Genomic DNA, 54,920 nt, shown 5'->3' on the forward strand with positions numbered 1-54,920 from the left:
TGGGCCCATTCTGCCGGGTTCCCTGGCCGAGCTAGCGAGGTTAGGGGGCTGAAGGGATTAGGCTGTCCGGGTGGATGCACAGACGATTGCCCCTGGATTCGAACCGGTAGCCGAACTCTTTGGCCGTTTCCTCAGCGAGGACCCGGAATATTCAGCCCAGCTTGCGGCATACCACCGCGGCGTCAAGGTACTGGACATCAGCGGCGGCCCGCACCGCCGCCCGGATTCGGTAACCGGTGTTTTCTCCTGTTCCAAGGGAGTGTCCGGGCTGGTCATCGCGCTTTTGGTCCAGGACGGCTTTCTGGACCTTGACGCTGAAGTGGTCAAGTACTGGCCGGAATTCGGCGCCGAAGGAAAGGCCACCGTTACCGTGGCCCAGTTGCTCTCCCACCAGGCCGGTCTTCTTGGAGTCGAAGGCGGACTCACCCTCGAGGAATACAACAACTCCGAGCTGGCCGCCGCCAAGCTCGCGCAGATGCGGCCGCTCTGGAAGCCCGGGACCGCCTTCGGGTACCACGCCCTGACCATCGGCGTCTTCATGGAGGAGCTTTGCCGAAGGATCACCGGGTCCACCCTCCAGGAAATCTACGAACAACGCATCCGTTCGGTCACGGGCGCCCACTTCTTCCTGGGACTGCCTGAGTCCGAGGAGCCCCGCTATGCCACCCTCCGTTGGGCCGAGGACCCCTCCCAGCCGTGGATTGATCCCGCGAGCCATTTCGGACTTTCGGCCAACTCGGCGGTGGGGGACATCCTTGACCTGCCCAACATCCGCGAGGTGCGCGCCGCCGGCCTGAGTTCCGCCGCCGGGGTCGCCAGCGCCGAAGGCATGGCCCGCGTCTACGCTGCGGCACTCACCGGACTTGCCGCCGACGGCGACCGGCCCGCCGTCGCGCCCCTCCTCAGCGAAGAGACCATCCAGGCTGTCTCGGCCGAGCAGGTTTTCGGCATCGACCGCGTGTTCGGCGAGACCAGCTGCTTTGGGACCGTGTTCATGAAATCGCATGCACGCTCGCCATACGGGAGCTACCGGGCGTTCGGGCACGACGGCGCCAGCGCATCTTTGGGATTCGCTGACCCCGTGTATGAACTCGCTTTCGGGTACGTGCCGCAACAGGCCGAACCCGGCGGAGCCGGATGCCGCAACCTCGAACTGAGCGCCGCCGTGCGGAAGGCAGTCGCCGAACTGGCTCAGTAGGATGAAGCCATGACCGAACCGAGATTCACCGTTGAAACAGCCATGGTCCTTGCCGAAGTGGCGCACAATCGCCAGAAGGACAAGCTGAAGCGGCCTTATCGCGAGCACGTGCTGGCGGTAGGGGATGCGCTCGCCGATTTCGACGACGACATCCGGATCGCTGGCTACCTGCACGACATCGCCAAGGACACCCCGATTACCAAGCAGGCGCTGCTCGACATGGGCGTTTCCGAACGTGCCGTGGGCATCATCGAACGCGTAACCCGCCGCTTCCAAGATGACTCGGACAACGATGAAGCCGTGGTCCTGCACATCGCACAGGACCATGACGCCACCCTGGTCAAGATCGCCTGCAACGCCCACCACTCCGTGCCGGAGCGCGAGCGGGCGCTCGCCGAGAAATGGCCGGACAAGGCACCCACCACGCGCTACGCAGACGCCCGGGAAGTGCTTTACAAGGCTGTGCCTCGTGGCGAAATCCACTTGGTCCTGCAGCGCATCAACCCGGATCTCCTGTCCGAAATGGACCGATTGGCCGACTAGCGGTCCGATTCGGCAGCTCCCGCCTGCCTAAGGTTTGGTCGGGTCATCCTGTATCGGGCTGGCTGCGGACGCCGAGCTGCTGGTGGATGCGGTGACTTCCGCCAAGACCCGCTGGTGGATCTGGGCGGTGAGCTCGTGAATCGCACGCGTGAGGTCGGTGTTCTCTTCGAGCAGATGCTCCTGGGCATTGTAGTCATGGTCCGCCTTCACCTGTTGGAAAGCCGCTTGGCGGTTCTGTCCGATCATGACGAAGGTCGAGAGGAAGATCGCTTCGAGCGAGACGATCAGAGTCAACGTCGGCCACGGACTCTGCTCGAACACGAGCATCCACACGGCGAAAAGCAGAATGTGCAGGTAGACGAAATTCATCGATCCGGCGAAGGCCGTAATTGCATCCGCGACTCGAAGCTGAATGCTTGCGGCCCGGCGCTCGGCCTCCGCCAGGACCGATGGGTGGAGCTTTTCCCGCTCGCTTTGAGAGAGCAACCGTGTAGGTCTCAGATACGAGCGTGAATGCGGAAGAGTGCCCGTGGTGGATGTCGATTGGTGTCCGGCCTGCTGTGCCATACGTTCAATCCCTTGGCTCGCGGCGAGCCCATCTCGCCTCTGAGAGCGAGCCTAGCGTCGCCATGCGCTTGAACCTAGGACCGAACGCCCGGTACTTAGGCGCGGGATCTTCCCCGGAGGAAGTGGAAGATCAGGACGATCACGGCAATGACCAAAAGCAGGTGAATGAACCCGCCGCCGATATTGCCGATAAAGCCGAGAAGCCAGAGAACAGCGATAATGATGGCTATCCAAAGCAACATGAGGGTCTCCCTTTTGTGTACGAATGGAAATGCTGACTCCGCGCTCCGCTGGTCTGCGGGCCGCGCAGATACCGTTTGGTGCCCTTACTTTATGCCACGATCGGGTTGGTGTTAACGGGTACGCAATAAGCGATAGTTCGACTGCCGCTTTGACGCCCGGTGCAGGGAAAACTACCCGCCCATCAACCTTCGCCGATGCTTTAGCTCCTTGATCCAGTCCCTCGTCTGCAGCGGCCCGAAAGGCGAGGCGCCGGCGTCGAGCTCTGCGATGAGCGGGCCCGAGGCCGTGAGCGCGAGTCCCAAAATTCCTTCCGCTGCGCGCTCCGTCAGGCCGAGCTTCGCGGCCCAGGCAAGGAAGTGCTTACGGGAGATTCCGCTCTTCTTGCCGCCGATGCCCAGCGCGAGCGTCTTGTCCCCGTAGACCACTGTGGAGGGGATGTCGTAGACCGGAGCAACGGTGTATTCGCCCTGCGGCGACTGAAGCATGGACACGTTCTTCGCATGCAGGTCGCCGTTGCCGCTTAGCCAGGCGAAAGCCAGCTGGATGGCGAGGTTCCGCAAGGCAGGGAGTGGTGCGGAACAGTGTGCCGCCAGCGCCGCGCAAACCTCGCCGAACGGCACGCTGTACTTGTCCGCGGGGTACAGGCCCAGCACTTGGGCTCCGTCCTCGACGGCGAGGCGCACGGGAGCGCCGTCGGCTCCGGTGAGGCGATCGAAACGCTCGACGAGCAGCCCCGCCCGCCCGCCGACGTCGTGCACCAACTGCACGCTGCTCACCGGTATCCGGAGCTTGCGGGCAAAACGGAACATGAGGAGCTCGTTTTCCACCACGAACGGGAACTCGGGAGCATTGAGCTTGAGGATGAAGCGCTTGCCAGCTTGCGCTACCGGGAGCGAAATCATTCCGGCCGATAACTTGTCCTGCACCCCCGCCAGCGCCACTGGGTCGATGAGGCCCGAATCGCCGAGCAGCGCATCGAAGTCGAGCGGCAGCTTCGAGTCGAGCACGACGGCGGAGCCTCCTTCCGTGGGCGGCTCGCCGTGGGGGACCGTCTGGACATCGCCCACGGCGTCCCCGCCCGCGCCCATGAGGAGCGCGAGCTCGTCGTCGGCGCTGGCCTTGACCGCCCGGCGCAGGGAATTCAGGCGGCGGCCTTCCGGGAGGAGGCCCGTGAAATAGGGCGGAACCGCGCCGCTCGGGGTGAACACTGCTTCACGCGTCAGCGGGAGCGTCGTGGCAACGGCCGGACCGCCTGAGTCGAGGTACCGCGGCAAGTAGCTGAACTTGGTGCCGCCTTCATGCCGCTCGATGCGCGCGGCCAGGACGCCTTGCTTGTAGACGTCGGCGATGCGGTGGAAGGTCATGGCAGCTTGGATTGCTTGCCCGCGGGTTGCACCTTGAGCTCAAGGCCCAGAGTGCCGAGGACCGCAAGGAGTGGCTCCAATTGGACCGTGGTCTTCCCCTGCTCCACGAACCGGACGAATCGCTCCGAGACTCCTGCGAGGTCTGCGAGGTCGGACTGGCTCAGGCTCAGGGAGCCGCGGCGGGCACGGACCTTGGCGCCAAGGGACTCGGTGAATTCCCTGGAGGACATGTCCATCCTTCCTCGTCTTTTTGTGGGCATGCGCGTTGTCCGCGCTCCGGTACGTTCGTGCCGGTTTCACCATTTTCCGCCTCCATGGGAAGCGAATCAAGGGTCGATCGCTGGGAATCGGTACGTTCGTGCCGATGTGCCGAGCCGCGGCATCGTGGGTGCAGGCCGTTCGCTGCGTTCCGGTACGGCGGTTTGGGGCCAGGACCCACGATTTCGCCTAGGTGGCCGGGTGTGCCCCCAGCCTTTCCAGTGCAGCTTCCCGGCGTGCCGCCCCGCGCCTTTCGTCGATCACGATCGAGAGGGCCAGAGCCGCCACAATGACCATCATGCAGACAGGAACAGAGACGTCCAGGGCGGCCAGGCCCACACTGCCGCAAAGCAACACGACCACGAGGGCCGTGACCCCGAGGAGCGCGCGGTCGAAACCCAGCAGGTAGCCGTAGAGCGAACTCAGGGCTACCTTGAACAGGGCCACCGGGACGGCGATGGTGGCCACTACAACGGTGGCGCTGATGAGGGCAGCATGATCAATGAAGAGCGCGGCCACATGAAGTCCGCCACCAGTAGCGGCGATTGACCCAAAGATGAACATGTGGCCGTATCCGAAGGCGAATGCCCGGTGCCGTTGGTGATGCAGGGCGTGGCCAGCCGGGAGGATGAAGTAGATCCACCACATTCCAAAGGCCAGCCCGGTCCCGCCGAGACCCACGAGGGCTGCGTCAACAGACCAGCCATGAAGGGCCACGATTGCCCGAAGGGATTCGATGGCTCCGATCAGGCACTCGCCCAAGGCGATGATCGCCAGGAGTCCGTAGCGTTCCGCGATGTGGTGCGCGTGCCACGGTGTCTTGGCTTTGCGCTCGGCGATGGTCGGAGTCGCCATTTCCAGCAGGAAGAGCGGGGCAGCCATGAGGAAATTCGTCAGGATGTCGGCGTGGACAATCAGCACCACCACCCAGCCGATCTGTGCCACCACCAGGAACTTCGCGTAGGTGAGGCAAGCGCTTCTGCGCTCCGGATCCTGCTTCGCCGCGCGTAGCCACTGAAAAACCAACGCCAAGCGCATGATGATGTAACCCAGCACCATGGTCGAGTTGTCCACGCGGTGGCCTTCGTCGAGCGATTGGAACATCGGCTCGATGCCCATGGCAAGGATGAGCACACCCACCATCTGCACCATGGTGACAACCCGGAAGACCCAGTCGTCAGTGTCATAGGCGCTGGCAAACCACGAGAAATTGATCCAGGCCCACATGACGGCGAACATCGCGAAGGTGAAGCCGATCAACCCGGAGCCGAAACGGGCCTCGGCCAGCTCATGAGCGAACTGGCTGCCGGCCACCCCGAAGGCGATGACAAAAGTGAGGTCAAAGAAGAGTTCCAGGGGTGTGGCGGTGCGATTCAGCTCCTGGGGATCGCGCCCGCCCATGCGCGACAATGCATGGCGCAATGGATTCATGGACATGGTTCAGGGTACCGCCGGGAGGCCCCCGGAGTCCCGATCCCTGGAGAGGGCGCCGGGGTTCCTCTTGGCCCACAACAGCAGCCCGATGTACGTCAGGTCGAAAATGCTGCACAGGACGCCAATGCCCAGGATGAACAGTGAATTCTCGAGCACCCCGAAGGTGATCGTTGGCGCGAGGGTTCCGATCCACTTCGCCACAGCGATCACCAGGGACTGGCCCCGCAGGCTGCGTCGGGCAGCGAACATTGCAATAAACAGGCCGGACATCAGGAGATTCTGCAGGAAAGCCGCGTACCGGGAGGCCGGATCCCAATCGAACTCGGTGATGAACAGCCACTGCACCGCGAACGACGCCAAGCCCAAGAGAGCCGCCCACCCGATGAACAGCGGCCGTGTGACAAATCCGGGAAGTTCCCGCCTGCCGAACGCGAAGAACGTGTACACAATCGCGACGTCGGCCAACGCCCAGGCAATGTTGATGACGCCCTGCACGGAGAGCCTCGTGCTGAGCGAATGCACCGAGTAGATGACTTCCCACGCGAAGTTCAAACCCAGCGCCGCCGCCGGGATCGCGTACGTCTTATCGCGAAACCCGATCCGGATCGCGCAAATGTAAACCGTAGTCCAAGCGACCCCGCTCAGGATGGTCAGAAACAGGTTCACGGTTCCTCCTTCTCCAACGCGGGGTCACTTACGGCCCATCCGGGGCCCCAACATGGGCCGTAAGTGACCCCGCGTTGCTCTAAACCCGGGCGAGAGAGTCGATGTCCTCGAGGAAGTCTTGGTGGACTTCGTCGCTGACGGTGGTGCGGGTGTCGGCGATCGCGTCGAGATAGTCCTGCGTGACTGGTCCCTTGCGGGCGTTCGACGCCGGTGCGGCGCCCCCGGAGGAGGCGCCGTCACCGGGAGCGTCGGCTGTGTAGACGGCTTTTTCCAGGGCACGCTGGGATGCGCTGCGTGCCGCGTACTCTATGTCCGCGGGGGAGAAGCCCTCCGTCCGCGACACCAGCAAGGCCACGTCCACCGAGTCCACCACGCTGGCCGGGATGAATCGCTGCCACATGGCCTCGCGGGCATGGACGTCCGGCAGCCCGATGGGGATGACGTAGTCGAAGCGGCCGTGGCGCAGGAAGGCGGTGTCCAGTGCGCGGATGAAGTTGGTGGCGCACACCAGGAGGCGGCCCGGCTGTTCGCGGAAGGCCGGGATGATCTTGAGGAGTTCATTGGTGACGCCCTGCAACGGCGACGGCGGCTCACCGGACCGCTGGGACGCGATCTCCTCCACCTCGTCGATGAACACAACCGCGTGCTCCAGTTCGGCGATTTCCAGGAACGTCTCCCGAAGCGCGCCGGCCAGTCCCTTGGGATCGGAGGCCAGGCGGGAGGGGAAGACCTCCACGAACGGCCATTCGAGCCGGGACGCGATCGCTTTCGCAAAGGTCGTCTTGCCGGTCCCGGGAGGGCCGAAGAGCACGACGGCGCGCGGCGGCACCACGCCGAATTGGTCGGCGAGGTCAGCCTCGGCCAGGGGTAGGACCAGACGGCGTTCCAGCAGCTCCTTTTCGCGGCGCATGCCGGCGACGTTTTCCCACAGGTCCCGGGCCAGGATGCGGCCGCCGAGCTGGCTCAACGGCTCGAGTTCCTGGCGCTGCACCGGGATGGTCCGCTCAAAATAGTGCAGGTTTTGCTTGAGCAGGAAGCCGCGGCCCAGGAACGCCTCGACTCGGGTTTCGGACTCGGGCATGAGCGCCGAGAGCTTGTTGAGCCCGTGCGGAGTCATCCGGTTCTCGACGGCGGCCAGCAGCGAAGTGCCGATCCCGCGTCCACGGAATTCGGGCAGCGTGGCCAGGAAAACGATCCAGCCCTGGTCATGGGCCGCACGTCCGACGGCGGCACCAACCACCTGCTCGCCCTGCACCGCCACCACCGCGTGGTCCTTCTCGCATGAAGCAAGGACCTCGGAGAGCGCATAGACAGGGTCCACGTTGTCGGCTTTGAGCGACTCCCAAAGGTGCAGTATCCCGTCCATGTCCGAGGAATGGAAGTCCCTGATGCGCCAATTGCTCATGCCTGCTCCTTGGTGGATCGCCATCGATTGCCTGGTGTTGAGCATAGGCGAACCGGTGGTGGAGAGGGGTTGCGCGGGCGTTGCGTTACGTAGCTATCCCACCGGGCGCAACCGCAGCCCCTGCATGCCGCCGTCGATCGCCAGGGACGTGCCCGACGTCGAGCCGGACAGCGGGCTTGCGAGGTAGGCGACGGCGCCGGCCACCTCGGCGGCCTCCACGAGACGGCCGTGTGGCTGTCGGGCGTTGAGGGCAGCGCGTTCGGCGGCGGGATCGGCGGAGGATTCGAGCAGCCTGCCTACCCATGGCGTGTCCACCGTGCCGGGGTTGACGCAGTTGACGCGGATCCCTTCGCGGACGTGGTCGGCCGCCATGGCCAGCGTGAGGGACAAGACTGCGCCCTTCGACGCCGAATACAAGGCCCGCTGCGGCAGCCCTGCCGTCGCGGCGATGGAGCACGTGTTCACGATCGCGGCCGCGGGCGATTCGCGCAGGTACGGCAGAGCCGCACGGCTGACGCGGGCGATGCCCACCACGTTGATGTCGAGTACGCGGTGCCATTCGGCGTCGTCGTTTGCAGAGATGTCCCCTTGTGCGCCGATCCCTGCGTTGTTGACCACCACGTCGAGCCGGCCGAACTTCCGGACGACGGCGTCGACGGCGGAGCGCACCGAGGCGTCGTCGGCCACGTTGCATTCGACGCCGAAATGCGGGGTCCCGGAGGGGTTGAGGTCGAGCACGGCGACCTGCGCCCCGCCGTCGGCGAGCCGGTCCGCGATCGCCGCGCCGATGCCGGACGCCCCGCCGGTGACCAGCGCTACGAGTCCCTCGAACTCGGTGCTCACCGCGTTGCCTTGTCAGTGCCTACTGAAGCAAGCGAAGCTGCGTGGGCTCTGTAGAACTCCTGGCGCTGGCGGCCGAGTCCTTCGACTTCGAGCTCCACCACGTCGCCGGGCTGGATGTACGGGAAGCGGCCGGAGAGCGCCACGCCTTCCGGGGTGCCCGTGAGGATCACGTCGCCGGGCTCCAGCACCATGTACTGGCTGAGATGGTGGACCACGGTCAGGGCATCGAAAATCATGTCAGAGGTGTCCGACGATTGACGGATCTCGCCATTGACCCAGGTGCGCAACGCGAGGTGTCCGGCGTCGAGCCCATCCGCGGGAACCAGCCACGGGCCCAGGGGAGTGGACTGAGGAAGGGACTTGCCCTTGGTCCACTGGCCCGCGGCGCCGGGCAGCTGGTAGTCGCGTTCTGAGAGATCATTCGCGACGACGTAGCCCGCGATGCAGTCCGCGGCCTCGTCCGTGCTGGAAAGGTATGACGCTTCGCGACCGATCACGATTCCGAGTTCCACCTCCCAGTCGTACTTTTCCGACGACGGCGGGATGGGCGCGGGGTCGAACGGGCCACTGACCGTGTTGCTTGGCTTCAGGAACACCACGGGTGATTCCGGGGGCGTTGCTCCGGATTCGGCCGCGTGGGCCGTGTAATTGAGGCCGATGCAGACGACGTTGCCGGGCCGGGCGATGGGCGAACCGATCCGGAGTCCTTCGGCAGAAATCTCGGGAAGATTACCGGCATCAAGGGCTTCGCGGGTGCGTGCGATGCCGTCCGTGGCGAGGAACTCTCCGTTGATGTCCTTCGTCAGCGGGTCAAGGCTGAAGTACTTTTCGGTGCCGTTGGCGTTTTGGGCGATGACAACCGGCTTTTCATTTCCGGCAGTGCCCAGCCGGGCGAATTTCATGTTCATGTATTCCTCCGTGCTCTGGCTCTAACATCCGAGCTCTAGTCTGCTGTTGCTCTCCATAATACGGAAATGTGACCCATTGACAATGCAGACATCGGATGTTTACGCTCTTCCCAGCAAACTACCTGCTGCCAAGCAAGGAGCACAATGAGCGTCATCACCGCGGTGGACACCTTCGATATCCGTTTTCCCACCTCCCTGGAACTGGACGGATCGGATGCCATGAATCCGGATCCGGACTATTCGGCGGCATATCTGGTAATCCGCACCGACGCGGGTGACGGTCACGAGGGCCACGGTTTCGTCTTCACCATCGGGCGCGGCAACGAGGTGGAGGCAGTGGCTATCGAGGCACTCCGCCACCACATCCTGGGCCGCAACGTCGAGGAACTGCTCGGCGACATGGGCGGCACCTGGAAGCTCCTGGTCCACGATTCCCAACTCCGTTGGCTTGGCCCCGAAAAGGGCGTGATGCACATGGCGATCGGCGCCGTCGTCAACGCCCTGTGGGACCTCAAAGCCAAGCGGGCCGGACTGCCTCTCTGGGAGCTGCTTTCCCGGATGAGTCCGGAGGAGATTGTGGCGCTCGTGGACTTCCGGTACCTCAGCGATGCGCTCACGCCGGAGGACGCGCTGGGGATAGTGCGGACGGCGGAGCCGGGGCGCGCCGCCCGCAGGGCAGCACTTCTCGCGGAAGGATACCCCGCATACACCACGACGCCGGGCTGGTTGGGTTACAGCGACGACAAACTTGTGCGGCTGGCCAAGGAAGCCGTTGCAGACGGTTTCGGGCAGATCAAGCTCAAGGTGGGGGCCTCGCTGGAAGACGACATCCGGCGCGTCCGCACGGCCCGCGACGCTGTGGGGCCTGATATCAAGATCGCCGTGGATGCGAACCAACGCTGGGACGTCCAGGAAGCGATTGACTGGATGGCGCATTTGGCTCCCTATGACATTGCCTGGATTGAGGAACCCACCAGTCCGGATGATGTCCTCGGCCATGCCGCGATTGCCCGGGGCGTGGCGCCGATCCCCGTGGCCACGGGTGAGCATGTCCAAAATCGCGTGATGTTCAAGCAGATGCTGCAGGCCGGATCCCTGCAGGTCTTGCAACTGGATGCGGCGAGGGTGGCGGGAGTGAACGAGAACATCGCCATCCTCCTGCTCGCGGCGAAGTTCGGCGTCCGCGTCTGCCCACATGCAGGTGGAGTTGGCCTCTGCGAGGCCGTCCAACACTTGTCGATGTTCGATTTCGTGGCGGTATCCGCCGACAAGGATGGTCGGATGATTGAGTTCGTCGACCATCTGCACGAGCACTTTGTCACTCCGGTGGATGTCCACGACGGCTCGTACTGGCCGCCGTCGGCACCCGGTGCCGGCAGTGAAATGGTCGGCGGCACGTTGGCCGGCTACAGCTTTCCCGATGGCCCTGTGTGGGCCGCGGGATCCCCTCCTTTGACTCCCCGGCAATAACCTTTATCGAAATTCCTCGAAAGCACAGTTCCCTACTGAAAGCACGTGGTGAAAGATATGCGCAAAGAAGCGTTGGTGGCAGGTGCCTTGGCACTGGGCCTCATTGGACTCACAGGCTGCGGGGGCAGCTCGTCCGGCAGTACCGCAGACGGCAAGACCGCCATGACGTGGGCCATGTGGGTCGGCGGCACGGAAGACCAGAAGAACTGGGAGAAAGTTGCCGATGACGTCAGCAACACCTTGGGCGATGTGAAGATCACCCTGCAGGGTTCTACCTTTCAGGACTACTTCACCAAGATGAGCACCCAGCTCAGCTCGAACACAGCCCCGTGCCTGGTGGCGGTCCAGAGCCTGCGGACAGCGCAGCTCAAGGATGGCATGCTGCCGCTCGATGACCTGGTGAAAAAGAACAACCTGGATTTGAGCGCGTTCGACTCCTCCATGATCAAGGGGCTCAGCGCCGATAACAATCTGTACGCCCTGCCGTATGACGTGGGCCCGGTGATGATGTTCTACAACAAGGACATGTTCGACGCCGCGGGCGTGCCGGTCCCGAAGGCGGGCTGGACGGCCGACGAGTTCGTGGCAGCCGCGAAGAAGCTGACGGCCAACGGCAAACATGCGATCGCACCGAACACGGCCGATCTCTTCGTTGAATCGCAAGTCCTCGCCTACAACGGCGGACGCGTCTTGAAGGAAGACGGCACCATGGACGCGAGCGATCCGACCTTCGCCAAGGGACTCCAGTGGGTTTCCGACCTGACAAGCAAGGAGAAGGTCTCCCCCGAACTGCCCGGCGGCGACACGGCATTCAGCGCCAATGAATTCATGGCCGGCAATACCGCGATGAGTATCGACGGTCCGTGGTCCCTGCTGGACGTCAAGGCCAAAGCCAAGTTCAAAGTCGGCGTCACCACCCTTCCCGCCGGCCCTGGCGGCGGGAAGACGTTCAGCGCCGGCTCCGGATGGGGCATCTCCAAGCAATGCGCTACTCCGGACAAGGCCTTTGCCGCCCTCAAGGAAATGACCGGCGACAAGGTCCTGGGGAATCTGGCGGCAGCCGGGCGCGCACTGGCCGCACGCACCGCCCAGCAGACAAAGTGGATTGACAACGCGGGCATTCCCGGAGTCGCGGAGACCCTTAAGAGCGCCGAGGCCACGGCAGTGCCGATGCCAAGCAACACCAACAGCGACCAACTGGGCCAGCTTTTCAACCAGTACCTCGTCAAATCCATCAATGGACAGCAGAGCGCAGCGGATGTCATGAAAGACATTGCGGCCCAGCTGCCCCGATGATCAGTGTGATGCCTGCCTGGCAGTGCCCGACTAACAGCCGGGCAGGCACGCACTCTTCGCAAAGGAATGAGAAATGACACTACTCAAGCCCGCAAAGGCGCCGCTTCCTGAAGCAACGGCTGCCACCGTCAGTGGGAAGGCGAAGGCCGAACCGGATGCCCAGCTCGGCCGGAGGACAATGTGGGGACCGGCCTTTGCCCTGCCGCATGGCCTCGGTCTCGCGATCTTCACGCTGCTGCCGATCGTTGTTTCCCTCGTCATCAGCTTCTTCCGCTGGCCGCTCCTGGGAACCCCGAGTTTCCTCGGCCTGGGCAACTACGAGAAGCTGTTCAGCGATCCGATCTTCGGGCAGGTTGTCGGGAACACCGTGTTGTTCGTGGTCCTCTATGTGCCCCTGAACCTGGTTGTTTCCCTCGGCCTTGCCGCGTGGTTGACTCCGCGCATCAAGGGGCGCCACATCTTCCGGGTCATCTTCTTCATTCCTTCGATCACCCCGGTGGTGGCCAACGTCGTCGTCTGGAGGATGCTGTACCAACCCGGTGGATTCATCGACGGCACCCTGCAAAGCGCCACGGGAATTTCAGCGCCGAACTTCCTCGGAGACGAACACTGGGCAATGATGGCCATTGTCGTCATGAGCGTGTGGCAGGGGTTCGGCTACAACATGCTGGTGTTCTCCGCCGCCTTGGACGCAGTTCCTGAGAACCTCACCGAAGCGGCCGCAATCGATGGCGCCAACGCCTGGACCATCTTCTGGCGCATCAAGCTCAAGCTCATTTCGCCGTCCATCTTCTTTGGCACGATGATGACCCTCATTACCTCGTTCCAGGTCTTCGCCCAGCCGTTCATCCTCACCAAGGGAGGGCCGGGTTCGGCCACCTCGACGATCGTCCTCTATATCTACAACCAGGGTTTCCAGTTCCACCAGCTCGGCCTGGCATCCGCGGCTGCTTGGATCCTGTTCGTCATCATCCTCGGCGTGACTGCAGTCCAGTTCCTCGGACAAAAGAAGTGGGTCCACTACGATGCTTGAGACAACCAGCCGGATACGCCCCCTCACCGCCCGTCCCCGTGGCTCCGGAGCGCCCGGAAGACGATGGACCACGAGGATCCGGCCCGCCATCGGATACATGATCCTTTGCCTTATCGCGCTGCTCTTCCTGTCGCCGCTCATCTACATGTTTGCGACATCGTTCAAACCCCCTGCTGAGATCTTCAGCGTCCCGCCGAAGTTGTTCGGCTCGGAATTCCGGTGGCAGAACTACCAGGAGGCCCTGAACTACATGCCGTTCCTGCGCTTCATGGGCAACGGACTCTTGGTTTCGGCCGCTGGAACGGCACTCACCCTGGTGGTTTCCGCTTTCTCCGGCTACGCCTTCTCCCGGCAGCGCTGGCGGGGACGGAACCTGGTTTTCATGGTGTTCCTCGCAACGCTGATGATCCCCCAAGAAGTCCTGATTGTCCCGATGTTCGTCATGATGCAGAAGGTGGGCTGGGTGAACACCTTCCAGGCGCTCATTGTGCCCTGGGCGTTCACGGCATTCGGTGCCTTCCTGCTCCGGCAGTTCTTCCTTGGCGTACCCCAAGAACTCGACGACGCGGCCAGGGTGGACGGCGCGGGAACCCTGAGGACCTTCCTGTTGGTCATGCTTCCACTGGCTAGGCCCACCATGGCCGTCCTGGCGGTCTTCAGCTTCATCAGCTACTGGAACTCGTTCCTCTGGCCATTGGTAGTGATCAACGACGTCAACAACCTCGGCACCATCCCGTTGGGGCTCCAGATGTTCTTCGGCCAACAGGGCAATCAGTGGCACCTGGTCATGGCCGCCTCCGTGATCTCAATGGCTCCCACCCTTCTGCTGCTGATCCTCCTGCAGAAACACCTCGTCAAAGGCATCGTCACGAGCGGCTTTGGCGGACGCTGACGCGTTACCTCCAGGGCCGCACAACACTCAACAACCCAAAGACCCGCAACAACCTTGAAGGAGTAACCACCCATGATCGCCCAAGCACCTTGGTTCACGCAGTCCCGGTTCGGTATGTTCGTCCACTGGGGCTTGTACGCCCTGCCGGCCCGGCACGAGTGGGTCATGAATCGCGAACGTATTCCTGCCGAGGAATATGAGAAGTACTTCCAGCACTTCAACCCGGATCTCTACGATCCGCGGGAATGGGCCCGCGCGGCGAAAGACGCCGGCATGAAATACGTAGTGCTGACCACCAAGCACCACGAAGGCTTCTGCCTCTGGGATTCCGCACTCACCGACTACAAATCCACCAAGACTCCGTCCGGGCAGGACCTCGTGGCCCAGTACGTCGAAGCGTTGCGGGAATTCGGCCTGAAGGTCGGTTTCTACCACTCCCTCATTGACTGGCACCACCCGGATTTCACCATCGACGGGTTCCACCCCGAACGCGACAACCCCGAGGCCGAAAAGCTCAACGAGGGCCGCGACATGGCCCGCTACCGCGAATACCTCCATGGCCAGGTGCGCGAGCTGCTGAGCAACTACGGCCAGATCGACTACCTCTTCTTCGACTTTTCCTACACGAGCGAGGACCACAAGCACATCTGGGGCGGAAAGGGCCGCGACGCGTGGGGGTCCGTGGAACTCTTGAAGATGGTCCGGGAACTTCAACCCGGCATCATCGTCAACGACCGCCTGGACATTCCTGGCGACTTCGCCACGCCGGAGCAGTACCAGCCTTCCGGGCCCATGGTGGTGGACGGCATCGAAGTGCCTTGGGAAGCATGCCAAACCCTCAACGGTAGCTGGGGCTATGACCGGGACAACTTGGACTACAAGTCCGTGGACTTGCTGGTGCGCATGCTTGTGGATGGGGTGTCCAAGGACGGCAACCTGCTCCTCAACGTTGGCCCCACGGCCCGCGGCAATTTCGATCCCCGGGCTGTGGAGTCCCTCCGCGGCATCGGCGACTGGATGAAGCTGCATTCCCGGGCCATCTACGGAGCTGGACCCGCTGCGTGGACCGCGCCTGCCGACGCCCGGTACACACGCCGCGGTGACAGCCTTTACGTCCACTTGTTTGCGTGGCCGTTCGAATACGTCCATCTCCCCGAACTCGCCGGCAAAGTGGAATACGCCCAACTGCTCAACGACGCCTCCGAAGTCGCGATGCTGGAGATCGCACCGGACCGGGCGGCAATCAACACCACTCCTGGCGGACAACCAGCGGGTACCCTGACACTGAAGCTGCCCGTCCAGCGACCGGACGTGGCGGTGCCCGTCGTCGAACTCTTCCTGAAGCCCGGGGTGTAGTGTGCCGGAAACCATTGCCCTGCACACCCGGCTCAAGCCGGGTGCCGCGCAGGACTACGCGGAAGCTCATGCGGGGATCCCCGCCGAACTCGTCGCCGTCTTGAAAGAGGCCGGAGTGGGCAATTGGCGGATCTGGCGCAGCGGCCAGGAGCTCTTCCACCTTGTTGAGGTGGAGGACTACCAAGCCATGCGCCGGGCGCTCGCGGACCATCCGGCGAATGTCCCGTGGCAGGCCCGCATGGCGGAGATGCTGGAAGTCCAGGACGACTATTCCGGCAATGACTCCGGCATCCCCTTGGTATGGGAGCTGGTATGAGCGGCACGTCGTGGGATGGCGCGCTGGGCAAGCTCGGCTTCGGCGCCGCCGGTATCGGCAACCTGTACCGTGCCATGCCGGACGCCCAGGCCGCCGCCACCGTCAAGGCGGCCTGGGACTCTGGGGTCCGTTACTTCGACACCGCGCCGCACTACGGCTTGGGGCTCTCCGAGCGCAGGCTTGGTGCGGTGCTCAGGGAGAAACCACGCGGTGAGTTCACTGTGTCGACCAAGGTGGGCCGGCTGCTGGTGCCGAACGCCGTGGGATTCAGCGCGAAGGACGACGAAGGCTTCGACGTCACAGCAACGAGCAAACGCCAATGGGACTTCTCAGAAGCGGGGATCCGCCGGAGCATCGAGGAATCGCTCGAACGGCTCGGCCTGGACCACGTGGACATCGCCTACCTGCACGATCCTGATGTCCAGGACCTCGCCAAGGGGATCGGCGAAGCCCTGCCGGCCTTGGAAAAGCTGCGCGCGGACGGCGTGGTGAAGGCGATCGGCGTCGGGACCAACTCGGCGGAAGCTGCGCTCGAATGCGTCGAAGCGGCCGATCTGGACCTGGTGATGCTCGCCGGCCGGTACACCTTGCTAGAGCAGCCCAGCGTTCCGCTCCTGGACCGCTGTGTGGCGCGCGGCACCGGCGTCGTGAACGTGGGCGTCTTCAATTCCGGCCTGCTGGCGAGGCCGGACGTACCCGAGGACTCGCATTACAACTATGCGCGTGCCCCGCGCGCACTGGTGGAGCGCGCACGGGCGCTCGCCGGCGTGTGCCGCGGGTTCGGGGTGGAGCTCCCGACGGCGGCACTCCAGTTCAGCCTGCGACACCCGGCCGTTGTGAACGTGACGGTGGGGGCCAGCAGTCCGGAGCAAGTGTCAGCCAACGCGGCCCGGATGAATGAGGATGTGCCGGAAGAACTGTGGGCGGCTTTGGCGGGTGTGCCGGGTGATTGATTCGCACCTGCACCTGTGGGACCTCGGGCCGGATCCAGCCGGCGGCGGTCCGCGTCCGTACGCGTGGCTTGGGCCGCAGCACGGCGGACTCTTCCGTAGCTACGGCGAGTCTGAGGCACGGAAAACCCTGGATGGCGCTGGCGTCGATGGAGCGGTGCTCGTCCAGGCTGACGACACCGTTTTGGATACTGAGTCCATGCTCGCCGTCGCCGACCGCAACGCTTGGGTACTCGGCGTCGTGGGCTGGATTCCCCTCGATAAGCCGGTCGAAGCGGAGCAGGAGCTGGAACGGTTCCTCCGGAACCCCGCGTTCCGGGGCGTGCGGCACTTGGTCCACGATGATCCGCGGGACGATTTCCTCGAATTGCCCGCGGTCCGCGATTCCTTGCGCATGCTCGCCGGCCACGGATTGGCGTTCGACGTCCCGGACGCCTTTCCGAGGCACCTCGGTAGTGCGGTCCACCTCGCCCGGGAGCTGCCGGAGCTGACCATCGTGCTGGATCATCTCGGGAAGCCGCCGATGGCCGATCCTGCGGCGATGGACGTGTGGCGAGCGGATTTCCGCGCCTTGGCTGAGCTGCCCAACACGGTGGCCAAGGTGTCCGGCCTGCACTTGCCGGGCGTCCCGTACACGGCGGAGGCCTTGCGTCCGCTGTGGGATGAAGCGCTCGAAGCTTTCGGTCCTGGACGGCTGATGGTCGGCGGCGATTGGCCCGTCAGTACCTTGGGTGCGCCGTACGGACGAACCCTCGGAGTTCTTCTGGAACTCGCCGAGGAGCTCACTTCGGGTGAGCGGGCGGAGTTTCTTGAGGGAACCGCCGTGCGGACGTATGGGCTTCAAAAGCGAAGCATCGCGAACTAAAGCGCCTGGCGCAACCAGCTCTCGACGCCGCTGATGTGGACGGTCACAAGTGCCCGGACCAGCTCGGCGTCGCCACGTTCCAAGGCGTCCGCGATGGCCTTGTGCTCCGCAAGGGTGTGCGCCACGGCTTTTTCCTGGGTCAAGCCGCGCCAGATGCGCGCCCGGACGGTGCTGCTGGAGAGGGCTTCGAGTAGGCCGGCGAGGTAGTCGTTTCCGGCGGCCTGGGTGATGATGCCGTGGAATTCGAGGTCGTGGGCCACGAGTTCTTCGACGTCGGTGTTCTCGTCGATCCCGTCCATCGTGGCGCGCAACGCCGTGAGTGCCGTGGGAGTGATCTTGCCTGTGGCGATGAATGCGGTGGCGGGCTCCAGGATTCGTCGGACCTCAAAGAGTTCCAGGATGGAACGGTCCTGGTGGAGATCGACGACGAATGCCACTGCTTCATTGAGCAACTTGGCGTCGAGGCTGGTGACGTAGGTGCCGTCCCCACGCCGCACGTCGAGGACACGGATGAGTTCGAGCGCTTTGACGGCCTCGCGCAGGGAGCTTCGCGAGAGGCCGAGCCGCTCGCTCAGTTCCTTCTCCGGCGGAAGGCGGTCCCCGGCCTTGAGTTCGCCGCGGATCAGCATGTCCTTGATCTTGCCGATCGCTTCATCTGTGACAGCCATGGCTACATCCTAACGGCGAATGATCCGATGTCTGGCACCCAACTACCTCGCAGTTGTTGCCGTTATGAGGCTCCAAAATGACAACAAATGCGTGGGCCCACGCCGCCAGGGTTCCCTGGCCGAGGGGCCACACCGGCGAGGGCCCCGGCCTGAGCTTGCGAAGGCTGGGAGCCGGTGGGGACTTGCGAGGCGAGGGTGGCGGTGGGGATCAGTTGGGGGGGGGCACGACGGCGGCACCCGGGTTCCGCGCGAACGGAACCGCGGGTGCCGCCGTCGGGCACTCAGTACTGGGGGCTAGATCCTGTCCTCGGCACCGGCAACCGGCAGGTTGGCGATGACCGGCGAGCTGCCCGTGAAGCCGTCCCGGGCTGCGGCGATCTCGTGGATTTGCTTGCGGCACATGTACCAACCAACCACAATGAGCGCGCAGGCGATGGCCGTAACCAGCATGGTGAGCGGAGAGTCGATGAACACCATCACCAGCACGCCCACCAGGAACAGCAGCGAAAGGTAGCCAGTGTAGGGGGCGCCGAACATCCGGAAAGACGGACGCTTCAGCCAGCCCTTGTCGGCCCAGCGCTTGAGCTGCATCTGGCACAAGACGATGGTGGCCCACGTGACGATGATGCCCACGGAGGCGACGTTGAGGACGATCTCGAAGGCGTCGGACGGTACGAGGTAGTTCAGCGGAACACCGAGCAGGGAGACGCCGGCCGTGATGGCGATGCCGCCGTAGGGGACGCCGGCTTTGTTCATGCGCTGGGCGAACTTGGGAGCGGAACCGGCCACGGACATGGAGCGCAGGATGCGGCCCGTGGAGTACAACCCGGCATTCAGGGAGGACAGGGCGGCGGTCAGGACCACGAGGTTCATGATCACGTCCACGCCTTGTACGCCGATGTGGCCGAAGAAGGTCACAAACGGGCTGACACCCTTGACGTAGGAGGTGTACGGCAGCAGCAACGCCAGCAGGATGACGGAACCGACGTAGAAGACGGCGATGCGGAAGACCACCGAGTTGATGGCCTTGGGCATGATCTTCTCGGGGTTCTCCGTTTCGCCCGCTGCCGTACCCACAAGCTCAATCGAGGCGTAGGCGAACAGAACGCCCTGCATGAGCATGATCATGGGCAGCATGCCGGTGGGGAAGATACCGCCGTGGTCTGTGAGGAGGCTGAAGCCCACTTCCTGGCCCGGTACCGGCGTGCCGAAGATGACGAAGTACGTGCCGATCACCAGGAACGCCGCCAGCGCGGCCACCTTGATCAGGGCGAAGTAGAACTCCATTTCGCCGAAGACCTTGACCGAGACCAAATTCAGGCAAAGCACCACCAGAAGCGCGATCAGCGCCCAGGCCCACTGCGGGACGACTCCGATCCAAGGGACGTATTTGCCGAAGAAGTTCATGTAGAGGGCCGCGGCCGTGGTGTCCACGATGGTGGTGGTTGCCCAGTTGATCCAGTAGAACCAGCCGGACACAAACGCAGCCTTCTCGCCGAAGAACTCGCGGGCGTAGGAGACGAAGGAGCCCGAGGACGGGCGGTGCAGCACGAGTTCGCCAAGGGCGCGCAGGATCAGGAAGGCAAAGAAGCCGCAGACCGCGTACGCGATGACAAGGGAAGGGCCCGCAGCGTTGAGGCGGCCGCCGGCACCCAGGAACAGGCCGGTGCCGATGGCACCGCCGATTGCGATCATCTGGATCTGACGCGGCTTCAAGCTCTTGTGATAGCCCTTGTCCTCGGCGTGGAGGAGCTTTTCAGTGGAGTGCGCCTGCGGAGGGACCGTGTGGTCCGTGATGGGTGCATTGGTCATGGGAATCCTTAGGGGGTGTCCTGTTGGGGGTCCGGATCTTGCCGTCCGGCCTGTTTCTTCGCGCGTTCAGGCCCGACGGCGGCTGGTGAGTGGCGCCGTCGTCGGACGCTCTGCGCGGCTCAGCCTAGTTGCTGAGGTTGGCCAGGCGTTCGGGGCGGAGGAGCTCATCGAGCTGCTCCGAGGTCAGCAAGCCGTGTTCGAGAACGAGCTCGGCGACGCCCTTGCCGCTTGCCAGCGCTTCCTGGGCGATGGCGGTGGCGGAGGCGTAGCCGATGTGCGGATTGAGTGCCGTGACGAGTCCGATCGACTGCTCTACGGTGAGGCGCAGGTGTTCGGTATTCGCGGTGACGCCCCGGATGCAGCGCGACGTGAGTGTGCGGCACGCGGCTTCCAGGTGGGAGATGCTCTTGTGGAGGCTGTGGACGATAATCGGTTCGAAGGCGTTCAGCTGGAGCTGTCCGGCTTCGGCTGCCATGGTGACTGTGACATCGTTGCCGATGACTTCATACGCCACTTGGCTGACCACTTCCGGGATCACCGGATTGATCTTGCCTGGCATGATGGACGATCCCGACTGCACAGCCGGGAGGTTGATCTCGCCCAGTCCCGCACGCGGTCCGGAGGACAGCAAGCGGAGATCGTTGCAAATCTTGGAAAGCTTGACGGCGACGCGCTTGAGCACACCGGAGAGGTGGACGAACGCGCCTACGTCCTGGGTGGCCTCGATGAGGTCCACCGAGGTGACCAGCGGCAGGCCGGTGATCTCGGCCAAGTGCCTGCAGGCCGCTGCGGCGTATCCAACGGGAGCGTTCAGGCCGGTCCCGATGGCGGTTGCGCCGAGGTTGATCTCGTGGATGAGCAGCTGGGACTCGGCCAGTCGAGCCCGGTCCTCGCCCACGGTCACTGCGTAGCCGCCGAATTCCTGGCCGAGGGTCATGGGGACGGCGTCCTGCAACTGCGTGCGGCCCATCTTGACCACCGTGCGGAATTCCTGGCCCTTCTCCGCGAAGGCGACCTGGAGTTCCTGAAGAGCCTCGAGAAGGCCCTGGACCGAGAAAATGGTGGCCAGGTTGACGGCGGTGGGGTAGACGTCGTTGGTGGACTGGCTCAGGTTGACGTGGTCGTTCGGGTGCAGCCTGGCGTAGTCGCCTTTGGGGTGGCCAAGGATTTCAAGGGCCCGGTTGGCAATGACCTCGTTGGCGTTCATGTTGGAGCTGGTGCCGGCACCGCCTTGGATAACGTCCACCATGAACTGCTCGTGGAGCTTGCCGTCCAGGATGTCCTGGCAGGCTTGTTCGATGGCGTCGGCCCGTTCGTCGTCGAGGAGACCGAGTTCGCGGTTGGTGCGGGCAGCGGCGAGCTTGACCGCGGCGAGGCCCTTGACGAGGTTGGCGTTGCTGGCCAAGGGATGGCCGGTGATGGGGAAGTTCTCGATGGCACGCAGCGTGTGCACGCCCCAGTAGGCATCAGCAGGGACGTCGCGGTCACCGAGGAGATCGTGTTCCGAGCGGAACCCTGGAATTGTCGTGGTGGGCACGGCAGAAGTCATTGCTGTCCTTTGGTCTTTGTGCTTGTTTGGCTGCGTCAGTTGGATGCAAGGAAGTTCGCGGCACGGAGCACGCCAACAGGGTGGCCGCCGCCCAACACACGCGGGCTGGCGAGCGTGGCGAGCTGGCCGCCGTCGAGCCCTAGTTCCTCAAGGACGCGGACGGTGACGGGCATGCGGGCGCGGTCGGCGCCGTCGGAAATCTTGATGGCGATGCCTGTGCCGTTCCGCAGGCCGATGAGCTGGAGGCCTTCGAAGCCGTCCTTGGCGAGCAACCCGGGTACTGTACGCATGATCGCTGTGACGTCGCGCCCCTCGCCGGCCACCATCTCCGGGAAGGCGCGCATCGCGTGGGCTACTTGGCCTTCCGCTTCCGTGCTGTCCGCCGCCGCCATGCGGCCATAGGCCCGGGCCATGCCGTGCAGGCTGTGGGCGAAGAGCGGGGTGCCGCAACCGTCGGTGCTGACTGCCAACGCGTCTTCCCCCGTGAGTTCGGTGATGGTGTCCTTCACGAGCACTTGGAGGGGATGCTCGGGGTGCAGGTAACCCTGGACCGGCCAGCCGTTGATGACGCACGTGGCGGCCATGGATGCGTGCTTGCCGGAACAGTTCTGTGCGAGCTGGGTGGGCTCGCCGCCGCTGCGGAGCCATGCTTCGCGCTCGGCGATGCCGTAGGGAAGGTCGGTGCTGTTTTCCAACGCGCTTTTGTCCAGGCCGTGCATTTCGAGGATGCGTGCGGCACCGTCGAGGTGCATCGCGGCGCCGGAGTGGCTTGCGGCGGTGAGGGCGAGGAGGTTCTCCGGAAGCTTGAGTCCCGCACGGACCATGGCGACCGCCTGCAGCGGTTTGAGGGAGGACCGCGGGTAGAACGCGGCGTCGGGATCGCCCGCTTGGAGGAGTGTTTCACCGTCAGGCCCTACTGCGATCAGGGAGCCGTAGTGGACGCTCTCGACCAGGCCGTCGCGGGTCTGTTCCGCGAGGGGGACGTGGCGCGGGGTTGGCGGAATCGTCCCTGCCGGGGTGGTTGCGGGCATAGCGGTGCGCGTTGCATGCGGGGTGGGCATGACTTCCTTCAGTTGGTGGATCATTTGCTGAGGATGGTGTCCAACGCAACGCTGACGGCGCTGAGATGGTCGGCCATGGCGGCTTCGGCGGCTGGGGAGTCGCCGGCTTCAATGGCTTCGACGATGCGGAGGTGTTCATCGTCTGAAACATGCTGGCGGTCGGCCACCATGTTCAAGGTTTCGGATTGATGGGCTAGGGCTTCGCGGATGTCTGCGACAACGCTTTCGAAGACCTTGTTGCCGCTTGCGCGGGCGATGGCAGAATGGAAACTGGCGTCGAGGCTGACCCAGGTCTCAGGGTCGGTCTCGGCTGCCATTGAATCGACAATTTCCTTGAGGTGCTCAAGTTCTTCCGGGCTGCGGCGTTTCGCAGCCAGGCCGGCTGCCGGTACTTCGATATGGGGGCGGGCCTCGTTGAGGTCCCGTGCCGAGTACTGGCCGAGTGTGAGGTCGTTGGCCACCCTGTCCGCGACGACGAACGTGCCTCTGCCGGTCTTGGTGACCGTCAGTCCCAGCGCAGTGCAGGAGCGGAGCGCCTCACGGATGACCGAGCGGCTCACCCCGTATTGCGTTGCCAGGGTGGCTTCGGAGCTGAGTTTGGCCCCCACTTGCACGGCTCCGTTTTCAATGTCCTGGCGGATGGCGCTGAACACAGCTTCCGCTGCACTGAAGCGGGCGAGGGGCCGGGGGCTGGCTGGCTGGGCTCCTTGGGCTCCTTGGGCCGGCCGGGGGACGGCGCCGCTTGTGGCGGTGCGCTGGCCAGCTGCAGCTTTCTGGCTGACGGCTGGCTGTCCAGTGGCGGCCTGTCCGGCTGTCCGGCTGTCTGACAGGTTCACTCTACGAATATGGCACGGGTCACAGGGCGGTGTCAATGTTGGGAGCATAATTACTCCCATGGCCAACCGTCCGCGCGGGGGATGGGATTCAACGACACAGACAGCACCGCCCATCACAGTGGAGGTGCCGGTCCTCGGTGTCGGGGCAGGGCCTGCGGACTATGAGGAGTTGTCGCGGTACGTGTTTGCCTTGCGCAGGCAGCGGGGATTGCACATGACGCTATTGCACTTGGGCGTCCTGGATGACTTCTGCCGGGACGTGGCTGATTGGACCAAAGGCAACACCCGCGCCGATTCGGCCATGCTCAGGACCGTCGCGTGGCTTGAGGCACTGCCCGTACTGGAGGCCTTCTCCGGCAGCGCCGAAAGCCTGATCGTCCTGGGCGGCGGCGGAGTGTGCGGACTGGAAGTAGATGTGCCCGCCTCGGTGCATGACTTTCAGGTCTCCCTTGTACACGCGCTTCATGAACTCCTGGATGAACTGCTTGTCGACAACATCGACGACTTCATCCTCAGCTCCCCTGCCCTTGGATTCCGCTCGCCTCGCTGGGTACCCCATGTGGCTGTGGGCAGGCCATTGCACAGGGGCCGCGGACCGTGGGAGATTGGCCAGGTGGGAGTTGACTTCGGCGAATCGCGGATCAGGAACCGCCAGCATTTCCCTCAATTGCCGTAGTGGTACCTGCAAGCGGCGATAAGCACTTCGACGCCATCGTCAGTTTCGACGAACTTGTACACCAGGCGATGTTCGTCCGTGATGCGCCGTGACCAATACCCGTGGAAACCATGTTTCAGGGGTTCAGGCTTGCCGATGCCCTCATTGCCGTGCCGGGCTATGTCCTGTAGCAACCCGTTGATTCTCTTTAGCGTCTTGCGATCTTGGGATTGCCACCAAACGTAGTCGTCCCACGCCGCTGAGGACCAGATCAGCCTCATTCAACGATATCCCGGGTCACGCCTCGGCCAGCTTCCAGTTCCTCGATGGACGACAGGATCCTTTGCGCGTTGGTTGGACTGCGCAGTAAGTAAGCGGTCTCACGGAGGGACTCGTAGTCATCACGCGAAACCATGACGACGTCTTCCTTGCCTGGCCGGGTAATGATTACTTCTTCGCGGTCATTCGTGACGGCGTCGAGAGTTTCCTTGTAGTGGGCTCGAGATTCCGAGTAGCTGAGTGTGCGCATGGTGATCTCCTTGAGTTGCGTACAGAATATTGTACGCCGCATCTTTGTCGGCGCCCACGGCGGATTCTTATCCGTGACTTCTCAGCCGGATCGTTCTGGCATGGTGGATGGCGGCCAGCGCAATCGCGCTGGCCGTGAGCCTGAGGGCGTGGACCCTGTACCACCGCTTCAACAGGGGCTTGCGGCGAGTCTCTTCGAGCGGATAGGGGCTGAAGAAAAGCTTGGGGTTGATTGACCGAAGCAGGTACGCCGTAGCTGCTGCCCCCGTGGCGGAGCTGGCTGCGCCCACCATCAGCCAAGCCCGATTGTCGGAATGCTTCCACCCGGCGACCAGGGCAGCGACGGCGGCAGGGGCGCTGAGAGGCGCGATCGGCGCGTAATAGCGCCCGGGGCTTCCCGCTCCGAAGGGGGTTCGAGGGAGTTCCCTGCTCGCTTCCGAGGACGCGACCCGGTCCGGGATTTTGACGATGGCCTCATAGAGGTTGCCGAAGAACCAGTGTGCGTGGGTGAACTCCGCGACACTCAAGATCCAATCAGCGAACACGTCCCGGCGGTCTGAAGAAGTCTGTCCCATGCCCACAATCTACCGCCGATGCCCCGCGCCGGATGTGCAGTTCACCTACCACCCGCCCGGGTTATATGCTCAGCACCATGGTCTGAGGACTGCGAGGCCAAACAACCGGCTCTATGGAGGGGAGTAGCCCTTGGACAAGATCCGCATGATTTTGCCCGCGAATGTGCGCCATCGTTCCGGGGGAAACATCTACAACGCGAAGCTGGCTGCAGCCCTTCGGGGCCTGGGCGCGGAGGTCTCGGTCTGCAAGCTCGACGGCGGCTGGCCTTCGGGGAGTGCCGGAGACCGGAACCGCTTTGCAGCTGCACTTGCCGGAGGGGAACCGGCCATTTACGTTGTCGACGGCCTGATTGCCTCGGGTGCACCCGCGGAAATCGAGACCGCAACCGCTGCCGGGTGCCGCGTCTGGGTGCTGCTCCACATGCCCCCTTCCGGGGAGGAGCCAGTGGAAACGAGCGCGCTGCGCGCTGCAACAGGTCTTCTCTGCACTGGTTCCCGGACTGCCGAAGCGGCCAGAACCCTAGGCCTGGGCAACGTGCACTTGGCGATCCCCGGGGTAGATCTCCCATCGAAAACACGCCCGAGTTCGCGAGACGCTGGGGCGGCACCGCATTTCATCATGGTGGGCGTGCTGCTCCCCAATAAGGACCAGATCCTATTCGTCGACGCGTTGGCACGGATCAAGGACTTGGCGTGGACAGCGGCGCTTGTTGGCTCCACAAAAGCAGACCCCTCGTACGCCGCAGCCGTGCAGGAACGCATCCTCCGGAATGGGCTGGAAAAACGGGTGGAAACAACAGGCGAGCTCTCCGGCCCGGCCCTGGAGGACCAGTGGAACCGGGCTGACCTCAGTCTGTTGATCTCACACTCGGAGTCCTTCGGCATGGTGGTCCAGGAGTCCCTGGCGCACGGCATACCGGTAGTGGTCCGAAAGGGAACCGGAGCCGTCGGAGCGCTCGGAGCCCACGGTGCCGGTGAAGCCATCGATCTCACCGCGGGAATCGGATCGCTGGAGAACATCCTTCGGAGATGGCTGGGCGACGCTGCCCTGCGGAAGCGATGGCAGTCAGCGGCCGAGGCAGCCAGCGGGGAGTTGCCGCGATGGGAAGATACCGCAAGGGAAGTCCTTCGCGCCGTCGTGGGGTCCTAAGCGCTTCCCTACAGGTGCTGGATGCCCGCCCTCTGCATGGCGTCCCGGTAAGTTTCGATGTTCTTTGCCAGGAGTTCCTGCTGCTTCGCCTCGGACAAGGCAAACGCCCGTCCACCGAGCGCGCTTGCCTTGTAGACCTTGATCCCGTGCTGCCGGAGCGGCGAGTGGTACGTCTTCTCGAACAGTGCCAGGAAAGCGGCGGCCTCCGCGCCGTGAGCGACGACGGCGGAGACTCTCTTGTTGATCTTGAGGAACTGGCGGAACGGACGGAGACCGTCGGTCTTCTCCTGTGCGCTCAGTGCCGGCGGCAGTTCGGGGTCGCGGACCCAGGGGTAGCAGTTCCACGGCATGACGTAGCGGACGTCCAAGTCGGCCGAGTCATAGATCAGCTGCGCACGTCGGGCGGCGTCGTCGTCGTTGAGGTGCGATACGAAACCCGAGGTGGGGGCCCGCCCGGGGCTGGTCTGGAGGGTGACGATCCGGCACTCATCTTCGTCATGCACCGGATCGATGTAAGGCACGGTGGAACCGGGCCGTTTGGCCATCAGTTCGTCGCACAGCTGCGTCACGGCAGCAATGTTGGGCTCCTGTAGCAAGGCCCGTTTTTCGTCCCAGTCAATGGTCACGTTCTCTCCTTCGGCAGCGCGGCGTCCAGAATCGGCGTCCCTTGCCACTTTACGCCGTCGCTTTACGCGGCGCTCACGCTCCTGCAGAGCCGAGGGACAAAACTGCCCGACGACGGGCCGAACAGTGAGCCTCCCGCCCCGCCTGTCGGGAGGGCTACTGTCCCTTGAGCTTCTGCATGTCGCGCCGGTCCTTCTTGGTGGGCCGTCCCGCGCCGCGATCGCGCTGCGGCAGCCCGAGGGCGGGCGCGGCGGGACGCTCCGGTGTGTGGTCGGTGAAGCAATGGGACGCTGCTTCGGCCCCTACCCTTTTCGCAATGAGCCTGCGGACCTCAAGGATGCGCTCGAAGCCGGGCTGCCGTACGCGGATTGTGTCGCCGATAATCACGGACTGTGAAGCCTTGACCGGGTTCCCGTTGATTCGCACATGCCCCGCCCGGCAAGCGGTTGTGGCAGCGGAACGGGTCTTGTAAGCGCGGATCGCCCAGAGCCAGGCATCAATGCGCACATTGCCGGTTTTTGATGTTTGGGCGGAAGTCGGAAGGCTAGTCATGATTGCGAACGAGTATAGTCGGCGCGCGAACCGGCGGCTCCAACGCGAAGCCGGTTACCGGCGTCGAAGTTCCGCGTATTCAAGGTGGGGGACAACGGTACCTGCGTCGCGCTCCAGGAAGTTGGTACCGGGCGCCACGATCTCGTCTATGGCATCCAGCACGGCTTCGTTGAGGACAACATCCGCGGCCTTGAGGTAGTCGACCAGATGGTCCTCCGTGCGCGGACCGATAACCACGCTGCTGACGGCCGGATGGTTCAGGGCAAAGGCGACAGCAAGCTGGATGAGGGTGAGCCCATGCCGTTCGGCGACACGGCCCAAGGCATCGGCCGCCAGGAGTTTGTTCCTGTTGAAAGGTGCAGAGACGTCGAAGCGCCCGGGAACGGCCGACGCGCGGGAGCTTGCGGGCTGGGGGACTCCCACGCGGTAGTTCCCGGAGAGCCAGCCGCCGTCGAGCGGTCCATAGCTGAGCACGCCAAGGTTGTACTGCTGCGTGATTGCAAAGACGTCGCGCTCATTCGCGCGGACCAACAAGGAATAGGGCACCTGATCCACCACTGGCGGTATGAGGTGGTTGGTGGTGGCGATCCACTGTGCCTCCACAAGCTGCGACGGCGTGAACACCGACGTTCCGTAGTAGAGAATCTTGCCCTGCCGGATGAGGTCGTTGAGGGCCGTGATGGTTTCCAGGACGTCGGTGTTGTAGTCCGGACGGTGTGCCTGGTAAAGGTCGATCCTGTCCGTCTGCAAGCGGTTCAGGCTGCCTTCCACGGCCTTCATGATCCAGCGCCGGGAATTGCCTGCATGCGCGGGATTCGGCCCCATTTGTCCGTGGAACTTGGTGGAAAGGAAAACATCATCCCGCCTGCCGTGGAGGGCCCGGCCCACAATGGCTTCCGCCTCGCCCTGCGAATAGATGTCCGCGGTATCGACGCTGGTGATGCCGGCGTCGAGGGCCGAATGGATGATGCGGACGCTTTCCTCTGCGCCCGTGGGCGCCGAACCCGTCCCAAGGTTGAGGGTTCCCAGGGTAAGGGGGCTGATCAGGGCACCTGTGCGTCCCAGGGTTCGAAGCTCGCTGAGGCTCATCTCCGGCTTCCTCCGTGAAGAATCAAGGCTGTGCAATGGATTGACACGACGCTACACATGTCGTGCCCCGGGACACTCGAAAAACGTACAAATTCTTCGCTTTTCGTATTGCGGGGTAATGAAACAAGGTATGACGAATTATGAATTGACTTCATTCGACACGCGAATACACAAATATTGCCGTTATCGGCCCCGAGTGAATTAGTAGAAAGGCAGGCACGAAACTACAGAGAAAGGAACCCGCCATGACCCAGGCAACGGTGGATGGAGCCGCTTCGATCAAGCAGGCATTCGCGCAATTTCCGTCAGGCGTGGCGGCCTTCAGTGCCATGGTCGGCTTCGCGCCGGAGGCCCTGGTGGCATCGAGCTTCACAGTGGGAGTCTCGCTCGAACCACCGCTGGTCATGTTTGCGGTGCAGAACTCCTCCACCACGTGGCCCAAGCTCCGGCGCGCCCCTCGACTGGGTGTTTCCATCTTGGCCCAGGGCCAGGAAGCCGTGTGCCTGCAGCTCTCCTCGCGGACCCAGGACCGATTCGCTGGCCTGGCGACCTCAACGAGCGACGCCGGGGCGGTGTTGATCGACGGCGCAGCGCTGGTGCTTGAATGCGAAGTGGTCTCAGAAACCCCGGCGGGTGACCACGCGATCGTCGTCCTCGAAGTGAAGTCCGTGGAGATCAACCACGACGCCGAGCCCCTCATCTACCACGGGGCCGGGTTCCGGCAATTGGCCGCGTGAGCTTGGTCGTGGCCCCAACTGACCCCGCAGTTGTTGTCGTTATGAGCCTCCAAAACGACAACAAATGCTAGTCAGTTGGGTCGGCCGGGCACTGAGGATTGGGTCAGGCGGGCACTGCGGGGCGCTAGGCCCGGGGGCGGGACCCTGCTGAGGCCGTCACACGGCCGGAAGATACGGGTTTGCCGCCATGTGGTTCTCCCCGGTGTTCGCGGACCGGCGTGCCAGTCCCCGACGATTCCGCCACGTTCCCTTCAACGGGTTCGTCGGAAGCCGGCGGTTCCGGGTCCGAAGCTGACGCTTCCGCGGCCCGTTCAGCGTCGCGTGCTGCAGCCCGGGCATCGGCCTCGGCGACGGCGGCAGCCCACTGGCTGTTCAGGACCGGAGGATCCTGCTTTATCGCGACCACAAAAGGATGTTCCTTCGCCTGGGTTGTGGCTGTGGCTGCGATACCGTCCTTGATCTGGGCAGGCTTGGGCCACGTCCGTGGGTTGACCAGCGACTTCCAAGGGACGTTCCGGACGGCTGACCACGACGCCGACCACAGTAGCTTGGTGGTCCCAGCAAACCCAGGACGCGGTTCCCGAGGAACGGACGGCCCTGCGCCCAGCAAGCCGTCGTCCGCCGAGGTCGGTTCCTCGGAATCCGACGGCGGGACGGGGGCACGTCGAGGCCTTGGTGGCAAGTGCACAACCGGTACGGCATCGCGTTTCGGGAAGATCCCGACCATCGCGAGCAGGATGATCCAAACCAGCTTCGCGACGCCGGCCAGCACCAAAGTGACAACCATCAGGAAGCCCAAACCAATGGACATCAACAAAGCCAGCCCGAGCGTTCCAAAAAAAGTCAGATTGAGGCCAAGTGTTGTTGGATCCTCCACGTAGCCTCCTCGAGCCAGAGTTGTGGGGTGGACGCCGCAACCGAAGGTCTGCGGGCATGTCATCTAGCCTAAGGGCGAAATCTTAAGGAATCATCCGCCAAACTCCGGCTCGCCGAGGTTGTTTCGAAGCTGTTATCTGCTGTGACAGAATTTGTTGCCTAGCTCTCACCTTCTCTTCAAGATAGGGCTTCAATGCCACTCGATCCGGCCCGCCTACGACTAGGCGCTTGCCCCTGTTTGTCCGGAGAGCAGTACACCGAGTGCTGCGGACGCTTCCATCGCGGAGACGCTGACGCGCCCACGGCGGAACAGCTCATGCGTTCGCGCTACTCCGCCTTTGTTGTCCTTGACAGCGATTACCTTCTGCGCACGTGGCACCCGGACACCAGGCCTGCCGCGCTGGACCTGGACCCGGACATTGAATGGCGCAGGCTGGACATCCTGGCCACGCGCCAAGGCGGCCCCTTGGACACCGAAGGGACGGTCGAGTTCGCAGCACATTACCGTTTCGCAGCACATTACCGTTCCGACGGCGAACGCGGAGTCCAGCGCGAAAACAGCCGCTTCCTGCGGATCCACCGGCGCTGGTACTACCTCGACGGCGATGTCGGCTAGCCGCGTCGATCGGCATCAGCCTCAGCGGTACTTCCGGTGCAGGCTCTCCTTGGACGAGGCGCCCGGGGTGGCATCGGCGATCCACGGACCCGTTCCTTCGGATTGGTCAAGGATTCCGGCCTCAAGCCATGCATAGTCGCCGGCGAGGACGTTCGAGGACAACTCATGATCGACGTCGTCGGTGTTCCGCCACAACTGATCGAAGTATCCGTCCACGCGAATCCGGGCCTGCTCGCAGTAGGCCTCGGCGAGCTCGTACGCCGCCGCGCCTTGCTCCGGTGCGGTCTGCAGCAGCATCTCGGCCCGTGAGCAGCACGCTGCCATGGCAAACAACTCGGCCCCGATATCCACGATCCTGCCGAGGAACGCTTGTTTGTATTCGAGCCTTGCCTGCCAGCGGCCCATGCCGTAGAAAGTCTGCCGGGCGAGCCGGCGCGAAGCCCGTTCCACATACCTCAGTTGCTTCGCGAGGCGCCCGAACTCGCTGTAGGACCGGGGGTCCATGCCGGCTCCGGCCACCAGTTTAGGGAGCCATTTGGCGTAGAAACCTGAGGCGCCGACGGCGGCACGCGCCTTCTCCTGCAGGGTTGCGTCCGCGGAGGCGAGCTCGCCCGCGGCCGAAAGGTGGGCATCGACGGCTTCGCGGGCGATGAGCAGGCGCATGATTTCGGACGAGCCTTCGAAGATCCGGTTGATGCGCATGTCCCTCAGCAACTGCTCGGCGGCCACCGCGCGTTCTCCACGGGCCTCCAGGGAATCCGCCGTCTCAAACCCGCGGCCACCCCGGATTTGGACCAACTCATCAGCCACCGTGTAGCTCAGTTCAGTGGACCAAAGTTTGGCCAGCGCAGCCTCGATCCGCACATCCTTCTGGCCGGCGTCGGCCATCTCGGCGGACAGTTCGAAAACGGCTTCAAGGGCAAAGGTGGTGGCGGCGATGAACGCGATCTTCTTGCCGACGGCCTCATGTTTTCCGACCGGACGGCCCCATTGGGTGCGGGCGTTGGACCATTCGCGGGCGATCTTCAACGACCACTTACCCGCCGCCACGCAAAGGCCGGGGATGGAAAGCCGGCCAGTGTTGAGTGTGGTGAGCGCGATCTTGAGTCCCTGGCCTTCGCGGCCCAGCCGGTTGGCTGCAGGTACGCGGACTTGGTGGAACCGTGTCACGCCGTTCTCGATGCCGCGCAGGCCCATGAAGGCGTTGCGGTTCTCCACCGTGATGCCGGGTGAGTCCATTTCCACGACGAACGCCGTGATCCCGCCTTTGAGTGCCGTCCCGTCGGGGGCTGTGCGGGCAGGGACAACCGCCATGACCACTACCAATTCGGCGATCACGCCGTTGGTGGTCCAAAGTTTGACGCCGTCCAAAAGGTAGGACTCGCCGTCGTCGCTTGGCACTGCGGTGCAGCCCATCCGGGCGGGGTCGCTGCCGACGTCGGGCTCTGTCAGCAGGAACGCCGTGATGGCGCCGGCGGCGCAACGCGGCAAGTACTCCTGTTTTTGTTCGGGCGTGCCGAACACTTTGACCGGCTCCGGGACGCCGATGGACTGGTGCGCCGAGAGCAACGCGCCAAGGCTCGGATGGACTGATCCCAACAGCGCCAACGCCCTGCCGTAGTAGACCAGCGAGAGGCCCAAGCCGCCGTACTCGCGCGGAATCTTCATGCCGAAAACGCCCAACCCGGTGAGGCCAGCGAGGTATTCGTCCGGGATCTTGGCATCGCGTTCGATGGCTCGGCCGGACATGGTGCCGCAGAACTCCGTCAGCTTCGCCATGAACTCTTCGCCGCGCTCGACGTCGTCGGCTCTTGCCTGGGGCCAAGGATGGATCAGCCCCAGATCGAAGTCTCCCAAATACAGCCCCTTGGCGAAACTGGGGCGGTTCCATTCGGTGTCGCGGGCGGCCTCGGCGACTGCGCGGGCTTCTGCGGCCGTGACGCCGTTGCTCTTGTTGTCAGTGGCGGAGGTCATGGGAGCACTCCTCTTGCCGGTTGTGCCGGTTTCGAGCCCAGGATCCGCCTCGGGTGGTGGACCCTTCAGCTGTCCCTCAATGCTACTCGCGGGTAGGTACCTGTGCTAGGGGCGGTCTGGGACGGGAATTCCACTGGCAGTTCCACTTTTCCGGCCTGGTGGACCAGCTGGTCCCACGCAAAATTGATGCCGTGGACCAGCCCGCCCAGCACGTTCTTCACGGTGTACCAGGCGAGGCTTCCGGCGCCGAGCAACGCAAGTGCGGCCATTGCGGCTACCGCGATGAAGGCTGCCAGAACCAGGCCAAGGATTAGTGTTCCCGCGAAGACATAAGTGCTGGTGTCTAAGGTCGTCAAGTCGAACTGCATTGGGTCCCCTCCGCAACGCTGCCAAAGCCGACGTCGGAGCGTCGACGTCGTTGGTGTCGACATTAGGGGCGGCGTCGTCGGTTCAGCTAGCAACGACACCGGCGTCGGGACTGTTGATACGCGATCGAAACCCTACCGGGAGGTAGATCACGGAAGGGTTGCGGCGCACCCTGCGTTAACCTTGTACGGGGCAGTTTTCGGGATTTCCGCTGCCAGAAGGTTCCGCGGCAGCTGAAGGAGAGTAAGTGTCCCGCTCAGCAATGTCCTCAGCCGACGCCATCAGTGCGCGGCTCAGGGATCTCGAACTCCTGACCAAAGGCCCCGCCTGGGCCCTCACGCGCTCGGCGCCCTGGGTCATCGCGGTGCTCCAGGCATCCTTCACCCGAACGAAACCGCAGCTGCCGCTCGAAGAGTTCCATGCCGACGTCGACGCTTTCCTCGAGCAGCTCCGCAGGCAGGATCCCGGGCTGGGCGGGCAGGGGAGCGGCAAGGCCTTTGCGGACGAATGGACCCGAAAGCAGTTCCTGACCCGACGCAGCCAGTCCGGCCAGATCGTCTACGAAATCACCGAGGCCGCCGCAAGAGTCCTGGCATTCCTGGACAGCCTCTCCAGCGAACGTTCCACGCTCAACGGTTCCAGGCTCGGGACGTTGCTGGGCGACGTCGAAAAGCTCGCCAACGAGACGAACCCGGACCAGAGCGCCCGTTTGGAATCCCTTGAAGAGGAGATCCAGGAGCGCCAGCAGCTGATCGAAGACATCAGTTCCGGCGACTTCGACGGTCTCTTGGATGATGAGGAAGCCGTCGAAGCAGCCGGGAACATCCTGGACCTTGCGGCGAGCCTGCCTGCCGATTACAAGAAGATGCGTGACCGCATCGAAGAACTGGTAGGCGAGCTCCGCAACCAGATCATCGAGGAGTCGCTCAGCAAGGGTGCAACGATGGCGCAGGTCCTGGAGGCGGACAAACGCTTGCGGCAGAGCCCCGAAGGCCGTACCTTCCGTTCCTTCACGGCGTTCCTTGAGGACCCGCAGCAACAGTTGCGCTTCCGTTCGGCGATCGGCGACGTGCTGAGCCGCCAATTCGCGGATGACCTCAGCCATGAGGACAGGGAAACCCTCAAGAACCTCGTGGCGGAACTGCGCACGCAGCACAGCCAGATCCAGCGCATCTACGGCCGGCTTTCGGAGAGCCTCAACAACTACATCCAAAGCGACGATATCCGCCAGTCCGTCCGGCTCCGGCAGGTCTTGCGCGAAGCCGAACAGGCTATCCGCTCGATGCCGTACGAGCGCGACCGTCCCGGCCTGGTCCGAGGCCCGGTGTTGTTCAATGCGGGATTCGAATCCCTCGCCATGGTCAAGCTCTTCGACCCGGATGAGTTCGCGGCGCCGCCAAAGCTCGCCGACCCCATCGCCTTCAGCGATTCGGACCGCGTGCGTTCACTTCGCTCCGCGAAGGCAAGGCCCGACGTCGTCCGCTCCGCCATGGCGGGCGCAGCCACACTGGCAGAGGCCTGGGCGAACCTCCCGGAGGGTGAACGGCACATCAACACCGTCCGGGCCCTTCTGTCCGAAGCGCTGCATGGTGGTGCGGCGTTCGACCGGGCCACCTGGGAAAACATCGACTTCGAACAAATCGATGGCAGCACACGCACCGCGTACCTGCCGCTCGTGACCCTGACTAAGGATTCCGATGACTGACGCCCACCCCACCGAGCATGCCCCCTCTTCGGAACAAAGAGTGGACATAGCGCAGCATGTCCACTCCGATCCCTTCCGCGTCACGCCGCGCGACACATTCGTAGACGGCGCGGCGTTGTTCCCGGGCGACACCGGCGTGCTGCCTATGAAGGTCCGCCAGGCTCTCGTGCGGCTGCTCAAGGGTCCGTATGTCGACGGCGGCCGCGACGAAAAGCTCTGGACCACCCTTCTGGACAACCAAGTGATCCTCCGCAGCCGGCTTTCCGAGCTTTTCCTGAACCTGCAACTGGACCACGAACGCAAGATCGCGGTGCTCCGTCCCGTCGATCCAGAAGCCATCGGAGGAAGCACCCGCTCGAGCATCCTTCGTCAGCAACGTGCGTTGAGCCGGGTCGAAACCATCGTGCTTCTGCGCCTGAGGCTCCTTCTCGACCGCCACGTCACTGCCCAGACCGAGCCTGTGATCACCCGCGAAGAAATCGCCGAACTCGTGGCGCACTACCAGCCATCCGGCCAACAAGACGCCCTCCGCGACACCGACGTCGTGAACCGCACCATCACGAAGCTCCTGGCCCGCCAACTCCTCCTGCCCACGGGCATCGAAGACACGTTCGCGATCTCCAAGGCCCTCCCGCTAGCCCTCCCCTTCGAAAACATCGGCGACATCCCGGCCCAAATCGAGGCACTGATCGCGGTAGCAGCCGACGAATCAGGCACTGAACCCCTCATCGAACTAACGGAAACGGACGACCCCAACTCCAACGACGACGCTGAGTCCGACACCGGGGAAGAGGACGACGTGGTGACCGACAGCAGTGGTGACGCATCCACCGCGGAGGCAAAGGCGACCACAACTGACGCAACGACACTTGACGCAACTGACGAAACCAAGGAGGCAGCCAAGTGACCATTGCGACGATGCTTCCGATCGGCGAACTCACCAACCCGGGCCAGATGCGCCTCGCCTTGGTCCAGGTGGTCAATTGGGGCACGTTCCACGGCGCCCACACGATGCACGTGGACCGCAACGGCACCCTGCTGACAGGCAACTCAGGCGTCGGCAAGTCCACGTTGTTCGATGCCATGCTGCGTGTCTTCGATGCCCGTCCGCGCTCCAATGAGGCTGCGGCGCAGCGGGCCGGCGGGGCTGTGGAGGACAAGAGGACCACGTTCACGTACATGCGTGGAAAAGTGGGCGACAAGGCCGTGGGCGAGGGTTCGGCGAGTGCCTTCCAGCGCCCCGGTGCCACGTGGTCCGCCGTCGCGCTGACGTTCGACAACGCTGCCGGCACCAAGGTGACGATCTCGGCCCTCTTCGACCTGCCCAAGAACGGCACGGAGTCCAGCGTCGGCCGGTTCTATGTGATTGACAACAAGCCCCTGGATCTCGGCGCGATTGAGGGCATCGCGGAGAAGCGCTTCACCAAGGGCGCGCTGGAGACAATCTTCCCGGACGCCCAGATCTTCGATGTGCACAAGGCCTTTGCGGAGCGTTTCCGGCGGCTTCTCGGCATCAACTCGGACCAGGCGCTTCCGCTTTTGCGGGTGATCCAGGCCGGCAAGGGGCTCGGCGGCAGCGTCAACACGTTCTTCCGCGACCAGGTGCTCGACGCGCCCGCGACGCTCACTGCTGCGGACGACGTCGTCGAGGAATTCAGCAACCTCATGTCCATCAGGCAGCGGCTGGAGGACGTGCGCCAGCAGCGCGACCAGCTCGCCCCCGTCCCTGGGATGAACAAGGAGTATGCCCAGTCGTTGCTGGAAGCCAACCGGCTCCGGGAGCTCAGCGGCGAGGAATTCGACGCCTACAAGCAGCAGCTCTCGGTCACGGTCCATGCCAAGACTTTGGCCCGTTTCAAGGACCTTGCCCAGGCGAAAGCCAAGGAGCTCAGCGCCGAGCGGGGCGTCCGGGACGCGCTCGCCAAGGAGCTTCGCCAGCTCGAGTCGGATTACAACAACCAGGGCGGTAACGCGATTTCGGCGATCGAGCAGTCGCTCGAAAATGCCCGGGTCGGCCTCAAGCTTCGCCAGCAGGTGGAGGAGGCGGCACGCCAAGCATTGGCCGACGCCGGACTCAACCTTGAGTGGACGGCTGAGGGTTGGGAGCAGGCCCACGAGCAGGCAGCGAGCCGCTCCGCCGAACTCAAGGACGATTCGGAAGCGCTGCGGGAACTCCGCTTCGAAGCTTTCGACGGCCACGCCACCAAGAAACGCGAACTCGCCGCAGCCCAGCAGGAGCTCGTCTCGTTGAAGACGCGCAAGTCCCTGCTGCCGCCGTCGAGCATTGAAAACCGCGCCGCAATCGCGGCAGCCACTGGCGTTCCCGAGGACCGGATGCCCTTTGGAGGCGAGCTGATAGACCTCGCCGAGGGGGAGGAACAGTGGCGGCCCGCGGCCGAGCGTGCTTTACGGAACCTCGCCACGACGCTGCTTGTTCCCGGAGAGCACTTCGCCGCCGTCACGCGCTACCTGAACGACAACACGGTCCGCGGCGCGCTGCGGGCAGTGGACGTGTCCAAACCGCTCGCGGGCGGGGCCTTGGCTGTGGAGGACGTGTCCGACGGCGATTTGCTCACGAAGCTGAACATCCTCACCTTGGGGGCGAACGCCGACGCCGGAGAGTGGATCCGCGAGCGGATCGCCCTCGATTTCGCGTACCCGTGCGTGGAAGACCCGGACGAGCTCGCGAAGTTGGACAAAGGCCTGAGCCTGGGCGGAGTGGTCAAGCGCAACAGGCACACAGTGGAGAAGGACGATCGTTTCACGAGCCGGCAAGACTATGTTCTCGGTTTCGACAACGCTTCCAAGCTGGAGCTCGTGGCCGCGAAGGTCGGCGAGCTCGAGAACGAGCTTCTGAAGGCCGCCGAACTCGCCCAAAGCCGCGAGGATTCGCACCAAGGCATGACCCGCCAGCTCGATGCCTTGCGTCGCATCGCCGACGATGAGCGTGGCTGGGAACAGGTCTCTGCAGCGGTGGCGGCCGAGGAACTCGCGAAGATCGAGCAGCGGCTCAAGGATGCCTTGGCCGCGCAGGCCGATCTGGAGCCCTTGCGTGCAAATATCGAGGCCGTACGCGAAAAGCACCAGTCCTCCACAGGTTCGGCGGCGGTTTTGCAGAGCGAATACAAGACGCTCGACCACCAGATGACCACGGCTGACGCCCTCCTGGATGCTGCGCGCAACCGCCTGGACCAGGCGCCGCCGTCGGGCGCTACAGTTGCTGCCCTCGAGCCGTACTTCAGCGCATTCGGCGAGGTGGGCGAGCTCCATGAACTCGACACCCTGGCTGCCGAAGTCCGGAGCAAGCTCTTGGCGGAACTGCATGCCACTGAGTCGCGCGGGCAGGCGTTGGCCGAGCGGCTGACGCGCATGTTCGAAGGATTCGTGCGCGAATGGGGTACCGCCATTTCCGCGGACCACGGGACCTCGATCGGCGCCGCGGGGGAGTTCGAGTCCCGCTACCACCAGATCGTCAGCGAAGGGTTGCCCGCGCAGGAGGCCGAATTCCGGCAGTTCTTCAACCAGCGCACGCATGAATCGTTCAGCACCTTGCTGCACTTGCTTGACGAGGAACGCCGTGCCATCACGAGCCGCATCCTTCCCCTCAACGGCATCCTGTCCGAGGTCAACTTCCACGAGGGCAGCTTCCTGGAACTCGATATCAAACAGACGCTGCCCGCCACTGCGAAGCAGTTCAAGGACGCCATCCACAACGCGTTGAAGACGCGCCACTCGCGGCCGTCCCGCGCGGCCGGCGCCGCTTCGGGGGCCGCGGGCTCACCCGAGGCGGACGACGACGTCGAACTCACCAACCGTTACAAGTCGCTCGAAACCCTGGTCAAGCGGCTCGGTTCGCAGACCCCCGAGGACCGGCGCTGGCGAGCCGAGGTGCTGGATGTCCGCGGGCACCTCTTCATCCAGTGCAAGGAGCACCGCTCCGTCCAAGGCCCGCGGGGTGGCAAGAAGACCGAGGTGTACATGCACGCAGACACCGGATCGATGTCCGGTGGCGAGCGGCAGCGATTCACTGCGTTCATCATGGCGGCGGCCCTGAGCTACCAATTGGGCATCGCCGAGCAGGGTTTCACAACGTACGGAACGGTGATGATGGACGAGGCGTTCGTCCTCGCGTCGGAGGAGTTCGCCGGCGCAGGCATCAAGGCCCTGCACGAGTTCGGCTTCCAGTTGTTGCTGGCGGCCCCCGAAAACGTCATCGACCTGTCCCGGCATCTTGGTTCGGTCACGGAAATCCTGCGCGACAAGCGGACCAACCGCTCCGGCGTGCTCACGGCCCCCGTCATCGGCGCCCCGGGCGCGCCCGGCGAATGGCGTTCCGAAGCCAACCCCGTGGACATCGTGCTCCGCTAGCCCCGACGCTCGCTCACGTATGTCGGGTTTCCGGCGGACGCTCGCTCACGTATGTCGGGTTTCCGGCGGACGCTCGCTCACTAGAGATAGAGCGAGCGTCCGACGCGGGCGGCTACTTCCCTTGGACCCGCCCCAGGAACTGGGCAGTCCGGGACTGCAGCCCGGCGATTTGGCGAACGACGACGTCGGCCGGGTCCGGATTGATCTCATTCGCCGGGGGTTCCTTCCGGACGTTGGCGCAGCAGCCGAATTCTGCACAGATCAACGTCCCCACGGTGTTGCCGTCGCGGCCCGATTGGCCCGCGCGCTTGGCAACCCAAAGATAGACATCGTCCTTGGAAAACACGTCGCGGCACAGTTCGCAAAGGACCGAGCGCTTCTTGCCGGAGCCTCCCTCGGGTGCGCGCAGCATGATGCCAGTGAGGGAATCATCGTTCGGGAGGACGAGGTAGCCCCGCATGGGCATCTTTTCGTCGCGCCAGCCAAGGAATTCGAGGTTGGCCCAGTCGAGGGAATCTAAGTCCTTCGGGAGGCTGAGTTTGGCGGCCTCCGAGCGGCTCGCATTGATGAATGAGGAACGGATTTGTTGAGCGGTGATTTTCTGCACGGCAAAGTTCTTTCAGATCGTGTGGGCTCCGAAGAGCAAGGACGCTGGCGTCTGGCGATCCGAGGGCACGGCAAAGGAACCTTAGCGTGCTTCTAGTGCAGGGACGGCGGGGTTAGTTTCCCTGGCCGCCGAGCGGGATGGCCGACGCAGAGGGGGCTGCAAAGCAGGCCAAAACGGCCACCTCGCCAACCATCGCAGCGCCAACGTGTGTAGTGCGCATGCTCATCCTCTCGATCTTCGCCGCTTTCACGGCCCTGGCCAGTTCGTTGAATCAACCGGCTCTGTCATCTTTGCAAAAGTCGTCGGTGGTGTCCAAAAATTCCCGTGCCGTTTGTTCCCATAGGTGAGCGAGCGTTCGCCGTTTTGTCGCTATAGGTGAGCGAGCGATCGCCGTTTTGTCGCTATAGGTGAGCGAGCGATGGGGTTTTGGCCGTGATAGGTGAGCGGGCGTTTGAGGGCACGCAGAGCGTGAATTAATTACGCGACGCAAACGTTTCGTAATTATCAGAAGGGTAGGCTAGCCTTACTTAGGTTTGCATCACTTACCTAAGGAGTCCCGTGGCTTCCCGCCCCTCACGCCGAGCCCTGCTGAAGACCGCAGGTGCAGCGACCGCGGCCGTTGCCGCCGTCGCGCTGTCCCTCACCGCTTGCTCGACCGGCTCAACTACCGCCAGTTCAGCGACGACGCCGGCCTCAAGCGGTCAGTTCCCAATCACCATCAAGAACGTCTTCGGTGAAACCACCATCAAGTCGCAACCGCAGCGCGTGGTGACCGTCTCGTGGGTCAACGACGACGTCGCCTTGGCTCTCGGCGTCGTGCCCGTCGGGGTCCCGAAAAACGAATGGGGCAACAACGGCAAGGGCTCCACTCCCTGGAAGGACGCCGCGCTCGAGAAGTTGGGCGCCGGCTTTGGCACCCCGAAGGCGCCGGTCCAGTTCTCCGAGGCAGACGGTATCAATTTCACGGAAGTCGCCAAGCTGGCCCCCGATGTCATCCTTGCCGCGTACTCTGGCCTGACCGAAGCCGACTATAAGAAGCTCTCTGAAATTGCCCCGGTGGTGGCACAGCCCGAACTCGCGTACGGCACGCCATGGCAGGAAGCCACCACGATCATCGGCCAGGCCTTGGGTAAGAGCTCAGAGGCCACCAAACTCGTCTCGGACACCGAGGCCACCATCAAGACCAAGGTCGCCGCGTTTCCGCAGCTCGCCGGCAAGTCCTTCATCTACGGCAACCTTGAGCCTGCCAAGGGCGACGGCGTCAACGTCTACACAGCCAACGACAACCGACCGCGTTTCCTGTCCGAAATCGGCATGAAGCTCGCCCCCGTGGTGCAGAACGCCAGCAAGGGCTCCAAGGAATTTTTCGTTCCGTGGTCCGCCGAAAAGGCCAACGAGCTTTCCTCGGACGTCTTCGTGACCTGGGTGCCGGATTCCAAGACCACGGACCAAATCAAGCAGGACCCCCTGCTGGGGCAGATCCCCGCGATCAAGAAGGGCGCCCTGGTTGCAGACTCCGACAACACCCTCACCCTGGCGATCTCCGCATCCTCGCCGCTGAGCTTGCCGTGGGCACTGGACATGTTCCTGCCGCAGCTGGCCAAGGGCGCCGACGCGGCAGCCAAGTAGCGATACGCCTGACATGACACAAAGCACGACGACGGCGGGCCCACCTTCCGCGGGCGGAACGGCGCGCGAGCTGGCAGCTCATGACCCTCACATCGCTTCCACAGGGCAACACCTGCTAGTTCGCGCGAAGGCCGGGCCCGACGTCGGGGGCCGGGGACGCGGCAACCGCGCCGCCTGGCTGCTGGCCGCCGTCGTCGTGCTTGCGCTTGCCTGTGCGGCCTCGCTCGCGATCGGCGCACGGGGCTTGTCCCTCGAAACCGTGTGGCAAGCACTCACGCAGTTCAGCCCCGACGACGGGAACCATGCGGTGGTCCACACCCGCATTCCACGCACTGTGCTCGGTTTGGTGGCAGGGGCTGCCCTTGGCCTTGCGGGCGCCGCGATGCAGGGCGTCTCCCGCAACCCCCTTGCGGACCCGGGCATCATGGGCGTCAACGCCGGGGCGGCACTGGCTGTGGTCGCCGGGATCTACCTTTTCGGTATCTCGGGGGCGAGCGGCTACATCTGGTTCGCTTTCGTCGGTGCCGCGGCGGCCGCCGTCGTCGTCTATCTGATTGCGTCGATCGGGCGTGACGGTGCGACGCCGGTGAAGCTCGCTTTGGCGGGGGCGGCGCTGAGTGCGGGGCTTTACTCGATAATGAACGTCATCCTGGTTTCGAGCCAGGACACCCTGGACCGCTTCCGTTTCTGGCAGGTGGGTGGAATTGCCGGCAGCGACTGGTCCGTGGTGTTGACCGGATTGCCCTTCCTGCTGATTGGCGCGTTGATCGTGCTGGGCAGCGGGCGGATCCTCAACAGCCTGGCCCTCGGCGATGACGTTGCCCGCGGGCTCGGCCAGAATGTGACCCTGGCCAGGGGCGTCACCGCGCTTGGAATCGTGCTGCTCTGCGGATCGGCCACGGCGTTGGCTGGTCCCATCGGATTCGTCGGACTCGTGGTTCCACATGCCGTGCGTTTCTTCACGGGTCCGGACTACCGCTGGATCCTGCCGTTCTCCATGGTTCTCGCGCCAGCACTCCTCCTGGTTTCGGACGTGATCGGCCGGGTAGTGCTGCTGCCGGGCGAAGTTCCCGCGGGCATCATGACGGCCATCGTCGGTGCCCCCGTCTTCGTGTGGCTCGTCCGCCGGGGCAAGGGGGCGTCGCTGTGAACCTCCGCAGCAGGACCGCACTCCTGGGCACCGGCGTCGTGGTCCTCTTTGCGGTGACTGTGCTCCTTGGCAGCTACACGGTCACCATCCCCGATTTCTTCAGGATCCTCACTGCCCACTTGACGGGCGGGGAGAAGATCCCGGGCGCAAGCTTCATCGTCATGGAAAACAAACTGCCGCGGGCCGTGCTGGCAATCCTGATTGGTGTGGCGTTCGGCCTCTCGGGCGGGCTCTTCCAGACCATGCTCCGCAATCCCCTTGCCAGCCCCGACGTCATCGGCATCAGTTACGGTGCGAGTGCCGCGGCAGTCCTGGCCATTGTGGTGTTCGGCGCGTCCGGTGCCGCCGTGTCCGCGGCCGCGCTCGCTGGTGCGATCGGCGTCGCGCTTGTCATCTACGCCATTTCGCGCGGCGGCTCGGGTTCAGGGGGCGGGTCGGGCGGCCGTCGCGGGAATGCGGCAGGCAACCGGCTTATCCTCGCCGGCGTTGGTGTCGCCGCCGCATTGGGGGCGGTGGTGAACTTCCTCATGACCCGGGCGGATATCCGGACAGCCTCCGAGGCCCTCATATGGCTCAACGGTTCCTTGAATTCGGCCAATTGGGAGCGCGTGGGCGTACTCATGGCCTCGCTCGCCGTGCTTGTTCCCGCGTTGGCCCTCCTCGCCGTACCGCTGCGCATGCTCGAACTCGGGGACGACGCCGCGGCCGGACTAGGAATCCGCGTAAACGCCGTACGTTTCGGCCTGGTGATCACCGCCGTCGCGCTCGCAGCAATGGCGACGGCGGCTGCCGGTCCGGTTGCCTTCGTCGCCTTCCTCGCCGGGCCGATCGCCCGGCGGGTGGTCGGCCGACCCAGCCTCCCGGCGTCGGCGTTCACCGGCGCCTTGATCGTCCTCGCGGCCGACTACTTCGCGTACAACGTGGCACCCCTGGTTCTGGCCGGTACTGTCCTGCCGGTCGGCGTCGTTACCGGCGCCCTCGGCGCTCCATTCCTGTTGTGGCTTCTGGTCACGTCCAACCGAAAGGAAGCCTGACATGGCACAACTGAGCGCACGCGGCTTGACGCTCCAATACGAGAAACGACGGGTGGTCGAAGGACTCTCGACGGAGGTTCCCGAAGGCAAAGTGACCATGATCGTGGGTGCCAACGCATGCGGGAAATCCACGTTGCTCAGGGGGCTGTCCAGGCTCCTGAAGCCGAGCGCCGGCGTCGTCACTCTGGATGGCAAGGACATCCACTCCCGCCCGGCCCGCGAACTCGCCCGCACGCTCGGCCTTCTTCCGCAGCACCCCCTCGCCCCGGACGGCATCACCGTCCGCGAACTGGTGGGCCGCGGACGGTATCCGCACCAAGGATTCTTCGGCAGTTGGAGGACTGGTGACCGGTCGGTGCATGATCTCGCCGTCCAACGCGCACTCGAGACCACGTCAACGCTTGGGCTTGCTGAACGGAACGTCGACGAATTGTCCGGTGGGCAACGCCAGAGGGTGTGGATCGCCATGGCCCTTGCGCAGGAGACCGAGGTCCTGCTCCTTGACGAACCCACCACCTACCTTGACCTGGCACACCAAGTGGAGGTGCTGGACCTGGTGACCGACCTCAACCGCAGCCGGGGGACCACCGTGGCAATCGTGTTGCATGACCTCAACCTGGCAGCGCGTTACGCCGACCACGTCATCGCCATGAAGACCGGGGCGATCGTCGCCGAGGGGCCAGCGATTGAAGTGGTCACCGAGGACTTGGTGCGCGACGTTTTCGGCCTGGAGTCCCGGGTGGTTCCGGATCCAATATCCGGCACCCCGCTCGTTCTCCCGATCGGCCGGCACCGCACCGCCGCTCCCTCAACATCCATCGAATTGGAGTTCGCCTCATGAACGCAGACGCCGTTGTGCGAAACGCAACCACGGAGCCGATGACCCTGGCCTTCGATGTCACGGTCACCGCCGTCGAGGATCTCGGCCCCAACTTCCGCCGCATCACGTTCGGGGGATATTGCCTGCGCGGATTCGGGGTTTCGGGGAACACCCTGGACCTGCGCATCAAACTCATGATTCCCTCGCTCGACGCCGACGGGCACCGCCTGCCGTTGCCCGCCTTCCACACGGGCGACGCCGGTTGGTACCAAGAGTGGTTGGCGATGGATCCCGCGGTCCGCGGATCGATGCGGACCTACACCGTGCGGAACGAGAGGCTCGACGCCGTCTACCCCGAGATCGACGTCGACTTCGTGATGCACTTCGACGGCGGCGGTCACGGCGGTTGGGCCGGCGGCGCTAGCGGCGGTGCGGCGGGGCCCGGCGTCGACGGCGGTGCGGTTCACCCGACGGGCGGGCCCGCCGCCAACTGGGCGCTCGCCGCGAAGCCGGGGGATTCGATCACCATCATCGGCCCGAACAACCGGGCAGCCCATTGCGTCACCGCCGAAACGTATTCCGGCATCGAATGGCGTCCCGGCCTGGCGCAGCGGGTCCTTCTTGCGGGCGACGAAACAGCCGTCCCCGCCATCGGCGCGATCCTGGAGTCCTTGCCCGCGGGAATCACAGGGCATGCCTTCCTTGAGGTACCCGAGGCCGGGGATTTCCAAGACCTCGACACAGACGCCGACATCGAAATCACGTGGCTCGCGCGGGGCACGGCCCTCGGCCGGTCCCGGCCTCACGGGGAGTTGCTGAAGGAAGCCGTACGCGGAGCTGTACCCGTCCCCGGTTGGGTGGGGATCATCTCGCTCGATGGCGCCGCCGGCCCCGAGCCCGAAGATGTCAACGTGGACCGGGACATCTTGTGGGAAACCCCGCTGCGCATGGACACGGCCGCGATCGAAGCGAGCCGCAACCCTGGCCTTCCCTCGGGCGCTTTGCCGTTCTACGCCTGGATCGCAGGCGAGGCAGGAGTCATTAAAGAGTTGCGCCGGTACCTGGTCCGGGATGTGGGGATCGACCGGAAGCAGGTGGCGTTCATGGGCTACTGGCGCAAAGGGAAAGCCGAACTCTAACCCGCCCCCTCCGACGCCGGCTCACATATATCGTCCTTTTCGCCGACGCTCGCTCACATATGCGGCCAAAACCGGGAACGCTCGCTCACGTCAGGTGAGCGGGCGTCTGGCCGAAAGGGGCTATAGGTGAGCGGGGGTTCGCCCGAAACGCGCCATAAGTGAGCGGGCGTCTGGCCGAATGGGGCTATAGGTGAGCGGGGGTTCGCCCGAAACGCGCCATAAGTGAGCGGGCGTTCGGCCAGAATGCCCTATAGGTGAGCGAGCGTCGAATTAACCTGGGCTTTGCCGGCGGGCAACCGGGCGGGGCTACGCTGGCGTGGTGGCTGGGAACGTGCTTGATGCTGACCAGAACGGACGACGGCGGTTTGTTGCCTTGGGCGATTCTTTCACCGAGGGCGTGGGGGACCGGAACGAGGCCCTGCCGAACGGCGTCCGGGGCTGGGCCGACCGCGTCGCCGAGAAACTGGCCAAGGCCGAACCTGGCTGGGAGTATGCCAATCTTGCGGTGCGGAGCAAGCGGCTCCGTCACATCGTCGACGAGCAATTGGACCGTGCCCTGGCCATGGAACCCACGCTCATCACGCTCTACGCCGGCGGAAACGACATCCTGGACTTCGGCACGGACATGGACATCCTCATGGCCGAGTACGAAAGGCTCGTGGCCCGCCTCGCATCCACGGGGGCCACCTTGGTCTTGTTCACGGGGTACGACGTCAAGGTCTCGGCCGTGCTGGAACCCTTCAAGAAGCGGAATGCCCTCTACAACGAGCGCGTCCGCGAGCTGGCCGCCAAGTACGGGGCCGTGCTGGTGGATTATTGGTGCCTTGACGCTTACCACGACCGCCGGATGTGGGCTTCGGACCGCCTTCACATGTCCAAAGCCGGGCACAAATATATGGCCTCGCAGGTCCTGGATCACCTCGGCGTCCCGCATAAGTTCTCGCCCAAAGACTGGGAACCGCCGCAGCGCCTCAAGTTGCGCGACTGGGAACGCCGTCAGCGCCGCTGGGTGAACGACTGGGTGCTGCCGTTGTTTGGCCGGAAGCTTCGCGGCGTCACGCTCGGGGACGCCCTTGGCCCGCGCTGGCCCGAGCCCGTAAAGGTGCCGCGGAAGGCCGGGCTGCGAAAACTCGCGGAACGCCAAGCCGCCGCGGCGGGCTCAGCCGCGGCCGGAACCAAGGCACAAAGCAACGCGCAAGGCAACGCGCAAGGCAAAGCTCAAAACAACGGGGGGACATGACCATGGCCATGGAGACGCCGATGCGATTCGTCGCCGTCGGAGATTCCTTCACTGAAGGCGTCGGCGACGTAGACCTTCGCCTTCCCAACGATTGCAGGGGCTGGGCCGATCGCGTGGCCGAGGAACTGGCCAGGCACCAGCCGCAGACGCAGTACGCCAACCTTGCCCTCCGCGGCCGTCGGCTCAGGCAGATCGTGGTTGAACAACTCGAGCCCGCGCTCGCGATGGCCCCCACCCTGGTCAGTTTCCACGCTGGCGGCAACGATCTGCTCGGCGCCCGACTGGACATGCGCATGCTGGTCCGTGGATTCGAGGATGCCGTTGCCCGGATCGCGGACAGTGGCGCCCACGTCCTGCTTTTCACTGAGTACAACGTGCCGCTTTCGCCGGTGTTGGAGCCGCTCAAGCTGCGCACGGCAGTCTTCAATAAACACATCCGGCGCATTTCCGCAGCCTACGGAACGCTTCTGGTGGACCATTGGTGCTTCGAAAAATATCAGGACCGCCGGATGTGGGCTCCGGACCGGCTGCACATGTCCGGTATCGGGCACGACTACATGGCCAAGAAGGTCTTGGAGGTCTTGGGTGCCACGCACTCGCTCGCCGCACCGGTGCTTGGGGCGCTGCAACCGCGGAGCCGCGCCGAGATCATGACCGACGACGCCGCGTGGCTCAGGCGCGATGTGGCACCCTGGCTTTCGCGTCGTTTCAGGGGAGTTTCGAGCGGCGATCACCTGAGCGCCCGCTGGCCGGCCCTTATGCCGGTGGTCTTGCCGGAGCGGTTGGGGACGTCCCCAGAGCCGGCCCGGATTTAAGGGGGTGGCGTCACGCCTGACAAATTTTTGGCGGCGGTGTGCCCCGCGTGACGCCCTGGACGCCCAAGCTAACTAGTCCAGCAGGTTTTCGAAGCCCGCGGATGCCGTGGTGACCGTGAATTCGATGATCTCGAAGTCGGCCACTCCGTTGACGTAGAACGGATCCGTCGCCAGGGAAGCGTCCAGTGTTGCACGGTCGACGTTGGACAACAGGACACCTCCGATGGCTGGAACGCGACGTCCGGACGCAACGAAAGTGCCGGCGTCGAACGCTTCTTTGACCCAATCCATGTGTGCGGGGCGGTGGAAATCGACGATCTCGTCGGGAACTTTGTAGGTCAGCGAAACCACGAACATGCCGCCCAGCCTACAACGCGGAGGGCGGCCACAAGCGGCCGCCCTCCGAAAGTGAACTACGGCAGGAGCTTGACTGCAGAGTTCCAGTTGTAGTCGGGGTGGGCGTCGCTGATCTGGAGAGTCATGACGAGCAGTTGGAAGGCTTCGAGCTCACGCGAGCGGCGCAGCGGTCCGACGTTCACCGGACGCAGCCCGGCACCTTTGACGAAGTCGACGACGGCGGCCGTCGCCTCGGCGTCGTCGCCCGCCACGAGTACATCGAGGGTCTGGCCGTCCACTTCGCCCTCCGCGAGCGTGGCGGCGAAGACGGTGTTGAAGGCCTTCACCACCGATGCGCCGGGGACCAAGGCCTGCAGTTCTTCGGCGGCCGAGGTCCCGGCGGGAACGGTGAGGGAATCGAAAGTCTCGAAGTTCACGGGGTTGGAGATGTCCACGATCGTCTTGCCGTTGAGCGCTGAGCCATAGGAAGAAAGGACTTCTTTGGAGGCCTCGAACGGGGTGGCCAGCACCACGATGCTGCCTTCCACCGGGGATCCCGTGATGCCGGAGGTTCCGTTGACCGTCGCCGCAACGGCAGCAGCGGAGCCGGCGTCGCGGCTGAGGACCTGGACGCTCTTGCCTGCGGTGGCCGCGCGGGCCACGATGCCGGACGCCATGTTGCCGGTACCGATGATGGTGATGTCAGCCATTGTTGTTTCCTTTGCTTGAGTGCTCACGATTCGTTCACGATCAGTTACTTGAAGCTTCAACTAAAACAATAATGACCTTAAGTTGAAGTGTCAAGCATTGATTTCCTTCTAAGATGAATCCATGACCGAACCGCGCTGGCTCAACGCCGACGAACGCCGTGCCTGGCTGGCCCTCCTGAGCATCAACACCCTGCTGCCCGCAGCCCTGGACACCCAACTGCAAGCGGCCGGCAAGTTGTCGCTTTTCGACTACAACGTGCTCGCCATGTTGTCGGAAGCGGAGGGGCGTTTCCTGCCGATGAGTGAACTTGCCGCTCGCACCAGTGCTTCCTTGTCGAGGCTGTCGCACGTCGTCACCAAGCTGCAGAGGCGCGGCTGGGTGGAGCGCGAGGCCCACCCGGGCGATGCCCGTGTCACCGTGGCGCACCTGACCGAGGCCGGCATGGACACCATCGTGTCCCTCGCCCCGGGTCATGTGGATGCCGTCCGCGCCTTGATGTTGGACGCCATGACCGACGACGACGTTGCGGACCTCGCGCGGATCGGCGAGAAAATCGTGGCCCGGTTGGACGACGATCACTGGATCCTGCGCGAACGCTAAGCCGCCGGCGCCACGCCAGCGGCCTCGCTGCCGGCGGCAACTGCTGCCCGCGGCCGGTGCCGGAGCCGCCGCGCCCTGAGCAGCGGCCCCACGTGACGGCCGCCCCGCACTGATGAAAGACTGGCGCCATGGATTTTTCTGCCCGGTACGTGGCATTGGGTGACTCGTTCACCGAAGGACTTGGCGACGCCGACCCCTCGCGCCCCAACGGGGTCAGGGGATGGGCAGACCTTGTTGCCCATCAATTGGCCCAAAGCAACGACGATTTCGGCTACGCCAACCTGGCTATCCGGGGCAAGAAACTCCGGCAAGTCATGGCAGAGCAGGTGGACGCCGCCGTCGCGCTTCAACCGACGCTGGTGACCTTATATGCGGGCGCGAACGACATCTTCCGCCCCAAAGTCGATATCGACAGGCTGATGGAAGACTACGAGGCCGGCATCGGGAAGCTCAGTGCCACCGGCGCCACGTTGCTTCTCTTCACGGGCTTCGATGCCCGCAGTTCCAAGGTTTTCGGCACCATGCGCGGACGCACCGCGATCTACAACGAATTGCTGCGGGAAATCGCCGAAAACCACGGTGCGCTGGTGGTGGACTACTGGCGCTTCAGCGAATACCACGACTGGCATATGTGGGCGCAGGACCGGATGCACATGTCCACTGCGGGCCACATCAACATGGCCAACCGGGTGCTGGCCGTCCTGGAGCACGAAGGTTCCCTCGAGGTTCCGCCGCCGGTCCCGCAACCCCAGCCTGCGCGCGTGGAAGCGTTGCGGGCCAATGCGCGTTGGGCCCGTGAACACGCAGCCCCGTGGGTGGTCCGCCGCGTGACGGGCAAGTCCTCAGGTGACGGTCTCAGCCCGAAGTACCCGCAGCTCACCCGGCCGTAGCAAGTTTCCGGAAGCCCGGCGTGGCGAGCAGTTCGCCGTCGTTCTTCACCGCGAGCACGTCCACGTCCCAGTGGGAGGTGGCCAGCGCGAGGGTCCCGGCGCCGCCCGCCATGATGGCGGTGGCCAGGACGTCGGCCGTGATGATATCGGCCGCTGCCACTGAAACCTGGCGGAACCCCTCGTCCCGCGCCGATTGGAGGCCCGCGGACCAAATGTGGTGGCCGCGTTCGCTCGTTCCCGAGGTCGCCAGCGCGTGCCTGCCCTTGCTGCCGAGGGGAAACGCGGTCAGGAGCGTCGTCCGATCCTCCGGGTCAATAATCCCTGCCAGCCACGGCCGCGCAGTGCCCGGCGTCGGCGAACCGGCCACAAGGACATCCCCGCCCGCGTTGAGGCACCAATCCTGCAGCCCCAGCGCGAGCAGCGACGTTCCGGCTTCCCGTATCGCATGTCCCTTGACGATCCCGGCCAAGTCCACGACGCCGTCGGGCCGTTCCGCCGTGAACGCACCTGCCGTGAGGCTGCGCCAGTCGACAGCCTCGACATACAGCCGGCGCATGTCCACGGAGGCGTCCCTCAGGGCCAGCTCGCCCCGCGCCATCGCGCTCGCCTCCGAGTCGGGACGGTAGAGGCTAAACGTCCGGTCCAACCCCGTGAACAACTGCTCGACGACGTCGGTGGCCGCCTCGAGTTCTTCCACCGCGGCTTGGGGGGCCATCCCTGGAGCAGTCGGGATGGCGAGGCTCACCACGGTGCCCATGCTGGTGAACGTTCGGGAACGAAGGCTGGGCTCCGAACTGCCCCCTCCGGTCTCGCGTGGCTTAGAAGTGGGCTGCATCGAGGGCTGCCTGGAGCGACGTCAAATATGCCTCGCTGGTATAGGTGGCCCCGCCGATGGTCTGCACGTTCGCCGACTGGGCGCTCAGTACTTCGGAGCGGAGCAGGGGTGCAGCCCTGGCGCTGATCTGGACGGATCGTTGCTCTTGGTCGGTCAGGTGCAGGGCTGTGACATCCGTGATCACGCCGGCCTTGATGGTTACCTGGACCTGTACCGTTCCAAAGCGCGTCTCCACTGCCGTGCCGGCGTAGGTGCCTCCCGCCTTGGCCGATGCCCCCAGACTGGAACTGGAACTCGAACTGGAGCCCGTGCTGGAACTGGAGCCGGCTCCGGTTCCCGAGGACGATCCGGACGCACTGCTCCCGGTGGTTCCGTTCGCCGTCGAGCCCGTTCCTGAAGCGGTACCGCCCGTGGTTCCGTTCGCCGTCGAGCCCGTTCCTGAAGCGGTACCGCCCGTGGTTCCGGCCGCGTTTCCGGTTGCGGAGGTGGTGACCGCCGATGCGTTCGAGTCAGCCACGTGTGCACCCGACTGCCACCCGACCACAAGGATTGCCGCCGACGCCAGCGCCGCTGATATTCCTGCCCTGAGTCTCACCAGTCAAACCTTTCGTAGTGGAGCTGCTCCTCCCGGACGCCGGAGCTTTTTGCCTCAGCCAGCACCTGGCGGGCCCAAGCCGATGGACCACAGATGTAGACATCCGCGTCGGTGATGGCCGGTACGAAGTCCCGCAGGCGCGAGGTGCCGGCAGAGGCAGGCAACCACGCGCTTTGGGGATTCGCCGACCGCGGGCCGGTCAGATGGAAGAGCGTGGCACCGCGTTTCCGGCACAATTCCAGGATCTCGTCGCCAAGGAATAGCTCGTCAGTGGTGCTGCCGCGCAACAGGACGGTCGCCTGGCCGGGCGCGAAGGGGGTGGATTCCAGGAGCGCCCGGAGGGGCGTGATTCCGATTCCTGCGCCGATCATCACAACGTGTTCCCGGCTCCGGGCCGCCGTGCTGAAGACACCGTAGGGACCTTCGATGGCTACTTTCGTTCCCGGCTTGAGCGAAGCCAGCCGGGCCGAGCCCGCACCCAGGTTCCGGACAGTGATCCGCAAGGTGGGCTGTTGGGCGGGCCGCCCGTATGACGTGCCCGACGGCGGCATGATCGGTTCCGCCGACAGGCTGAACGGGTGCGCCTGCCACCAGAAGCCGGGGGCAAGGAAGCGCCAGACGAAGAACCGGCCGCCGTTTCCCGACAATTCGTTCAATCGCAGGCCGCTCATTTCGATGCTGAAGACGCCGGGCGCAAGGGGAACCACGCGCCGCACGGTCAACTGGTGCCGGTAGGTGGCTATCACCGGCTGGGCGATACGGAACCACGCCAGCGCCGAGCCGGTTCCGATGTAGAGCAGCAGCCAGTACCAACGCTGCCAGGTGCCTTCGGCGAATAATCCGCCCACGCTGAACTGGTGCGGCAGGGCGAGCGCTACGGCCAAATACGTGAGCAGGTGGACGAAGTACCAGAATTCATAGGGAAAGCGGCGGCGAACAGCTACCAGCGAGGTGACCACCACGGCAATGAAGAGCGCCATGGAGACGAACGCCAACCACATGTCGGGTACCAGCACCCAGAGCGAAACGGCTTCGCTGACGGGGTTCAGGCCCTCGGCCATGCCGTAACCGGTCGCGACGAGAAGTCCGTGCGCCAGCAATAGGTAGAGCGCCGGTTTGCCTAGCTTCCGGTGGAACTCCAACGCCCTGTCATGGCCGACCGCGCCGTCCACGAAAGGCAAGCGTGCCGCGAGCAGAAGCATCAGGAAAACCAGATCCATACCGGCAAGCCCGGCGAGGATCCCGGCGGCGGTGACCGCTTGGGTGAGGTTCCCGACCGACGACATCCCGCCGTCGGCGAGCCACAACGCCAGCGCCGCCGCGAGGGAAGCCCACAGCGCAACGGTGAGCATGTCCGTCCGGAACATGCGTCTGCGATGCTGCGCAGCGAACCTTCCCTTGGCGGGATTGCGCCGCTCGGGCGCTGGCGGCCGGCCCGGGGACATACCCACACGTTGGCCTGGGGAGGCGAGGAGTTGTGACTTCATGCCTCAAGATTGAACTCTCAACCTTTCGATCTCCTGTGAAGGGCCTAGCCTCCGCTTATGAGTTGGGAACTTCGTTCTTATACACCCGATTGGTCTTAATTTCCCCCAGCCCCTAGACTTATTAGGCGCTAGGTGGCGCGGAGCGTGTGCAATTGCTCCGGTTGGCGGTGACTGTTGGCAACAACAGGAGATCCGCGGGCCGGTAGTTAGGGGCTCAAGTTGCGTGCATTCCAGTATTCGCCCAGTATTCCGGCCTGTTGTCCGGACCCACTACCTTCGCCGCGGCGGTGACCATTGGCTGATTTCAGTCGAGGGATCCAGCCTGCGGGAACTACCGAAAACGGTGTGGACTGGTTGCGGACGTCACCTATTGCACGGGAAACAGGAATTCTGCTTGCCGTTTCATTTTATTTTTTAGGAGAGTCGTCATGGCAGCAAACTGCCAGGTGACCGGAGCCGAGCCGGGCTTTGGACACAGCATTTCGCACTCGCACCGCCGCAACAAGCGTCGGTTCGACCCCAACATCCAGAAGAAGCGCTACTGGGTTCCGTCCCTGCGCCGTAATGTCACGCTGACCCTGTCGGCCAAGGGCATCAAGACCATCGACGTTCGCGGCATCGACGCAGTCGTCGCCGAAGTTCTGGCTCGCGGGGTGAAGCTCTAGTGGCAAAAGACAAGGACGTACGTCCGATCATCAAGCTGAAGTCGACTGCGGGAACCGGTTACACCTACGTAACCCGCAAGAACCGTCGTAACGACCCGGACCGCCTGGTCCTGAAGAAGTACGACCCCAAGATCCGCCAGCACGTCGAATTCCGAGAGGAGCGCTAAACATGGCTAAGAAGTCCAAGATTGCTCGCAACGAGCAGCGCAAGGTCATCGTTGAGCGTTACGCTGCAAAGCGTCTCGAACTGAAGAAGACCCTGGTTGACGCCAACGCGACTGACGAAGCACGCGAAGAGGCTCGCCTCGGCCTGCAGAAGCTGCCCCGCAACGCCTCCCCGATCCGTCTGCGTAACCGCGACATCATCGACGGCCGCCCGCGCGGTACCTTCCAGAAGTTCGGTATCTCCCGTGTTCGCTTCCGCGACATGGCTCACCGTGGTGAGCTCCCGGGCATCACCAAGTCTTCCTGGTAATCCAGAAGTACTAGAAGGGCCGGCAACCGCTTGGTTGCCGGCCCTTCTTGCGTTTAAGGCGCAGGGGGCCGGGCTTTGATGCTTCGCGTGTCCGACTTTGGCGAGTTTCGTGGCTTCGCGATTAAGTGGCGCAGCACACAGCATTGGATGACGACGCCGGTGGCTTCTTTTTGGGCCAAACCGGCTGTTTTGTCCCGGATTGACGCGGTTCTTGCTCGCCCGAGGGGTGATTTGCGTGGGGTCTTGGGGGTGTGTAAAGTAGATCGAGTCGCCGCCGCTGATGCGGAAAAATTGCGACCGACCCCCTTTCAAATGGAAACCAAATTCTTGGTTCGCTTTCTTGCGTTCCGGTGTGGTTTCCGGGTGTCACGGATGGTGTTTTGTCCGATGCGGTTCCCGGATTCGGGAGTTGTGCGGAGAGGGCGGGTCTGGTAAGTTTGGAAAGTTGCTCCGGAGCGAGTCTGATCCTTGTGGTTGGGTGGTGCCGGGTGTGTCTGTTGTTTGAGAACTCAATAGTGTGCCAAGTTTGTTGATACCGATTTGT

Annotated in this window: 58 protein-coding genes; 29 read left to right on the forward strand and 29 right to left on the reverse strand. The window is 64.0% G+C overall.

Going from position 1 to position 54,920, the window contains the following annotated elements:
- Window positions 1–70 precede the first annotated feature (70 nt).
- Both QRN51_RS22480 and QRN51_RS22485 read left to right on the forward strand, forming a co-directional pair.
- Window positions 71–1,198, forward strand: a complete 1,128-nt coding sequence (locus tag QRN51_RS22480) for a serine hydrolase domain-containing protein (RefSeq protein WP_284991959.1) — start codon at window positions 71–73, stop codon at window positions 1,196–1,198.
- A 9-nt stretch (window positions 1,199–1,207) separates the two neighbouring features.
- Complete coding sequence (locus QRN51_RS22485) at window positions 1,208–1,741, forward strand: phosphohydrolase (protein WP_284991960.1); 534 nt, start codon at window positions 1,208–1,210, stop codon at window positions 1,739–1,741.
- A 27-nt stretch (window positions 1,742–1,768) separates the two neighbouring features.
- Here the strand turns inward: QRN51_RS22485 and QRN51_RS22490 are convergent, their stop codons facing one another.
- The 9 genes from QRN51_RS22490 to QRN51_RS22530 all read right to left on the reverse strand — a co-directional run bounded on the left by QRN51_RS22490 (window position 1,769) and on the right by QRN51_RS22530 (window position 9,429).
- Window positions 1,769–2,308, reverse strand: coding sequence for a DUF1003 domain-containing protein (locus QRN51_RS22490; protein WP_084784483.1), 540 nt, complete (start codon window positions 2,306–2,308; stop codon window positions 1,769–1,771).
- A 95-nt stretch (window positions 2,309–2,403) separates the two neighbouring features.
- A complete protein-coding gene (locus QRN51_RS22495) occupies window positions 2,404–2,550 on the reverse strand; it encodes a lmo0937 family membrane protein (protein ID WP_113990647.1) in 147 nt (48 codons plus the stop codon).
- 171 nt (window positions 2,551–2,721) lie between these two features.
- Window positions 2,722–3,915, reverse strand: a complete 1,194-nt coding sequence (locus QRN51_RS22500; RefSeq protein WP_284991961.1) for a type II toxin-antitoxin system HipA family toxin — start codon at window positions 3,913–3,915, stop codon at window positions 2,722–2,724.
- Window positions 3,912–4,145, reverse strand: a complete 234-nt coding sequence (locus tag QRN51_RS22505; RefSeq protein ID WP_284991962.1) for a helix-turn-helix transcriptional regulator — start codon at window positions 4,143–4,145, stop codon at window positions 3,912–3,914. The genes QRN51_RS22500 and QRN51_RS22505 overlap by 4 nt, the downstream gene beginning before the upstream one ends.
- Window positions 4,146–4,362: 217 nt before the next feature.
- Window positions 4,363–5,610 carry a low temperature requirement protein A gene (locus QRN51_RS22510; protein WP_284991963.1) on the reverse strand — a complete coding sequence of 416 codons (1,248 nt, stop codon included), beginning with the start codon at window positions 5,608–5,610 and terminating at the stop codon, window positions 4,363–4,365.
- 3 nt (window positions 5,611–5,613) lie between these two features.
- Complete coding sequence (locus QRN51_RS22515) at window positions 5,614–6,273, reverse strand: transmembrane-type terpene cyclase (RefSeq protein WP_059388699.1); 660 nt, start codon at window positions 6,271–6,273, stop codon at window positions 5,614–5,616.
- A gap of 79 nt (window positions 6,274–6,352) precedes the next feature.
- Window positions 6,353–7,678, reverse strand: a complete 1,326-nt coding sequence (locus QRN51_RS22520) for an ATP-binding protein (protein WP_284991964.1) — start codon at window positions 7,676–7,678, stop codon at window positions 6,353–6,355.
- A gap of 93 nt (window positions 7,679–7,771) precedes the next feature.
- A complete protein-coding gene (locus QRN51_RS22525; protein WP_284991965.1) occupies window positions 7,772–8,521 on the reverse strand; it encodes an SDR family NAD(P)-dependent oxidoreductase in 750 nt (249 codons plus the stop codon).
- On the reverse strand, window positions 8,518–9,429 hold the full coding sequence (locus QRN51_RS22530) for a fumarylacetoacetate hydrolase family protein (RefSeq protein WP_284991966.1): 912 nt from the start codon (window positions 9,427–9,429) through the stop codon (window positions 8,518–8,520). The genes QRN51_RS22525 and QRN51_RS22530 overlap by 4 nt, the downstream gene beginning before the upstream one ends.
- Before the next feature lie 144 nt (window positions 9,430–9,573).
- On the opposite strand from QRN51_RS22530, the gene QRN51_RS22535 reads away from it, so the two are divergent.
- The 8 genes from QRN51_RS22535 (at window position 9,574) to QRN51_RS22570 (ending at window position 17,607) form a co-directional block, all read left to right on the forward strand.
- Window positions 9,574–10,899, forward strand: coding sequence for an L-fuconate dehydratase (locus QRN51_RS22535; RefSeq protein WP_284991967.1), 1,326 nt, complete (start codon window positions 9,574–9,576; stop codon window positions 10,897–10,899).
- A gap of 45 nt (window positions 10,900–10,944) precedes the next feature.
- Window positions 10,945–12,195, forward strand: coding sequence for an ABC transporter substrate-binding protein (locus QRN51_RS22540; RefSeq protein ID WP_284991968.1), 1,251 nt, complete (start codon window positions 10,945–10,947; stop codon window positions 12,193–12,195).
- 73 nt (window positions 12,196–12,268) lie between these two features.
- Window positions 12,269–13,228 carry a carbohydrate ABC transporter permease gene (locus QRN51_RS22545; protein ID WP_284991969.1) on the forward strand — a complete coding sequence of 320 codons (960 nt, stop codon included), beginning with the start codon at window positions 12,269–12,271 and terminating at the stop codon, window positions 13,226–13,228.
- Entirely contained in the window at window positions 13,221–14,120 is a 900-nt protein-coding gene (locus tag QRN51_RS22550) for a carbohydrate ABC transporter permease (protein WP_284991970.1), read from the forward strand. The genes QRN51_RS22545 and QRN51_RS22550 overlap by 8 nt, the downstream gene beginning before the upstream one ends.
- A gap of 72 nt (window positions 14,121–14,192) precedes the next feature.
- Window positions 14,193–15,476, forward strand: coding sequence for an alpha-L-fucosidase (locus QRN51_RS22555; protein WP_284991971.1), 1,284 nt, complete (start codon window positions 14,193–14,195; stop codon window positions 15,474–15,476).
- A gap of 1 nt (window position 15,477) precedes the next feature.
- Window positions 15,478–15,792 carry an L-rhamnose mutarotase gene (locus tag QRN51_RS22560; protein ID WP_284991972.1) on the forward strand — a complete coding sequence of 105 codons (315 nt, stop codon included), beginning with the start codon at window positions 15,478–15,480 and terminating at the stop codon, window positions 15,790–15,792.
- Complete coding sequence (locus QRN51_RS22565; RefSeq protein ID WP_284991973.1) at window positions 15,789–16,745, forward strand: aldo/keto reductase; 957 nt, start codon at window positions 15,789–15,791, stop codon at window positions 16,743–16,745. The genes QRN51_RS22560 and QRN51_RS22565 overlap by 4 nt, the downstream gene beginning before the upstream one ends.
- The gene (locus tag QRN51_RS22570) at window positions 16,738–17,607 is read left to right on the forward strand and encodes an amidohydrolase family protein (protein WP_284991974.1); all 870 of its coding nucleotides are present in this window, start codon (window positions 16,738–16,740) and stop codon (window positions 17,605–17,607) included. The genes QRN51_RS22565 and QRN51_RS22570 overlap by 8 nt, the downstream gene beginning before the upstream one ends.
- On the opposite strand, the gene QRN51_RS22575 is transcribed toward QRN51_RS22570, so the two are convergent.
- From QRN51_RS22575 to QRN51_RS22595, 5 genes are all read right to left on the reverse strand, one after another.
- A complete protein-coding gene (locus tag QRN51_RS22575; RefSeq protein WP_284991975.1) occupies window positions 17,604–18,275 on the reverse strand; it encodes a FadR/GntR family transcriptional regulator in 672 nt (223 codons plus the stop codon). The two genes, QRN51_RS22570 and QRN51_RS22575, sit on opposite strands and share 4 nt — an antisense overlap.
- 294 nt (window positions 18,276–18,569) lie before the next feature.
- Window positions 18,570–20,087, reverse strand: a complete 1,518-nt coding sequence (locus QRN51_RS22580) for an amino acid permease (RefSeq protein ID WP_059388690.1) — start codon at window positions 20,085–20,087, stop codon at window positions 18,570–18,572.
- 124 nt (window positions 20,088–20,211) lie between these two features.
- The gene (gene aspA / locus QRN51_RS22585; RefSeq protein ID WP_284991976.1) at window positions 20,212–21,636 is read right to left on the reverse strand and encodes an aspartate ammonia-lyase; all 1,425 of its coding nucleotides are present in this window, start codon (window positions 21,634–21,636) and stop codon (window positions 20,212–20,214) included.
- A gap of 35 nt (window positions 21,637–21,671) precedes the next feature.
- Window positions 21,672–22,697, reverse strand: coding sequence for an asparaginase (locus tag QRN51_RS22590; RefSeq protein ID WP_502870891.1), 1,026 nt, complete (start codon window positions 22,695–22,697; stop codon window positions 21,672–21,674).
- Window positions 22,698–22,717: 20 nt separating this feature from the next.
- A complete protein-coding gene (locus QRN51_RS22595; protein WP_284991977.1) occupies window positions 22,718–23,533 on the reverse strand; it encodes a FadR/GntR family transcriptional regulator in 816 nt (271 codons plus the stop codon).
- A gap of 58 nt (window positions 23,534–23,591) precedes the next feature.
- Here QRN51_RS22595 and QRN51_RS22600 point away from each other — a divergent pair, with 58 nt between their 5' ends.
- Complete coding sequence (locus QRN51_RS22600) at window positions 23,592–24,209, forward strand: hypothetical protein (RefSeq protein ID WP_284991978.1); 618 nt, start codon at window positions 23,592–23,594, stop codon at window positions 24,207–24,209.
- On the opposite strand, the gene QRN51_RS22605 is transcribed toward QRN51_RS22600, so the two are convergent.
- The 3 genes from QRN51_RS22605 to QRN51_RS22615 form a co-directional block, all read right to left on the reverse strand.
- The gene (locus QRN51_RS22605; RefSeq protein WP_284991979.1) at window positions 24,197–24,469 is read right to left on the reverse strand and encodes a Txe/YoeB family addiction module toxin; all 273 of its coding nucleotides are present in this window, start codon (window positions 24,467–24,469) and stop codon (window positions 24,197–24,199) included. The genes QRN51_RS22600 and QRN51_RS22605 overlap by 13 nt on opposite strands.
- Window positions 24,466–24,717, reverse strand: a complete 252-nt coding sequence (locus tag QRN51_RS22610; RefSeq protein ID WP_284991980.1) for a type II toxin-antitoxin system Phd/YefM family antitoxin — start codon at window positions 24,715–24,717, stop codon at window positions 24,466–24,468. The genes QRN51_RS22605 and QRN51_RS22610 overlap by 4 nt, the downstream gene beginning before the upstream one ends.
- Before the next feature lie 67 nt (window positions 24,718–24,784).
- Entirely contained in the window at window positions 24,785–25,291 is a 507-nt protein-coding gene (locus tag QRN51_RS22615; protein ID WP_284991981.1) for a hypothetical protein, read from the reverse strand.
- 130 nt (window positions 25,292–25,421) lie between these two features.
- On the opposite strand from QRN51_RS22615, the gene QRN51_RS22620 reads away from it, so the two are divergent.
- On the forward strand, window positions 25,422–26,441 hold the full coding sequence (locus tag QRN51_RS22620; protein ID WP_284991982.1) for a glycosyltransferase family 4 protein: 1,020 nt from the start codon (window positions 25,422–25,424) through the stop codon (window positions 26,439–26,441).
- 8 nt (window positions 26,442–26,449) lie between these two features.
- Here QRN51_RS22620 and QRN51_RS22625 read toward each other — a convergent pair whose 3' ends face one another.
- From QRN51_RS22625 to QRN51_RS22635, 3 genes are all read right to left on the reverse strand, one after another.
- Entirely contained in the window at window positions 26,450–27,067 is a 618-nt protein-coding gene (locus QRN51_RS22625) for a uracil-DNA glycosylase family protein (protein ID WP_059388685.1), read from the reverse strand.
- A gap of 154 nt (window positions 27,068–27,221) precedes the next feature.
- Window positions 27,222–27,617, reverse strand: coding sequence for an RNA-binding S4 domain-containing protein (locus tag QRN51_RS22630; protein WP_236813437.1), 396 nt, complete (start codon window positions 27,615–27,617; stop codon window positions 27,222–27,224).
- Window positions 27,618–27,671: 54 nt separating this feature from the next.
- Window positions 27,672–28,706, reverse strand: coding sequence for an aldo/keto reductase (locus tag QRN51_RS22635; RefSeq protein ID WP_059388687.1), 1,035 nt, complete (start codon window positions 28,704–28,706; stop codon window positions 27,672–27,674).
- Window positions 28,707–28,951: 245 nt separating this feature from the next.
- Between QRN51_RS22635 and QRN51_RS22640 the strand changes: the two genes are divergently transcribed.
- Window positions 28,952–29,443 (forward strand): flavin reductase family protein, encoded by a 492-nt coding sequence (locus QRN51_RS22640; protein WP_284991983.1) that lies wholly within the window; start codon window positions 28,952–28,954, stop codon window positions 29,441–29,443.
- Window positions 29,444–29,567: 124 nt separating this feature from the next.
- On the opposite strand, the gene QRN51_RS22645 is transcribed toward QRN51_RS22640, so the two are convergent.
- Entirely contained in the window at window positions 29,568–30,320 is a 753-nt protein-coding gene (locus tag QRN51_RS22645) for a hypothetical protein (RefSeq protein ID WP_284991984.1), read from the reverse strand.
- A gap of 192 nt (window positions 30,321–30,512) precedes the next feature.
- Here QRN51_RS22645 and QRN51_RS22650 point away from each other — a divergent pair, with 192 nt between their 5' ends.
- Window positions 30,513–30,935, forward strand: coding sequence for a YchJ family protein (locus QRN51_RS22650; RefSeq protein WP_284991985.1), 423 nt, complete (start codon window positions 30,513–30,515; stop codon window positions 30,933–30,935).
- 21 nt (window positions 30,936–30,956) lie between these two features.
- Here the strand turns inward: QRN51_RS22650 and QRN51_RS22655 are convergent, their stop codons facing one another.
- Window positions 30,957–32,909, reverse strand: a complete 1,953-nt coding sequence (locus QRN51_RS22655; RefSeq protein WP_284991986.1) for an acyl-CoA dehydrogenase family protein — start codon at window positions 32,907–32,909, stop codon at window positions 30,957–30,959.
- A gap of 65 nt (window positions 32,910–32,974) precedes the next feature.
- The gene (locus QRN51_RS22660) at window positions 32,975–33,277 is read right to left on the reverse strand and encodes a hypothetical protein (RefSeq protein WP_059388681.1); all 303 of its coding nucleotides are present in this window, start codon (window positions 33,275–33,277) and stop codon (window positions 32,975–32,977) included.
- Window positions 33,278–33,522: 245 nt separating this feature from the next.
- Here QRN51_RS22660 and QRN51_RS22665 point away from each other — a divergent pair, with 245 nt between their 5' ends.
- The 3 genes from QRN51_RS22665 to QRN51_RS22675 are packed head-to-tail and all read left to right on the forward strand — an operon-like array spanning window position 33,523 to window position 39,348.
- A complete protein-coding gene (locus QRN51_RS22665) occupies window positions 33,523–34,980 on the forward strand; it encodes a DUF3375 domain-containing protein (RefSeq protein ID WP_284991987.1) in 1,458 nt (485 codons plus the stop codon).
- Complete coding sequence (locus QRN51_RS22670) at window positions 34,973–35,887, forward strand: DUF4194 domain-containing protein (RefSeq protein WP_084784478.1); 915 nt, start codon at window positions 34,973–34,975, stop codon at window positions 35,885–35,887. Before QRN51_RS22665 ends, QRN51_RS22670 begins: the two co-directional genes overlap by 8 nt.
- Window positions 35,884–39,348: an ATP-binding protein gene (locus QRN51_RS22675; RefSeq protein ID WP_284991988.1), complete on the forward strand. Its 3,465-nt coding sequence runs from the start codon at window positions 35,884–35,886 to the stop codon at window positions 39,346–39,348. The genes QRN51_RS22670 and QRN51_RS22675 overlap by 4 nt, the downstream gene beginning before the upstream one ends.
- Before the next feature lie 112 nt (window positions 39,349–39,460).
- On the opposite strand, the gene QRN51_RS22680 is transcribed toward QRN51_RS22675, so the two are convergent.
- Window positions 39,461–39,955, reverse strand: coding sequence for an FBP domain-containing protein (locus QRN51_RS22680; RefSeq protein ID WP_284991989.1), 495 nt, complete (start codon window positions 39,953–39,955; stop codon window positions 39,461–39,463).
- 558 nt (window positions 39,956–40,513) lie between these two features.
- On the opposite strand from QRN51_RS22680, the gene QRN51_RS22685 reads away from it, so the two are divergent.
- From QRN51_RS22685 to QRN51_RS22715, 7 genes are all read left to right on the forward strand, one after another.
- Window positions 40,514–41,584 carry an iron-siderophore ABC transporter substrate-binding protein gene (locus tag QRN51_RS22685; RefSeq protein WP_284991990.1) on the forward strand — a complete coding sequence of 357 codons (1,071 nt, stop codon included), beginning with the start codon at window positions 40,514–40,516 and terminating at the stop codon, window positions 41,582–41,584.
- A 13-nt stretch (window positions 41,585–41,597) separates the two neighbouring features.
- A complete protein-coding gene (locus tag QRN51_RS22690; protein WP_284991991.1) occupies window positions 41,598–42,734 on the forward strand; it encodes a FecCD family ABC transporter permease in 1,137 nt (378 codons plus the stop codon).
- Entirely contained in the window at window positions 42,731–43,768 is a 1,038-nt protein-coding gene (locus QRN51_RS22695; protein WP_284991992.1) for a FecCD family ABC transporter permease, read from the forward strand. The genes QRN51_RS22690 and QRN51_RS22695 overlap by 4 nt, the downstream gene beginning before the upstream one ends.
- Before the next feature lies 1 nt (window position 43,769).
- Window positions 43,770–44,609 (forward strand): ABC transporter ATP-binding protein, encoded by an 840-nt coding sequence (locus QRN51_RS22700; RefSeq protein ID WP_284991993.1) that lies wholly within the window; start codon window positions 43,770–43,772, stop codon window positions 44,607–44,609.
- A complete protein-coding gene (locus tag QRN51_RS22705; RefSeq protein ID WP_284991994.1) occupies window positions 44,606–45,727 on the forward strand; it encodes a siderophore-interacting protein in 1,122 nt (373 codons plus the stop codon). The genes QRN51_RS22700 and QRN51_RS22705 overlap by 4 nt, the downstream gene beginning before the upstream one ends.
- Before the next feature lie 319 nt (window positions 45,728–46,046).
- The gene (locus tag QRN51_RS22710; RefSeq protein WP_502870890.1) at window positions 46,047–46,967 is read left to right on the forward strand and encodes an SGNH/GDSL hydrolase family protein; all 921 of its coding nucleotides are present in this window, start codon (window positions 46,047–46,049) and stop codon (window positions 46,965–46,967) included.
- Entirely contained in the window at window positions 46,964–47,782 is an 819-nt protein-coding gene (locus tag QRN51_RS22715; RefSeq protein WP_350225013.1) for an SGNH/GDSL hydrolase family protein, read from the forward strand. The genes QRN51_RS22710 and QRN51_RS22715 overlap by 4 nt, the downstream gene beginning before the upstream one ends.
- 72 nt (window positions 47,783–47,854) lie before the next feature.
- Here the strand turns inward: QRN51_RS22715 and QRN51_RS22720 are convergent, their stop codons facing one another.
- Window positions 47,855–48,139, reverse strand: a complete 285-nt coding sequence (locus tag QRN51_RS22720; RefSeq protein ID WP_059388678.1) for a YciI family protein — start codon at window positions 48,137–48,139, stop codon at window positions 47,855–47,857.
- Window positions 48,140–48,195: 56 nt separating this feature from the next.
- Window positions 48,196–48,828 carry an NADPH-dependent F420 reductase gene (locus QRN51_RS22725; RefSeq protein WP_284991996.1) on the reverse strand — a complete coding sequence of 211 codons (633 nt, stop codon included), beginning with the start codon at window positions 48,826–48,828 and terminating at the stop codon, window positions 48,196–48,198.
- 121 nt (window positions 48,829–48,949) lie between these two features.
- On the opposite strand from QRN51_RS22725, the gene QRN51_RS22730 reads away from it, so the two are divergent.
- Both QRN51_RS22730 and QRN51_RS22735 read left to right on the forward strand, forming a co-directional pair.
- Window positions 48,950–49,429 carry a MarR family winged helix-turn-helix transcriptional regulator gene (locus QRN51_RS22730; RefSeq protein WP_234754501.1) on the forward strand — a complete coding sequence of 160 codons (480 nt, stop codon included), beginning with the start codon at window positions 48,950–48,952 and terminating at the stop codon, window positions 49,427–49,429.
- A gap of 128 nt (window positions 49,430–49,557) precedes the next feature.
- Window positions 49,558–50,319, forward strand: coding sequence for an SGNH/GDSL hydrolase family protein (locus tag QRN51_RS22735; protein ID WP_284991997.1), 762 nt, complete (start codon window positions 49,558–49,560; stop codon window positions 50,317–50,319).
- Here QRN51_RS22735 and QRN51_RS22740 read toward each other — a convergent pair.
- The 3 genes from QRN51_RS22740 to QRN51_RS22750 form a co-directional block, all read right to left on the reverse strand.
- Window positions 50,306–51,076 (reverse strand): FAD:protein FMN transferase, encoded by a 771-nt coding sequence (locus QRN51_RS22740; protein WP_284991998.1) that lies wholly within the window; start codon window positions 51,074–51,076, stop codon window positions 50,306–50,308. The two genes, QRN51_RS22735 and QRN51_RS22740, sit on opposite strands and share 14 nt — an antisense overlap.
- 61 nt (window positions 51,077–51,137) lie before the next feature.
- Window positions 51,138–51,749 (reverse strand): FMN-binding protein, encoded by a 612-nt coding sequence (locus QRN51_RS22745; RefSeq protein WP_284991999.1) that lies wholly within the window; start codon window positions 51,747–51,749, stop codon window positions 51,138–51,140.
- Window positions 51,746–53,236, reverse strand: coding sequence for a ferredoxin reductase family protein (locus QRN51_RS22750; protein ID WP_350225014.1), 1,491 nt, complete (start codon window positions 53,234–53,236; stop codon window positions 51,746–51,748). Before QRN51_RS22750 ends, QRN51_RS22745 begins: the two co-directional genes overlap by 4 nt.
- Window positions 53,237–53,664: 428 nt before the next feature.
- Between QRN51_RS22750 and rpmB the strand changes: the two genes are divergently transcribed.
- The 3 genes from rpmB to rpsN are packed head-to-tail and all read left to right on the forward strand — an operon-like array spanning window position 53,665 to window position 54,376.
- Entirely contained in the window at window positions 53,665–53,901 is a 237-nt protein-coding gene (gene rpmB / locus QRN51_RS22755; protein ID WP_078107326.1) for a 50S ribosomal protein L28, read from the forward strand.
- Window positions 53,901–54,068, forward strand: a complete 168-nt coding sequence (gene rpmG, locus QRN51_RS22760) for a 50S ribosomal protein L33 (protein ID WP_003798558.1) — start codon at window positions 53,901–53,903, stop codon at window positions 54,066–54,068. Before rpmB ends, rpmG begins: the two co-directional genes overlap by 1 nt.
- Window positions 54,069–54,070: 2 nt before the next feature.
- Window positions 54,071–54,376 (forward strand): 30S ribosomal protein S14, encoded by a 306-nt coding sequence (rpsN, locus tag QRN51_RS22765; RefSeq protein ID WP_028267656.1) that lies wholly within the window; start codon window positions 54,071–54,073, stop codon window positions 54,374–54,376.
- The last annotated feature ends 544 nt before the right edge of the window (window positions 54,377–54,920 follow it).

This window comes from Arthrobacter sp. efr-133-TYG-120 (assembly GCF_030209785.1).
Lineage (GTDB): Bacteria > Actinomycetota > Actinomycetes > Actinomycetales > Micrococcaceae > Arthrobacter.

Coding starts and splice junctions, on each gene's coding strand:
- QRN51_RS22485 (WP_284991960.1), top strand. CDS start 1,208: ATGACCGAACCGAGATTCACCGTTGAAACAGCCATGGTCCTTGCCGAA.
- QRN51_RS22490 (WP_084784483.1), bottom strand. CDS start 2,308: ATGGCACAGCAGGCCGGACACCAATCGACATCCACCACGGGCACTCTT.
- QRN51_RS22495 (WP_113990647.1), bottom strand. CDS start 2,550: ATGTTGCTTTGGATAGCCATCATTATCGCTGTTCTCTGGCTTCTCGGC.
- QRN51_RS22500 (WP_284991961.1), bottom strand. CDS start 3,915: ATGACCTTCCACCGCATCGCCGACGTCTACAAGCAAGGCGTCCTGGCC.
- QRN51_RS22505 (WP_284991962.1), bottom strand. CDS start 4,145: ATGTCCTCCAGGGAATTCACCGAGTCCCTTGGCGCCAAGGTCCGTGCC.
- QRN51_RS22510 (WP_284991963.1), bottom strand. CDS start 5,610: ATGTCCATGAATCCATTGCGCCATGCATTGTCGCGCATGGGCGGGCGC.
- QRN51_RS22520 (WP_284991964.1), bottom strand. CDS start 7,678: ATGAGCAATTGGCGCATCAGGGACTTCCATTCCTCGGACATGGACGGG.
- QRN51_RS22530 (WP_284991966.1), bottom strand. CDS start 9,429: ATGAACATGAAATTCGCCCGGCTGGGCACTGCCGGAAATGAAAAGCCG.
- QRN51_RS22535 (WP_284991967.1), top strand. CDS start 9,574: ATGAGCGTCATCACCGCGGTGGACACCTTCGATATCCGTTTTCCCACC.
- QRN51_RS22545 (WP_284991969.1), top strand. CDS start 12,269: ATGACACTACTCAAGCCCGCAAAGGCGCCGCTTCCTGAAGCAACGGCT.
- QRN51_RS22550 (WP_284991970.1), top strand. CDS start 13,221: ATGCTTGAGACAACCAGCCGGATACGCCCCCTCACCGCCCGTCCCCGT.
- QRN51_RS22555 (WP_284991971.1), top strand. CDS start 14,193: ATGATCGCCCAAGCACCTTGGTTCACGCAGTCCCGGTTCGGTATGTTC.
- QRN51_RS22565 (WP_284991973.1), top strand. CDS start 15,789: ATGAGCGGCACGTCGTGGGATGGCGCGCTGGGCAAGCTCGGCTTCGGC.
- QRN51_RS22575 (WP_284991975.1), bottom strand. CDS start 18,275: ATGGCTGTCACAGATGAAGCGATCGGCAAGATCAAGGACATGCTGATC.
- QRN51_RS22580 (WP_059388690.1), bottom strand. CDS start 20,087: ATGACCAATGCACCCATCACGGACCACACGGTCCCTCCGCAGGCGCAC.
- aspA (WP_284991976.1), bottom strand. CDS start 21,636: ATGACTTCTGCCGTGCCCACCACGACAATTCCAGGGTTCCGCTCGGAA.
- QRN51_RS22590 (WP_502870891.1), bottom strand. CDS start 22,697: ATGCCCACCCCGCATGCAACGCGCACCGCTATGCCCGCAACCACCCCG.
- QRN51_RS22600 (WP_284991978.1), top strand. CDS start 23,592: ATGGCCAACCGTCCGCGCGGGGGATGGGATTCAACGACACAGACAGCA.
- QRN51_RS22605 (WP_284991979.1), bottom strand. CDS start 24,469: ATGAGGCTGATCTGGTCCTCAGCGGCGTGGGACGACTACGTTTGGTGG.
- QRN51_RS22610 (WP_284991980.1), bottom strand. CDS start 24,717: ATGCGCACACTCAGCTACTCGGAATCTCGAGCCCACTACAAGGAAACT.
- QRN51_RS22615 (WP_284991981.1), bottom strand. CDS start 25,291: ATGGGACAGACTTCTTCAGACCGCCGGGACGTGTTCGCTGATTGGATC.
- QRN51_RS22630 (WP_236813437.1), bottom strand. CDS start 27,617: ATGACTAGCCTTCCGACTTCCGCCCAAACATCAAAAACCGGCAATGTG.
- QRN51_RS22635 (WP_059388687.1), bottom strand. CDS start 28,706: ATGAGCCTCAGCGAGCTTCGAACCCTGGGACGCACAGGTGCCCTGATC.
- QRN51_RS22640 (WP_284991983.1), top strand. CDS start 28,952: ATGACCCAGGCAACGGTGGATGGAGCCGCTTCGATCAAGCAGGCATTC.
- QRN51_RS22650 (WP_284991985.1), top strand. CDS start 30,513: ATGCCACTCGATCCGGCCCGCCTACGACTAGGCGCTTGCCCCTGTTTG.
- QRN51_RS22655 (WP_284991986.1), bottom strand. CDS start 32,909: ATGACCTCCGCCACTGACAACAAGAGCAACGGCGTCACGGCCGCAGAA.
- QRN51_RS22660 (WP_059388681.1), bottom strand. CDS start 33,277: ATGCAGTTCGACTTGACGACCTTAGACACCAGCACTTATGTCTTCGCG.
- QRN51_RS22670 (WP_084784478.1), top strand. CDS start 34,973: ATGACTGACGCCCACCCCACCGAGCATGCCCCCTCTTCGGAACAAAGA.
- QRN51_RS22690 (WP_284991991.1), top strand. CDS start 41,598: ATGACACAAAGCACGACGACGGCGGGCCCACCTTCCGCGGGCGGAACG.
- QRN51_RS22700 (WP_284991993.1), top strand. CDS start 43,770: ATGGCACAACTGAGCGCACGCGGCTTGACGCTCCAATACGAGAAACGA.
- QRN51_RS22705 (WP_284991994.1), top strand. CDS start 44,606: ATGAACGCAGACGCCGTTGTGCGAAACGCAACCACGGAGCCGATGACC.
- QRN51_RS22715 (WP_350225013.1), top strand. CDS start 46,964: ATGACCATGGCCATGGAGACGCCGATGCGATTCGTCGCCGTCGGAGAT.
- QRN51_RS22720 (WP_059388678.1), bottom strand. CDS start 48,139: ATGTTCGTGGTTTCGCTGACCTACAAAGTTCCCGACGAGATCGTCGAT.
- QRN51_RS22725 (WP_284991996.1), bottom strand. CDS start 48,828: ATGGCTGACATCACCATCATCGGTACCGGCAACATGGCGTCCGGCATC.
- QRN51_RS22730 (WP_234754501.1), top strand. CDS start 48,950: ATGACCGAACCGCGCTGGCTCAACGCCGACGAACGCCGTGCCTGGCTG.
- QRN51_RS22735 (WP_284991997.1), top strand. CDS start 49,558: ATGGATTTTTCTGCCCGGTACGTGGCATTGGGTGACTCGTTCACCGAA.
- QRN51_RS22740 (WP_284991998.1), bottom strand. CDS start 51,076: ATGGGCACCGTGGTGAGCCTCGCCATCCCGACTGCTCCAGGGATGGCC.
- QRN51_RS22750 (WP_350225014.1), bottom strand. CDS start 53,236: ATGAAGTCACAACTCCTCGCCTCCCCAGGCCAACGTGTGGGTATGTCC.
- rpmB (WP_078107326.1), top strand. CDS start 53,665: ATGGCAGCAAACTGCCAGGTGACCGGAGCCGAGCCGGGCTTTGGACAC.
- rpsN (WP_028267656.1), top strand. CDS start 54,071: ATGGCTAAGAAGTCCAAGATTGCTCGCAACGAGCAGCGCAAGGTCATC.